At 35.1% G+C, this 57,671-nt stretch carries 57 protein-coding genes and 1 tRNA gene (1 of these 58 running past the window's edge); 43 read left to right on the top strand and 15 right to left on the bottom strand.

The features are described from left to right. Together gltB and HCJ45_RS11500 are read left to right on the top strand one after the other, a co-directional pair. On the top strand, window positions 1-187 hold the end of the coding sequence (gene gltB / locus HCJ45_RS11505) for a glutamate synthase large subunit (RefSeq protein ID WP_187124896.1). The gene continues 4,406 nt to the left of window position 1, outside the view; only the last 187 of its 4,593 coding nucleotides appear in the window; its start codon lies off the left edge, out of view; its stop codon occupies window positions 185-187. 14 nt (window positions 188-201) lie between these two features. Next, window positions 202-1,671: a glutamate synthase subunit beta gene (locus HCJ45_RS11500; RefSeq protein ID WP_187124895.1), complete on the top strand. Its 1,470-nt coding sequence runs from the start codon at window positions 202-204 to the stop codon at window positions 1,669-1,671. A 49-nt stretch (window positions 1,672-1,720) separates the two neighbouring features. Here the strand turns inward: HCJ45_RS11500 and HCJ45_RS11495 are convergent, their stop codons facing one another. From HCJ45_RS11495 to HCJ45_RS11485, 3 genes are all read right to left on the bottom strand, one after another. Then, a complete protein-coding gene (locus HCJ45_RS11495) occupies window positions 1,721-2,551 on the bottom strand; it encodes a carbohydrate ABC transporter permease (protein ID WP_185347215.1) in 831 nt (276 codons plus the stop codon). A gap of 17 nt (window positions 2,552-2,568) precedes the next feature. Then, a complete protein-coding gene (locus tag HCJ45_RS11490; protein WP_185347213.1) occupies window positions 2,569-3,462 on the bottom strand; it encodes a carbohydrate ABC transporter permease in 894 nt (297 codons plus the stop codon). A gap of 62 nt (window positions 3,463-3,524) precedes the next feature. Next, the gene (locus HCJ45_RS11485; protein ID WP_185347211.1) at window positions 3,525-4,766 is read right to left on the bottom strand and encodes a sugar ABC transporter substrate-binding protein; all 1,242 of its coding nucleotides are present in this window, start codon (window positions 4,764-4,766) and stop codon (window positions 3,525-3,527) included. Window positions 4,767-5,197: 431 nt separating this feature from the next. Here HCJ45_RS11485 and HCJ45_RS11480 point away from each other — a divergent pair, with 431 nt between their 5' ends. The 24 genes from HCJ45_RS11480 to HCJ45_RS11365 all read left to right on the top strand — a co-directional run bounded on the left by HCJ45_RS11480 (window position 5,198) and on the right by HCJ45_RS11365 (window position 30,766). Beyond that, the gene (locus HCJ45_RS11480) at window positions 5,198-7,366 is read left to right on the top strand and encodes a glycoside hydrolase family 3 N-terminal domain-containing protein (protein ID WP_187124894.1); all 2,169 of its coding nucleotides are present in this window, start codon (window positions 5,198-5,200) and stop codon (window positions 7,364-7,366) included. After that, window positions 7,366-10,626: a GH36-type glycosyl hydrolase domain-containing protein gene (locus tag HCJ45_RS11475; protein WP_187124893.1), complete on the top strand. Its 3,261-nt coding sequence runs from the start codon at window positions 7,366-7,368 to the stop codon at window positions 10,624-10,626. Before HCJ45_RS11480 ends, HCJ45_RS11475 begins: the two co-directional genes overlap by 1 nt. Before the next feature lie 47 nt (window positions 10,627-10,673). Beyond that, a complete protein-coding gene (locus tag HCJ45_RS11470) occupies window positions 10,674-11,639 on the top strand; it encodes a LacI family DNA-binding transcriptional regulator (RefSeq protein WP_185347205.1) in 966 nt (321 codons plus the stop codon). 59 nt (window positions 11,640-11,698) lie between these two features. Then, complete coding sequence (locus tag HCJ45_RS11465; RefSeq protein WP_187124892.1) at window positions 11,699-12,682, top strand: Gfo/Idh/MocA family protein; 984 nt, start codon at window positions 11,699-11,701, stop codon at window positions 12,680-12,682. Between the two features lie 182 nt (window positions 12,683-12,864). Continuing rightward, entirely contained in the window at window positions 12,865-13,116 is a 252-nt protein-coding gene (locus HCJ45_RS11460; protein WP_187124891.1) for a hypothetical protein, read from the top strand. A gap of 12 nt (window positions 13,117-13,128) precedes the next feature. Further along, the gene (locus HCJ45_RS11455; RefSeq protein ID WP_187124890.1) at window positions 13,129-13,491 is read left to right on the top strand and encodes a hypothetical protein; all 363 of its coding nucleotides are present in this window, start codon (window positions 13,129-13,131) and stop codon (window positions 13,489-13,491) included. Beyond that, window positions 13,482-14,978 carry an LXG domain-containing protein gene (locus tag HCJ45_RS11450; RefSeq protein WP_187124889.1) on the top strand — a complete coding sequence of 499 codons (1,497 nt, stop codon included), beginning with the start codon at window positions 13,482-13,484 and terminating at the stop codon, window positions 14,976-14,978. The genes HCJ45_RS11455 and HCJ45_RS11450 overlap by 10 nt, the downstream gene beginning before the upstream one ends. A gap of 4 nt (window positions 14,979-14,982) precedes the next feature. Beyond that, on the top strand, window positions 14,983-15,972 hold the full coding sequence (locus HCJ45_RS11445; RefSeq protein WP_187124888.1) for a hypothetical protein: 990 nt from the start codon (window positions 14,983-14,985) through the stop codon (window positions 15,970-15,972). A 525-nt stretch (window positions 15,973-16,497) separates the two neighbouring features. After that, window positions 16,498-17,481, top strand: a complete 984-nt coding sequence (locus HCJ45_RS11440) for a hypothetical protein (protein WP_187124887.1) — start codon at window positions 16,498-16,500, stop codon at window positions 17,479-17,481. Then, window positions 17,478-17,672, top strand: a complete 195-nt coding sequence (locus HCJ45_RS11435) for a hypothetical protein (protein ID WP_187124886.1) — start codon at window positions 17,478-17,480, stop codon at window positions 17,670-17,672. The genes HCJ45_RS11440 and HCJ45_RS11435 overlap by 4 nt, the downstream gene beginning before the upstream one ends. Then, window positions 17,669-17,926, top strand: coding sequence for a hypothetical protein (locus tag HCJ45_RS11430; RefSeq protein WP_187124885.1), 258 nt, complete (start codon window positions 17,669-17,671; stop codon window positions 17,924-17,926). Before HCJ45_RS11435 ends, HCJ45_RS11430 begins: the two co-directional genes overlap by 4 nt. After that, the gene (locus HCJ45_RS11425) at window positions 17,923-18,375 is read left to right on the top strand and encodes a DUF5085 family protein (RefSeq protein ID WP_187124884.1); all 453 of its coding nucleotides are present in this window, start codon (window positions 17,923-17,925) and stop codon (window positions 18,373-18,375) included. Before HCJ45_RS11430 ends, HCJ45_RS11425 begins: the two co-directional genes overlap by 4 nt. Window positions 18,376-18,556: 181 nt before the next feature. Next, on the top strand, window positions 18,557-18,916 hold the full coding sequence (locus tag HCJ45_RS11420) for a GntR family transcriptional regulator (protein WP_185347304.1): 360 nt from the start codon (window positions 18,557-18,559) through the stop codon (window positions 18,914-18,916). Between the two features lies 1 nt (window position 18,917). Beyond that, the gene (locus tag HCJ45_RS11415; protein ID WP_187124883.1) at window positions 18,918-19,598 is read left to right on the top strand and encodes an ATP-binding cassette domain-containing protein; all 681 of its coding nucleotides are present in this window, start codon (window positions 18,918-18,920) and stop codon (window positions 19,596-19,598) included. Then, window positions 19,591-20,364 (top strand): hypothetical protein, encoded by a 774-nt coding sequence (locus tag HCJ45_RS11410; protein WP_187124882.1) that lies wholly within the window; start codon window positions 19,591-19,593, stop codon window positions 20,362-20,364. Before HCJ45_RS11415 ends, HCJ45_RS11410 begins: the two co-directional genes overlap by 8 nt. A 42-nt stretch (window positions 20,365-20,406) precedes the next feature. Then, window positions 20,407-21,741, top strand: coding sequence for a DEAD/DEAH box helicase (locus HCJ45_RS11405; protein ID WP_185381305.1), 1,335 nt, complete (start codon window positions 20,407-20,409; stop codon window positions 21,739-21,741). 134 nt (window positions 21,742-21,875) lie between these two features. Next, window positions 21,876-24,554: a sigma-54-dependent transcriptional regulator gene (locus HCJ45_RS11400; RefSeq protein WP_187124881.1), complete on the top strand. Its 2,679-nt coding sequence runs from the start codon at window positions 21,876-21,878 to the stop codon at window positions 24,552-24,554. A gap of 156 nt (window positions 24,555-24,710) precedes the next feature. Next, window positions 24,711-25,043, top strand: a complete 333-nt coding sequence (locus tag HCJ45_RS11395; protein WP_187124880.1) for a PTS sugar transporter subunit IIB — start codon at window positions 24,711-24,713, stop codon at window positions 25,041-25,043. Between the two features lie 43 nt (window positions 25,044-25,086). After that, window positions 25,087-25,389: a PTS sugar transporter subunit IIA gene (locus HCJ45_RS11390; RefSeq protein ID WP_185381306.1), complete on the top strand. Its 303-nt coding sequence runs from the start codon at window positions 25,087-25,089 to the stop codon at window positions 25,387-25,389. Window positions 25,390-25,410: 21 nt separating this feature from the next. Further along, window positions 25,411-26,499 (top strand): DUF871 domain-containing protein, encoded by a 1,089-nt coding sequence (locus HCJ45_RS11385; RefSeq protein WP_187124879.1) that lies wholly within the window; start codon window positions 25,411-25,413, stop codon window positions 26,497-26,499. A 351-nt stretch (window positions 26,500-26,850) separates the two neighbouring features. Further along, entirely contained in the window at window positions 26,851-27,525 is a 675-nt protein-coding gene (locus HCJ45_RS11380; RefSeq protein ID WP_187124878.1) for an SMI1/KNR4 family protein, read from the top strand. Between the two features lie 23 nt (window positions 27,526-27,548). Then, on the top strand, window positions 27,549-28,472 hold the full coding sequence (locus HCJ45_RS11375; protein WP_187124877.1) for a DKNYY domain-containing protein: 924 nt from the start codon (window positions 27,549-27,551) through the stop codon (window positions 28,470-28,472). Between the two features lie 34 nt (window positions 28,473-28,506). Continuing rightward, entirely contained in the window at window positions 28,507-30,420 is a 1,914-nt protein-coding gene (locus tag HCJ45_RS11370) for a WG repeat-containing protein (protein ID WP_187124876.1), read from the top strand. Between the two features lie 88 nt (window positions 30,421-30,508). After that, the gene (locus tag HCJ45_RS11365) at window positions 30,509-30,766 is read left to right on the top strand and encodes a hypothetical protein (protein ID WP_343068898.1); all 258 of its coding nucleotides are present in this window, start codon (window positions 30,509-30,511) and stop codon (window positions 30,764-30,766) included. Between the two features lie 41 nt (window positions 30,767-30,807). On the opposite strand, the gene HCJ45_RS11360 is transcribed toward HCJ45_RS11365, so the two are convergent. From HCJ45_RS11360 to HCJ45_RS11340, 5 genes are all read right to left on the bottom strand, one after another. Continuing rightward, window positions 30,808-30,879, bottom strand: a tRNA-Arg gene (locus HCJ45_RS11360). A gap of 116 nt (window positions 30,880-30,995) precedes the next feature. Continuing rightward, window positions 30,996-31,988 carry a rod-share determining protein MreBH gene (mreBH, locus tag HCJ45_RS11355; RefSeq protein ID WP_185347178.1) on the bottom strand — a complete coding sequence of 331 codons (993 nt, stop codon included), beginning with the start codon at window positions 31,986-31,988 and terminating at the stop codon, window positions 30,996-30,998. Between the two features lie 277 nt (window positions 31,989-32,265). Continuing rightward, window positions 32,266-33,522, bottom strand: coding sequence for an MDR family MFS transporter (locus HCJ45_RS11350; RefSeq protein ID WP_187124875.1), 1,257 nt, complete (start codon window positions 33,520-33,522; stop codon window positions 32,266-32,268). Between the two features lie 103 nt (window positions 33,523-33,625). Then, window positions 33,626-34,858: an aminopeptidase gene (locus tag HCJ45_RS11345; protein WP_185347174.1), complete on the bottom strand. Its 1,233-nt coding sequence runs from the start codon at window positions 34,856-34,858 to the stop codon at window positions 33,626-33,628. A gap of 124 nt (window positions 34,859-34,982) precedes the next feature. Next, complete coding sequence (locus HCJ45_RS11340) at window positions 34,983-35,429, bottom strand: flavodoxin (RefSeq protein WP_187124874.1); 447 nt, start codon at window positions 35,427-35,429, stop codon at window positions 34,983-34,985. 188 nt (window positions 35,430-35,617) lie between these two features. Between HCJ45_RS11340 and map the strand changes: the two genes are divergently transcribed. Both map and HCJ45_RS11330 read left to right on the top strand, forming a co-directional pair. After that, a complete protein-coding gene (gene map / locus HCJ45_RS11335) occupies window positions 35,618-36,376 on the top strand; it encodes a type I methionyl aminopeptidase (RefSeq protein WP_185347171.1) in 759 nt (252 codons plus the stop codon). A gap of 113 nt (window positions 36,377-36,489) precedes the next feature. Next, entirely contained in the window at window positions 36,490-37,296 is an 807-nt protein-coding gene (locus HCJ45_RS11330; protein WP_187124873.1) for an AAC(3) family N-acetyltransferase, read from the top strand. Window positions 37,297-37,316: 20 nt separating this feature from the next. On the opposite strand, the gene HCJ45_RS11325 is transcribed toward HCJ45_RS11330, so the two are convergent. After that, window positions 37,317-37,538, bottom strand: a complete 222-nt coding sequence (locus HCJ45_RS11325) for a DUF1128 domain-containing protein (RefSeq protein WP_185347167.1) — start codon at window positions 37,536-37,538, stop codon at window positions 37,317-37,319. 88 nt (window positions 37,539-37,626) lie between these two features. On the opposite strand from HCJ45_RS11325, the gene HCJ45_RS11320 reads away from it, so the two are divergent. Beyond that, window positions 37,627-38,496 (top strand): YihY/virulence factor BrkB family protein, encoded by an 870-nt coding sequence (locus tag HCJ45_RS11320; protein WP_185347165.1) that lies wholly within the window; start codon window positions 37,627-37,629, stop codon window positions 38,494-38,496. Window positions 38,497-38,521: 25 nt separating this feature from the next. Here the strand turns inward: HCJ45_RS11320 and HCJ45_RS11315 are convergent, their stop codons facing one another. Next, window positions 38,522-39,166, bottom strand: coding sequence for a deoxynucleoside kinase (locus tag HCJ45_RS11315; RefSeq protein ID WP_187124872.1), 645 nt, complete (start codon window positions 39,164-39,166; stop codon window positions 38,522-38,524). Window positions 39,167-39,272: 106 nt separating this feature from the next. Between HCJ45_RS11315 and HCJ45_RS11310 the strand changes: the two genes are divergently transcribed. From HCJ45_RS11310 to HCJ45_RS11295, 4 genes are all read left to right on the top strand, one after another. Continuing rightward, window positions 39,273-39,653, top strand: a complete 381-nt coding sequence (locus HCJ45_RS11310; RefSeq protein WP_187124871.1) for an OsmC family protein — start codon at window positions 39,273-39,275, stop codon at window positions 39,651-39,653. A gap of 64 nt (window positions 39,654-39,717) precedes the next feature. Continuing rightward, window positions 39,718-41,097 (top strand): 23S rRNA (uracil(1939)-C(5))-methyltransferase RlmD, encoded by a 1,380-nt coding sequence (gene rlmD, locus HCJ45_RS11305; protein WP_185398168.1) that lies wholly within the window; start codon window positions 39,718-39,720, stop codon window positions 41,095-41,097. A 17-nt stretch (window positions 41,098-41,114) separates the two neighbouring features. After that, a complete protein-coding gene (gene fosX / locus HCJ45_RS11300; RefSeq protein WP_187124870.1) occupies window positions 41,115-41,513 on the top strand; it encodes a FosX/FosE/FosI family fosfomycin resistance hydrolase in 399 nt (132 codons plus the stop codon). A 336-nt stretch (window positions 41,514-41,849) separates the two neighbouring features. Next, window positions 41,850-42,398 carry a GNAT family N-acetyltransferase gene (locus HCJ45_RS11295; RefSeq protein WP_187124869.1) on the top strand — a complete coding sequence of 183 codons (549 nt, stop codon included), beginning with the start codon at window positions 41,850-41,852 and terminating at the stop codon, window positions 42,396-42,398. A 53-nt stretch (window positions 42,399-42,451) separates the two neighbouring features. On the opposite strand, the gene HCJ45_RS11290 is transcribed toward HCJ45_RS11295, so the two are convergent. Beyond that, window positions 42,452-43,417, bottom strand: coding sequence for a cation diffusion facilitator family transporter (locus tag HCJ45_RS11290; RefSeq protein ID WP_187124868.1), 966 nt, complete (start codon window positions 43,415-43,417; stop codon window positions 42,452-42,454). Window positions 43,418-43,622: 205 nt separating this feature from the next. Here HCJ45_RS11290 and HCJ45_RS11285 point away from each other — a divergent pair, with 205 nt between their 5' ends. Next, entirely contained in the window at window positions 43,623-44,297 is a 675-nt protein-coding gene (locus HCJ45_RS11285) for a VanZ family protein (protein ID WP_185347155.1), read from the top strand. A gap of 24 nt (window positions 44,298-44,321) precedes the next feature. Beyond that, window positions 44,322-46,919: a bifunctional lysylphosphatidylglycerol flippase/synthetase MprF gene (gene mprF / locus HCJ45_RS11280; protein ID WP_187124867.1), complete on the top strand. Its 2,598-nt coding sequence runs from the start codon at window positions 44,322-44,324 to the stop codon at window positions 46,917-46,919. An 18-nt stretch (window positions 46,920-46,937) separates the two neighbouring features. On the opposite strand, the gene HCJ45_RS11275 is transcribed toward mprF, so the two are convergent. Beyond that, on the bottom strand, window positions 46,938-47,840 hold the full coding sequence (locus tag HCJ45_RS11275) for a TIGR01777 family oxidoreductase (RefSeq protein WP_187124866.1): 903 nt from the start codon (window positions 47,838-47,840) through the stop codon (window positions 46,938-46,940). Between the two features lie 95 nt (window positions 47,841-47,935). On the opposite strand from HCJ45_RS11275, the gene recX reads away from it, so the two are divergent. Genes recX through HCJ45_RS11260 form a run of 3 tightly spaced genes read left to right on the top strand, consistent with a single transcriptional unit; the run spans window position 47,936 to window position 49,454 of the window. After that, on the top strand, window positions 47,936-48,745 hold the full coding sequence (recX, locus tag HCJ45_RS11270; RefSeq protein ID WP_187124865.1) for a recombination regulator RecX: 810 nt from the start codon (window positions 47,936-47,938) through the stop codon (window positions 48,743-48,745). A gap of 1 nt (window position 48,746) precedes the next feature. Further along, the gene (locus HCJ45_RS11265; RefSeq protein ID WP_185347147.1) at window positions 48,747-48,980 is read left to right on the top strand and encodes a YfhJ family protein; all 234 of its coding nucleotides are present in this window, start codon (window positions 48,747-48,749) and stop codon (window positions 48,978-48,980) included. 12 nt (window positions 48,981-48,992) lie between these two features. Continuing rightward, entirely contained in the window at window positions 48,993-49,454 is a 462-nt protein-coding gene (locus tag HCJ45_RS11260) for a dCTP deaminase/dUTPase family protein (RefSeq protein WP_185381311.1), read from the top strand. Between the two features lie 35 nt (window positions 49,455-49,489). On the opposite strand, the gene HCJ45_RS11255 is transcribed toward HCJ45_RS11260, so the two are convergent. Continuing rightward, window positions 49,490-50,470, bottom strand: coding sequence for a metal-dependent hydrolase (locus tag HCJ45_RS11255; protein WP_185347143.1), 981 nt, complete (start codon window positions 50,468-50,470; stop codon window positions 49,490-49,492). A 199-nt stretch (window positions 50,471-50,669) separates the two neighbouring features. On the opposite strand from HCJ45_RS11255, the gene mutY reads away from it, so the two are divergent. From mutY to ntdP, 3 genes are all read left to right on the top strand, one after another. After that, window positions 50,670-51,767 carry an A/G-specific adenine glycosylase gene (gene mutY / locus HCJ45_RS11250; RefSeq protein WP_187124864.1) on the top strand — a complete coding sequence of 366 codons (1,098 nt, stop codon included), beginning with the start codon at window positions 50,670-50,672 and terminating at the stop codon, window positions 51,765-51,767. A gap of 3 nt (window positions 51,768-51,770) precedes the next feature. Further along, a complete protein-coding gene (gene fabL, locus HCJ45_RS11245) occupies window positions 51,771-52,517 on the top strand; it encodes an enoyl-[acyl-carrier-protein] reductase FabL (RefSeq protein WP_187124863.1) in 747 nt (248 codons plus the stop codon). Window positions 52,518-52,662: 145 nt separating this feature from the next. Beyond that, entirely contained in the window at window positions 52,663-53,190 is a 528-nt protein-coding gene (gene ntdP, locus HCJ45_RS11240; RefSeq protein WP_185347137.1) for a nucleoside tri-diphosphate phosphatase, read from the top strand. A gap of 42 nt (window positions 53,191-53,232) precedes the next feature. Here ntdP and HCJ45_RS11235 read toward each other — a convergent pair whose 3' ends face one another. After that, window positions 53,233-54,321 carry an aromatic acid exporter family protein gene (locus HCJ45_RS11235; protein ID WP_185347135.1) on the bottom strand — a complete coding sequence of 363 codons (1,089 nt, stop codon included), beginning with the start codon at window positions 54,319-54,321 and terminating at the stop codon, window positions 53,233-53,235. A gap of 114 nt (window positions 54,322-54,435) precedes the next feature. Continuing rightward, entirely contained in the window at window positions 54,436-55,725 is a 1,290-nt protein-coding gene (locus tag HCJ45_RS11230; RefSeq protein ID WP_187124862.1) for a glutamate-1-semialdehyde 2,1-aminomutase, read from the bottom strand. 143 nt (window positions 55,726-55,868) lie between these two features. Between HCJ45_RS11230 and HCJ45_RS11225 the strand changes: the two genes are divergently transcribed. Both HCJ45_RS11225 and perR read left to right on the top strand, forming a co-directional pair. After that, window positions 55,869-56,810 carry a D-2-hydroxyacid dehydrogenase gene (locus HCJ45_RS11225; protein WP_187124861.1) on the top strand — a complete coding sequence of 314 codons (942 nt, stop codon included), beginning with the start codon at window positions 55,869-55,871 and terminating at the stop codon, window positions 56,808-56,810. An 85-nt stretch (window positions 56,811-56,895) separates the two neighbouring features. Further along, a complete protein-coding gene (perR, locus tag HCJ45_RS11220; RefSeq protein ID WP_185347129.1) occupies window positions 56,896-57,342 on the top strand; it encodes a peroxide-responsive transcriptional repressor PerR in 447 nt (148 codons plus the stop codon). The last annotated feature ends 329 nt before the right edge of the window (window positions 57,343-57,671 follow it).

The raw sequence follows: 57,671 nt of genomic DNA, 5'->3' as shown, positions 1-57,671 counted from the left end.
TCAAATGATTCTTCAAAACTGGGAAACAGAAAAGGAGAACTTCCTGTTTGTTATTCCAAATGAATATGAGATGATGCTAACGCGGATTGAAACATTGGAGCATGCTGGTCAAACGCATGATGAAGCAGAATTACAAGCTTTCTATGAACATAAAGATGGCAAACTAACGGCTGTTATGGCGAAATAGAGAGGAGTGGAAATATGGGAAAAGCAACTGGATTTATCGAATATGATCGAATTCCAGCACCAGGACGAGATCCAAAAAATCGGACGCGTGACTGGAATGAATATAGTTTGCCAATGCCAGCAGCCGATTTAACTTTGCAAGCGGCAAGATGTATGGATTGCGGTGTACCATTTTGTAGCGTTGGTATGGAAATTAAAAATGGCGTATCAGGCTGCCCACTGCATAATTTAATCCCAGAATGGAACGATGCTGTTTATCGAGGCGATTGGTATGAAGCATTACAATTACTCTTAAAAACGAATAATTTCCCTGAATTTACCGGTCGGATTTGTCCAGCACCATGTGAAGGTGGTTGTACCGTCGCAATTTCTGAACCAGCAGTAGGAATTAAATCAATTGAAAAAGCAATTATTGATCGTGGTTTTGAAGAAGGTTGGATTAAACCATCCCCACCAAAACATCGTACAGGTAAAAGAATTGCTGTTATCGGTTCAGGACCAGCTGGTTTAGCTTGTGCCGATCAATTAAATCAAGCCGGACATAGTGTCACCGTATTTGAAAAAAGTGATCGTGTTGGTGGTTTGTTAATGTATGGCATTCCAACGATGAAACTGGAAAAAGAACAAGTAACCCGCCGAGTGAATTTGATGGCAGAAGAAGGAATTGAATTTATTACTGGAGTTGCAGCTGGAAGTGACATTAGTTTTGCTGAGCTACGCAGTGAATATGATTCTGTAGTGTTAGCAACTGGCGCTGGCAATGCACGTGATATCCCTCTAGCTGGACGTGATGCTAAAGGAATTCATTTTGCAGTACCGTATTTAACGCAAAGTACGCGGGATAACTTAGATAATGGCGGTGTCCAAACCCTTTCAGCTAAAGGAAAAAATGTTGTCATCATTGGTGGGGGAGATACTGGAGCAGATTGTGTTGCAACAGCCCTTAGACAAGGTGCAAAAAGTATCTATCAATTTGGAATTCAAGACAAATTACCAGAATTACGTGCCGGTGAAAACCCATGGCCACAATACCCACGTGTTTTTAAAATGGACTATGCCCACGAAGAAGCTGAGGCTGTTTATGGAAAAGACCCACGTGAGTATTTGATTAACACAACTGCATTCGAAAAAGATGTAGACGGCAATCTCACTGGACTTCATACGGTCGAAGTAGTGGAAGATAAAGAAACTAGAAAATATACACCAGTAGAAGGTAGTGAGAAATTTTTCGAAGTAGATATGGTTTTAATTGCCATCGGATTTGCTGGAACAACAGAAGATATTTTTACCAATTTCGGCGTAAATAAAACAGACCGTCATACTATTGATGCGGCGAAAGGATTCTATCGCACAAATGAAGAAGGTGTCTTCGCTTGTGGTGATGCTCGTCATGGTCAAAGTCTAGTCGTAACAGCTATTGCAGAAGGTCGTGAAGCTGCTAGGGAAGTGGACTTTTACTTGATGGGAGAAACTTTTTTACCTTAATAAGACAAAAAGCTTATTCGAATACCGAATAAGCTTTTTGCTTGTCCAATTATTTCATTCCAGAAACATTGAACCCTTTTAAAATATACTTTTGGAAAGTCATAAAAATCAAGATAATCGGGATAACCATGAAAGTTGCCCCAGCCATTTGAAGTGCGTAATTGCTGCCATATTGTCCTTTTAAAAGTTGTAAGCCAACTGATAATGTGTAGAACTTCTCGTCATTAGCAATAATTAATGGCCATAAGAACGAGTTCCAACCAGCAATAAAGGTAAGAATTCCTTGTACTGCGAGAACAGGGCGTGAAATAGGAATGATAATCCGCCAGAAAATATAAAACTCGCTCGCACCATCCAGTCGTGCTGCCTCAAGTAAATCGTCTGAGATAGTTGACATAAATTGCCGGAATAAGAAAATCCCAAAAGCACCAACCAGCCCTGGAAGTACAATCCCGGTCATTGTATTAGTAAGTCCAGCTGCATTTAGTAGTAAATAAACTGGAATCATTGTCACTTGTCCAGGAATCATCATTGTTGCAAGTACAAGATAAAATAATTTATTTTTTCCTTTAAATTTAAATTTCGCAAAACCATAACCTGCCATTGCATTTAAAAATAATCCGAAGAAGGAAAAGAAAACAATGATTAAAGTGTTTTTTAAATAGACAGCGAAGTCCATCTCTGTAAATAGTTTCGTGAAATTATCTAGCGTAAAAGTTTCAGGCCAAATCGTAGGCGGGATTTTTAAAATTTCTGCATCCGTTTTTAAAGAGGAGAGAACCATCCAAATGAACGGTAAAATCATAAAGAATCCGCCAACCGTCAAAATAGTAATGACAGCAATTTTAGCTCCACGCGATTTTTGCGTATATTGATTCATGTATAAAAACTCCTCTCTTAAATATCCCCGTCATTATTTTTGCGCTGAATTCGGAATTGGATAAGCGTGATAATAATAATCGCGATGAATAATATAAATGATCCAGCAGCAGCATATCCAAATTTACTAAGTTGGAACCCATTTTGGTAGATGAAAAGGGCAACAGAGTTAGTACTATCTAAAGGTCCGCCTTCTGTCATAACAAAAGGTTCCTCGAAGAATTGTAACCAACCAATCATTGTTGTTACCGTTACAAAGAATATCGCAAAACGAAGCATGGGAACTGTAATTTTAAATAATTGTTGGCGACTATTTGCTCCATCAAGGGAAGCAGCTTCGTAATATTCTTTTGGAATGCCTTGAAGTGCTGCTAGGAAAATAATCATATTTACACCGATTGCCCGCCATACAGCGAGGACAATTAAGGAAAGTTTCGCGATTGTTGGGTCTTGCAACCAGGGTACAGGTCCTAAATCTAGGAAAGAAAGCAAGTAGTTAAGTAAACCGAACCGTGGATTATATAAGTAACTCCAAACAACTGCAACAGCGACAACGTTTGTAATCGAAGGAGTGTAGAAGATTAACCGGAAAAATTGGAAAATCTTTGCTTGCGAAAAGTTAATCATAAGAGCAATACCAAGCGAACAAATAATAACAAGTGGTACACCAATAACTACATAGAAGAGGGTATTAAAAATTGATTTTAAAAAGACCGGATCTTGCATAATGTTGACATAATTATCAATACCAATAAAGTTAATCTTAGAATAATCCGCGAGCCCGACTAAATCAATATCTGTAAAACTAATAACGAAAGCTAGCATAATCGGTAGTAGCGAAAACAGAAGAAGTAAAAACAGCGCTGGCGAAATAAACAAATAGGGAGTGTTTTTATTTAGAAATTGTTTCATAACATCAGTTCCATTCTAAAAGGGCAAATAACTGCACTATCTATATTTGCCCTTTTTATTCGTTATTTTTTAAGTAGCGATTCTACTTGATCATTAAAACTATCCATTTGCGTTTGCACATCTGCGCCACCACGATAAATTTGTTCCCAAGATTTACCATATAATTGCGCAATTTCTTCAAACTGTGGAATTAATGGCATTGGTTCTGCTGTTTTCATTTGTTCTCCAAACACTTTGTAGTAAGGATCGTTTTTCAACATATCATCTTCCCATGCATCCATACGAGCAGGCATAGAGTTAGTATCTTTTAACCAAGAAAGTTGTACATCAGGTTGGCTCATATAATCCATAAATTTCAACGCATCGTCTTTTTTATCACTATATTTAAATATGGAAAGGTTAGCTCCACCGAGACTAGACTGATTATTTTCTTTTTTAGGTAAAACAGCTGTTGCCCATTTACCATCAATATCAGGTGCAGTATCTTTTAAAGTGTTAACCATCCAAGGACCACTCATAAACATTGGAACAATTCCGTCGCCGCCAAAGCTTTGAGAAGCATCTAGACCAAGATCAGTATCTGGGGCAGAACCGTTCTTAATGAAACTATCTAAGTAAGAAACAGCATCAACGAAAGGTGCTTTATTGAAAACAGGTTGTTCATTTTTATCAAATAAAGGAGAGCCATTTTGACGACCAAAAATGAAACCAGTAGTTTGTTCATTTGGATCAACTGAGAAGCCATACATATCTTTGCCACGTTTTGAAAGTTTTAAAGCAGCATCAGATAATTCTTCCCAAGTTTTTGGTGCTTCATTATAACCAACTTTTTTCAGTAAATCGGTACGATAGAAGAGTACACGAGTTTCTGCATACCACGGAACACCATACGTTTTTCCGTCAAATTGTGTTGTTTTGATAGAACCAGGGAAAAATAACTCAGGGTTCATATTTTCACTTTTTTCTACATCTTTTGTAATATCCAGTAATGCACCAGCTTCAACAAATTCTGGCATCCAAGTAGTTCCCATTTGGACAACATCAGGGCCAGATTTAGAAGCAACAGCAGTTAATAATTTATCATGTGCATTTGCCCAAGGAATAACTTGAACTTTTACTTCAATACCAGTTTCTTTTGTGAATTTCAGTGCTAGTTCTTTTAAAGATTTTGCTTCGTCTCCCATTGCCCAAACATTTAATACTTTAGATTCGCTTGAATTTACCTCATCTTTCGTCCCGCAAGCCATCAGAACCAAACTAAGTGATAACAACAAAGCTAATAGTGCAAACATCTTTTTTTTCATGATTTTTCCTCCATTTTTTGGTTTTTTTCAAAACAACCCTTATGACTGAAGTATATGAAAATAAAACAAGTTGTACGAAGCAAGTTTTGCTGCGTACGGGGAAAAACAAATTGTGAAAACTAATTCACATACTGAATATTCAATAGAAACGTTTCGACAAGGTTATTATAGTATATAATGTAATCGGTTTCAAGTGGATTGCAAAATTATTTTTAATAATATAGTTAAACACATTGTATATCAATGGTTTGGCAGGTATATTATTTTTAAAGAATAACATTTGCAAAAGCGGGATAATATAGAAGAAAATGATAAATCCGATTTATTACACTTGTGAATTGATTTATTGGTTGACTAAAGAAAAGAAAGCGCTTATACTGTTGTTATATTTGAATAGAAACGTTTCGAAAAATGTGTTTTAGGAGGTTCCTATGAAACAAGGAAAATTAACCGCTTTATTAGCAGAAATGACCTTAGATGAAAAAATTGCCCAGTGTTTGCAATTATCCCCTTTTCTTTTTAAAGGAGCAATTAAAAATGCCGAATTAACAGGACCTTTACTTCAAGAAATGAAATTAACAGATGCTCATACAGAAAATGCTGGTTCCGTTCTTGGATCAAGTTCAGCGGAGGATATGTTAAGCATTCAAGAAGCCTATTTAAAAACGAACCGATTAGGCATTCCCCTTATTTTTATGGCGGATGTCATTCATGGATATAAAACAGTGTTTCCAATACCGCTCGCACTTGGATGTTCTTTTAATCGAAAAATAGTTCAAACAATGGCAGAAGTTTCCGCCCTGGAAGCAACAGCGGATGGACATCATGTGACCTTTTCACCGATGCTTGATTTAGTGCGCGACCCTAGATGGGGAAGAGTAATGGAGTCCACTGGAGAAGATCCATTTTTAAATAGTGAGCTTGGAAAGGCAATGGTTGCTGGGTATCAAGGCGAAACTGAAAAGCTTCATGAAAATTACACAAACTTAGCGGCATGCGTAAAACACTTTGCAGCATATGGGGCAGCAGAGGCTGGTCTAGAATATAATACTGTAAATATGTCAACGCGCGAACTATATCAAAACTATTTACCAGCATATGATGCAGCAATTCAAGCAGGAGCTAAATTAGTAATGACAGCTTTTAATGTGGTAGATGGTGTTCCTGCAACAATGAACAAGTGGTTAAATCGAGACGTTTTGCGGAATGAAATGAATTTTAATGGCGTATTAATTTCTGATTGGGGTGCAGTTGCAGAAGTAATTAATCATGGGACGGCAAGAAATCCGGCAGAAGCAGCACAGTTTTCGATGGAAGCTGGTGTTGATTTGGAAATGATGACTACTTGCTATATTCATGAATTAAAAGATTTAGTTGCAACGAATAAACTATCAGAAAGCTTGATTGATGAAGCTGTTTTACGAATCTTACAATTAAAAAATGATTTAGGGCTATTTGAAGATCCTTATCGTGGTTTAAAAGAAAAATCACGCCAAACTGATATTCTAACAACGGTAAATCGGCAAAAATCAAGAGAAGCTGGTTTAGAATCTGCGGTTTTACTAGAAAATAAACAACAGCTACTTCCACTTTCTCCTAAAACCAAAATCGCCCTCATTGGTCCATTAGCAACTTCAAGCGATATTCTTGGCGGTTGGACAGTATACGGTGAAGAAAAAGATGCTATCCAAGTAGAAACTGGTTTACGAGAAGTCTTTTCTGAGTTAATAACTGTTCAAACAGACTACACCACACTTACTGAGGAAAATAAAACAGCAATAGCAAAAGCAGTTCAAGCATCCGAAGTGGTTGTTCTTGCACTTGGCGAAAAGAATGAATGGGGCGGTGAAGCGGGAAGTTTAGCTACAATACGTTTGCCAGAAGCACAATATAATTTAGCGAACTATGTAAAAACACTTGGGAAACCAGTTGTAATCACATTATTTAATGGTAGACCGTTAGAAGTTAAGGAACTAGCTGAGGCAAGTGATGCGCTTTTAGAACTCTGGTTTCCAGGGACAGAAGCTGGTCATGTAACAGCTGATTTATTAGTTGGTAAAAGTAATCCTTCTGGTAAATTATCTATGTCGTTCCCACAAACAACAGGGCAAATTCCTGTATACTACAATCATTTACAAACAGGTCGACCTCAGACAGAAGAAAATAAAGGGGAACGCTATGTTTCTCATTATCTAGATATTCCAAATGAGCCATACTATCCATTTGGCTACGGAAAAAGTTATAGTGCATTCGAGTGGGAGACTGCCGAATTACCAAAACAAATCCGTCTTGGCGAGTCATTAGAAATAAAAGTAACTGTAAGAAATAAAAGCAAAGTAGCAGGAAAAGAAGTAATTCAAGTTTACTTACAAGATGTAACAGCTAGTATATCTCGCCCTGTAAAAGAACTTAAAGCATTTGAAAAAATATTCCTTCAAGCTGAGGAAGAGAAGACCGTTTCATTGGAATTAACAAGTGAAGCATTCTCTTTCTATAATTCCAAATTAGAAAAAATACAAGAACCTGGTTTACACCGTATTTTCGTTGGAACAAGTAGCGTAGAAGTGGATACTTTTGAACTGGAAGTGGGGGAAGTTTAGTGACAAACTTAATCGAACTAAAACAAGGAAATTTTACTGCAGCTTTTCATCCGCAAGGGCAGTTAGCATGGATGAAATTAAATCAAATTATGTTAAATCAAGTTATCCAAAATCCATTAGAAAACAGATTATCGCAAATATATGTACGCGCGTATCAAGGAAATAAAATAACAGCCTATCCATTACTCACAGAAAACGCAGAAGTAGCTTTTAGCGAAAGTAGTGTAAGGTATCTTGGAGAAGCTGGGCCTTTTCTCTTTGATGTACAAATGCATTTTTATCCACAGGGTTGGTTTTATCATGTAAAAGTGGACGGAGATGTGGAATTTGATTTGGTTTATTTACAAGATTTAGGGTTGGCAGAACAAGCAGCTGTAAGAACGAATGAAGCTTATCTGTCACAGTATATTGATTATCATGTGACAGAAGACGAAGCAGGTTATACTATCCAAGCACGCCAAAACCAACCACAAAACAATCAATTTCCAGCAGTCCAAATAGGTGGAACAACGAAGATTATTGGTTACGCAACGGATGGATTTGATATATACGGAACGGCTTACAAACTAACGAATCAAATAGAAGCATTATCCAAAAGTTCATTACCAAACCGAGTCTATCAATATGAATTCGCGCAAATTTCTCTACAAACAGAGAAGTTCCAAGGAAAAGGAGAAACTACTTTTTATGGTTATATAACAGAAAATCAACCAGAAGCATCAGGTGTCAAACATAAAAATATAAGGGAAATAAACAAAGTAGCAACAAAAAATAACTATCAAACAGTAAATAAAATTACCCATCAAAAAAGGATAGATTTACCATTTACTGGAGAAACTATTTCAGAAGCATGGTTGCAAGCGAAATTTCCAGATCGTATTCAAGAAGAAACACAAGATGATATTTTGTTATCTTTCTTCACTCCTAATTATTCACATGTTGTAACTCGCGAAAAAGAGGGGAAACTCGAGCGCCCTCATGGCAGTATTTTGCTTGATAAAGTGAATGTATTAAATCCAGAAACAACTCTTTCAGCAACAACATATATGTATGGCGCATTTTTATCTCAACTTGTCGCAGGAAATTCCAATATGAACAAATGGAATAGCCACGCCCGAAATCCACTTAATATCCTTCAAACGAGCGGGGTGCGAATTTATATAGAACAGGATTCGAAGCTTAGGTTACTGGGTGTGCCGTCTTTATGGGAGACAGGAACAAACTATTCCATCTGGTACTACCAATTAGCGGATGATCTAATTACCATCCAAACAACACTCACTGCTGAAAGTAAAGAAGCCTATGTAACAGTGAAGTCGGAAAAAGGGCGCCAATATAAATTTGTACTAACAAACCAGGTAACAATGGGAACGAATGAATATGAGACTAGCGTGAAAAAAACAATAAATCAAAAAGTAGTCACATACTATCCATCCGATGAATCCCCAATGTTAGCTACCTACCCAGATATTTGTTTCCAAGTGGATGGATCTTTCCAAAAAATCACAGATGAAAGCTATTTTGCAGAAGCCTATGCTCAGTCAGCAGGATTAGATGTCTTTATTTACGATGCAACTGATTATGCTAATTTTCATGTGCAAGCTAAGCTAACAAAAGAATTTGCTGCACTTCAACCAGATTTAGAAATAGCGATAAAAGAAGTTCGTGCAAACTATGATGAATTAACTGCGCAGTTTCATTTGAATCATTCTAATGCAGCGGCAGAAAAATTAAATTTAACGGTATATTGGTATGCTCACCAAATGTTGGTTCATTATGCATCCCCGCACGGTTTAGAACAGTATAGCGGGGCAGCCTGGGGAACTCGTGATGTTAGCCAAGGTCCGTTTGAATTCTTTCTTGCAACCGGCAATAAGGCTGTGTTACGCAACCTTATAGTAACGATTTATTCTCATCAATATCAAGATACAGGAGACTGGCCGCAGTGGTTTATGTTCGATAAATACACTTCCATTCAACAAGAAGAAAGCCACGGTGATGTAATAGTCTGGCCGCTTAAGATTATTGGTGATTATTTAGAATTGACAGGAGATACAAAGATTTTAGAGGAAGAAATTCCTTTTATGGACCGTACATCGAAAAATTTCACCGCAGAAACCAGCTCACTGAAAAAACATATTGAATTAACTGTTAAAACAATCGAATCCCGTTTTATGAAAGGAACAGCACTGTCGAATTATGGAGATGGAGATTGGGATGACACACTACAACCAGCAAATGCCCAGTTAAAGAAAAACATGGTATCCAGTTGGACTGTGGCGCTAACTTATCAAGCCTTCAAACGACTTGCGGCATATTTGCCAGCAGGAGAAGAATTTGCAGTGCTTGCGAGTCGCGTACAAGCGGATTTTGAACAATATATGATTGGTAAAACGGATGTGATTCCAGGGTTCCTTTATTTAGAAGAAGGGAAAGAGCCTGTTTGGATGATTCACCCGGAAGATAAGGATACAAAAATTAACTATCGCCTAATTCCTTTAACTAGAAGCGTTATCGCTGAATTGGTAAGCAAAGAACAAGCTAAGCGGAATTTTGAAATTATTAACAGCCATTTATTACATCCTGATGGCGTAAGATTAATGAGTGAACCAGCACACTATGCAGGCGGGGTGAGTACTCATTTTAAACGAGCAGAACAAGCAGCTAATTTTGGGAGAGAAGTAGGCTTGCAATATGTCCATGCTCATATTCGTTATATTGAATCATTAGCTAAAATTGGTGATGCAAGTGCGTGGCATATGTTGGAAATTATTAATCCAATCAATATTAAAGAAGTTGTACCAAACGCGGCACTTCGTCAAAGCAACACCTATTTTAGTAGTTCAGATGCGGCCTTTTTAGATCGTTATCAGGCTCAAAATGAATTTTCACGTGTAAAAGAAGGAACAATCCCAGTAAAAGGTGGTTGGCGCATTTATTCAAGTGGTCCAGGAATCTATTTGCATCAATTGATTAGTGCTGTTCTGGGCATTCGTCAAATTAAAGATACATTTATTTTTGATCCAATTTTACCAGCAGAACTAGATGGTTTGGAATGTCATATAGAGTTGGATAATTACGCACTTGATATAACTTACGAACTTGCGGAAAAAGCAGGGATTTTAGTAGACGGAGAAAAGCAATCAGTAGAAAATACAGCAAATCTATATCGAACAGGGGCAATGATTTTACCGAAAAAGAACTTAACGTCAAAATGTTCACAAATTACAATTAAATTTCAAAAAAACAACTGTCTCTAAGATTGTTTTGTGTATAATAAAAGAAAACAGAAAAGGATGCGATTCACGTGGTAGGAATTAAAGATATCGCGAAAAAGGCAGGGGTTTCCATATCAACAGTATCCTATGCACTCAATGGCAGCCCGAAAGTGACCGAAAAAACGCGAAAACGAATTATGACCATCGCAAATGAATTGAACTATATTCCCAATATGGCAGCACGAACGTTAAAAACACGAGAAACTAAAATTATCGGCGTCTATTTAACAAACTATGGCGGGATATTTTATGGAACTTTACTCGAGGGTTTAACGCAAACGCTTTACAAACATGGGTATGAACTTATTGCTTGCAGTGGTACAAAAGCACACCGGTTTTTACCCGAGAAAATGATTGATGGGGCAATTATATTAGATGCTAACTTCCCCTCCAGTGAGATTATTAACTATGCTGATCGTGGTCATAAATTAGTCGTATTAGACCGGGAGTTAACACATAAAAATGTTTGCCAAGTTTTGTTGGATAATAAAGGTGGCGCTACGCTGGCAATTGATTATTTATCAACAGACTTTTCAGGAGATTTTTATGTGGTTACAGGTCCAGATGATTCCTACGATGCCAGAGTCAGGCTAGAAACTGCAAAACAAGAATTAGCTCGGTCAGGAGATAAAACAGCACATATCATTGAAGGGGACTTTTCTGAACAAAGTGGTGAAAATGCTGCCGCGATTATTGCTGAAAATTGGAAAGCACCAGTATCAGTATTTGCTTTAAATGATAATATGGCCATTGGCATGTATCGTTATTTTGCAAAAACAACACTAGAAATTGGAAAAGATGTGCGAATTATTGGTTTTGATAACACTGATATTAGTGAATATTTAGTACCTCGTCTTGCAACAATTGAATATTCTAAATACAAATGGGGAGCAGTAGCAGCTGATAAATTAGTTGCCCTTCTTGAAGGAGATAAAGCTGAAAACGAAATAATCTACACTACAAGAATTAGCGGTTCCTCTGTTTCAAAAAATTAGTACACTTTTTTGCTTATTTTAAGGTATACTTAAAGTAAAATTAAAGGAGTTGTTGGCTAATGAAACTTGGAATTATGGGAACGAATTGGATTACAGATGCTTTTATTGATGGAGCTATTAATTCAGGTGAATGGACACTTACTGCTGTTTATTCAAGAACAGAAGAAAAAGCTCGAGCATTTGGAGAAAAATATGGAGATTTAGCTTATTTCACTGATATAGAAGAAATGGGGAAATCGGACGCACTCGATGCAGTGTACATTGCGTCCCCGAATGCCCTTCATTTTGAACATGCAGTAAGTTTACTCAAAAATAAAAAACATGTTATCGTCGAAAAACCAATTTTTTCTACGGTGGCTGAACTAGAATATGCCCACCAAATCGCTCGTGAAAATAATGTGTTCTTATTTGAAGCAGCACGCCATATCCAAGAACCTAATTTTAAAAAAGTGCAAGAAAATTTAACAAAAATTGGCACAATCCATGGGGCAACACTATCTTATATGAAATATTCATCCCGATATGACCAAGTTTTAAATGGAGAAGAACCAAATATCTTCTCATTGAAATTTTCAGGTGGCTCGATTGTTGATTTAGGCGTATATCCACTTTATTCAGCAATTACTCTATTCGGAGAACCAGTGAAAGCAACTTATTTTGCTACAAAACTACCAACTGGGGTGGACGGATTAGGACCAATTATTTTGGAATATCCTACATTTAACATCACGATTATTCAAGGGAAAAATTCACAGTCCTTCTTACCAAGCGAAATTTATGGTCAAAAAGGAACCTTGATTATTGATCCGCTTACGGGTATTGAAAATATTACTTTTTATGATAATGCCACAAAAGAAGTGACCGAACTAGCAGGACCAACCGTTCCTAATGATATGCAATTTGAAGCTGCAGAGTTTGCAAGAATTATCGAACAAAGTGACCGTGATACCTATGAATACTTAGCTGACTTAAGCTTAAAAGTACTACGTGTCTCAAACGAACTCCGCCATCAAAATGATATTTGGTTTAATGTAGAAAAATAATTTAAAGGAAATCGTAATACTCTGAACCGACCCCCAAAATCCAACTTTTGGAGGTCGGTATTTTTTGTGGCGAAACATAACTACCCTGATTATTTAGTAGTCAACTATTTTAATATTAGTGGAAGTATGTACCTATTTTTTGATATACTAATTTTAGTATAAATGACGGGAGGAGACATTTCATGAGTAACATCGCTTCAAGTACTAGCTTAGCAACATCTGCCGTTGCGGGAGTAAAATCAGTGACTATAAATAAAGGACAACAAGTCTCTTTAGAGCAAAGTACAATAACCAGTATGAAGACAGGAATGGAAGTTAATAACCAGTTGTTAACAGATTTAGCGCAACTAATTGACTGTGTGACGACTCAAAGCGAAAAATTCCCCAAAATTGCAGAACTTATTGCCCTTCAAGATAGTCAAATTACATTTTAAGAGGTGAATTGTTTGAATAAAAAGTCAAATGATTACGAACGCGCGAAATATAATCAGCTAATTTTAGAAAATGAACAGCAAATGGATGAGCTCAGCAACGGAAAAAGAAAACTTGAAGAATCTATTTATAATTTGGAAGTAGACTTTCGTAGAGGGTTTCAGGAACTAAACAATTTAAATAATGAAAATGCAAGATTTGATAGCTCCGAAACAAATCAGTTAAAACGTAATAATGAAGAGCAAGAGCAATCATTTCGTCAATTACTACGTGAATCCAATGACCAGATTGTATCAGCCTACAAAAAAGAAACGAAAAAAATGGACGAAGAACGTGAAATCCTTTATAAGAAGCGGAGTGATATTCCTTGGGATTAGTTTATTCAAGTAGCGAGTCTGCCGAATTAGTTCAATCTTTAACAAGTAATTTAACAAATGGAAAAGAAGCAATCAACCAACTAAAACTTGGGAGCCAAGAGGTCATTGCAGCAGTAGATGGGAATTTATTGGCGGGTGCAGCTTATACTGCGGGAAAAGGTATATTTAGCGATCTGATTATCCCAACTATTACACGAGTAACTACTGCTTGTGATGCAATTGAACAAGAGCTACAAAAATATGAAACAGCTGATCAAAACATTTCAAGTGAAGGGTATTTAAATGAAGAAAATTTAAATCAGCAAATTGCGATAAAAAAAATGATGAAAGCTTCTGTTGACTTTGCTTCATCTATTACAAAAGCTGCTTCAAGAAATGATCCAGCTACAGCAATACTAGATTCTTTACTTGATTTTCAGAAAAAACTAGATCAAATGTCAGATAGCATTCAGGATGATATTGAGCAATTACAAATAAAATTAGATAAGTTACATACCTTTTCTTCACTAACAAATGGATTGTTTAGTGATAGTCTTAACGATTTAAATATAGCAATGCAAGGTGTATTAGTGTTAGATAATACGATTATAAATTCTGATGGCTCATACACCTTGCCTGCTGGTACAGACAAAAGCTGGTTTACAGACAAAAAAGATGTAACAGCATTTAAAAATTCACCAGACTATATTGCTACACATGCACCGGAAAATATGACACCAGAAGAGACAGAAAACTGGCTAATCGAAAACCTTAATAAATTTGGACCAGACTTTTTAGATTATATTAAAGCTGGAACTATTTCAACTATAAGCTTTGTAAATGGCCGTGCTTTTCTAAATGGTGTTGCTATCACTCAAGATTCATTAGGTCGATTAAAATTAGGAAATAGATTTTTATTTAAACCAACAACAAATGGAGGTCATGTTTATAATCTAGGTGAAAATTTCCAAAACAAATCTGGTATTGATCTGGGAAATTATCATTACTCTATGCTTCCAAATGGGAGTATTGACTTTGGAGAGTTAAAGTTAGCAGGACTTTCAAATTTTAAAGAAGCATTAAATCCTATTAATGATTTTAAAGGGTGGGGAGATGCTTCAAAAGTTGGTAAATTTGGAAAAGGACTGGGGATACTTGGAACCGTTTTAACAGTCGGAAATAATTTTGCAGCAAATATAGACTTATCTGATGGACTTGATGCAGGAGAGACAGTCGATTTTGTAACAGATACTGCAATTGACATTGGTTCAGCTGCAGGTGCTTCTGCGGTTGGTGCAATGGTTGGGTCAGTATTCCTTCCCCCATTAGGGACGGTTGTTGGTGCTGGTGTTGGTATAGGTGTAAATCTACTTATAAATTACCCATTTGGCTCACCTCCAAAAAGTGCTGTAGATCACGTGAAAGATGGCGTGAAAGAGATTACAAAAAATATTGGGGATAAAATAAGTAACTTGGTAGGCGGGTTTAATTTTGGATTTGGGGGTTAATTCTATGAGAAAGAATATCAAAAGTGAAACTATAGACGTAGATGAGAAGAATAAAACTTATTTTAAATCATTTATAGCTACTAGGGGAGGTATTGGTATATTACAAATATCTCTAGCAGGCTTAGTTATAGCTCTTCTTTGTTTGCCTATTACATGGAATGTTGCCACTTTAGGCTATGATATAAATCCACTCGAAAGTAAAGTTAATATCTTTATAATATGTATAGCTATATTTATGTTATTAACATTTTTATCAGTTAATTTAAGGGGAATCAGACAAGCTTTGTTTCGGCATCAAGTATTTTTAGGCGCTTGGGGAGTAATTCAATCAGTTTTACTTACATTTATATTAATGTTTATGTTCTATATGATAACTCAATGGGGAAAGCCTAATGAAATTTGGTATGGATCAAAATTTTCAATCCTCATTATATTGCTATTTAGCTTAGGATATATTGGTTGTTTAATTTATAATTTATATTGGTTAAAAAAACAACTAAGAGCAGGTTTCTCTGTAGAGCGAACAACAGCTAACTATTCTGCTCGGTCAAAAGTTTATAAGTCGAAATCATTATGGATAATTTTTGGAAGTTCCATGCTAGGTGCTTTTTTGACAGATAACTTGGCAACGGTTTTCGGTGCTATATTTGGGCTGTTTTTGGGTGCTATGTTTTCCAGATTGACAATAGAACTGGGATATTCTACTTATTTACTACATAAAAATAAAGATTATTGGATAAATTATACTATTGAGCCTCCAAAATTATGGAAAAAGATAATAGAATCACGTTTGAAAAAGTTATCGACATATGTAGTCTTTATGTTGTTATTGATTTTTGCCATAACAGAGATAGAGGATACATACGAAATACCAAAAGTTTGGAATATAATATTTTCATATGTCATTCTAGGACTATTAATTTCGTTAATACTAATCTTAATTTGGTGGATTATAAAAAAAATAAAAAATAAGCATGTTGGGAAAAAAAGATGAAATAAAAACAGGACAATTCAGTCTAAATAATGTCATTGGATTTAGTGCAACACTTGATTCTAATAAAGAGATATTTGACCAAGTGGCTGAAATGGACCGCTCCTTTGAAGGTAGGTTTTTTTGAGAATGAACACAAAGGGAGAAATATTTACAGATATCCTAGAGAACAGGTTATACAAATCTAGCAAAAAACATGCGGCCCAATAGGAACGATAAGTAAACACTTAGCAACAATAATACAACAAGACTTCTCAGAAAGCGAAATAACAAGTATACTGTATGGCAAAATATAATTATCGTGTTTATTTAGTAGCTATTTAATTTAATATTATATACACCCATTTTTGAAACACTAATTTTAGTATAAATAACGGGAAGGGCATTTCATAAGCAAAATTGCTTCAAGTACTAGCTTAGCAAAATCTGCCGTTGTAGGAGTAAAATCAGTGACTATAAATAAAAAATATCAAGTTTCATTAGGACAAAGCACCATAATCAGCTAGAAAACTGGAATGGGTGATATCTATGGTAGAAAATATAAACAGTTCAGAATCATTAAATAAAAAATACTTTATTTCTTTGGCAAAAACTAGAGGTTCAGTGGGGACACTACGAATCCAATTAATTGCTTTGTTAGTCCTATCAATTATTGGATTGATCCCGGGAATAGAAATTCACTCTTGGTACAATAATATAGCAAGCACAATTTTATATGGGATGTTAAAATTTTATGTGGTTTATGCGATTGTATTGAATATCTATTTTTTTCTTGTTCCAAAAAAAATAGTTTATAAACATCAGGTATTTAATTCTATATTATTATTTTTTACTTTATTAATTGAATTAGTTATTTTAGTAGCTCTTTCATTTATGATTAGTAATAGTAAATCAACTGGGTATAAGTCAAACATAGCTGATTTTAATGCAACCTATTCAATGATATTTCTAGTTTTAATTGGAACAGTAGCTCTACTGACTATTTGTTATAATGTTTTTTGGATTAGAAAAAATATAAGGAAAGGCTTTTCGGAACAAAGAAAAGTTGCTAATTATCTAGCTTTTTCTAAGGTATTTAATTTTAATTCTGCTTGGATTATTTTTGGAGTAGTTAGTATTACAGGCGTATTTTTTACAAATTTTTTATTTATTTTAGGACTTTTACTTGCCTTGGTTTTTGTGTTAGCCTTCACAAGATTGCTGATAGAAATTGGCTACCTAACATATTTGAAATCTGTAAATAGAGATTATTGGGAAGAGTATAAAGAACAGAAGCCCTTTTCTTTCAATGGGAGATTGAGATCAATACTCAAGAAAAAGTATATATATGTGTTAATGGGAATAGCTATAATAGTTGGTATGGTGAAAATTGATGAGAAATTTGCATTATCTAAAACAATAAAAAATATATTTGGATTTATTGTAATTGTCATCTTAATTGGATTTATGATAATTTTGATACAATGGATTATAAAAAAAATAAAAAATAAGCATGTTGGGAGAAAAAAATGAAAATAAAAACAAGACAATTTAGCCTAAATAATGTCATTGGATTTAGTGCAACACTTGATTCTAATAAAGAGATATTTGACCAAGTGGCTGAAATTGGCGCTGAGTTTAAGAAAGTATTAATTCAGAATGGATTTTTGCAGATTCACCCACTATCTTTGAATACAATCCATTTGATGAATCAAATGATGTGACTATTTTATCCACTGTTGGCAATAAAATAAACATTGTTGGAGAAAATAAGTCACAGTTTTTTTATAAAGAAAGACTGGAATTTACTACAAATTATTTTTATCGTCATTATGACCAAGAAGAAGCTATACCTTATAATGAAATTAAGGAAAAGATTGATAAGGAAAAAGGTATTTTATTAACAATTTATCACGTTCTTCTGGATTTAGAAGGCGATATTGTTATTGATTTATATTGTGAGGTAGACAAACTATGAAATTGTTGCCAAAAGTCTTTACAGCAGACAAAATTAGCTTTCAGAATGTTGTAAGTAAAAGAGCTAAATTTTATTATTCTGAAATGGAAGAGAACTATAAAAATTTTGTTTCTGGTATTATTGATGAAGGTTATAATTTGAAAGGTCCCTTTTTTTATAGCCTTAATAATGTTCCAACAGATGAAATGATAGATATCGAAATGTTTTTTCCAATCATTGAAAACAGCTTTGAAGTAGAAGATTATCAATTTGCTTCTTATTTTGAAATCACTCCATTGCTAAAAACAATCATTGTGGGCGATTTTGATAACGTTACGGAGCAGTCTTATGCAGAATTATTAGCTACCTTAGAAGTAAATAATTTGAATATAGCAACACCTTTTTACCATGTATTCCCAAAAAACGGGAGCAAATATGTTAATCTATATGTTGGTTATTATAAAAGTTAAATATTATTAATATGGCTAACACTATTTTTTGTAACATCAAGCTTTAATATAGAAAAATAATTTAAAGGAAAGCCAGGAAAAGTGTTTTAATACTTATTCCTGGCTTTTTTGTGCTTGACAATAAGTTTAATTCAAGTGTACTATTTACTTAATACACTAGTTTCAGATGGAGGAGGTAATGATGAAACCAACATTCCATACAGATAAACCCATTTATAGTCAGATTTGTGATTGGATGAAGAAAAAGATGGTTACAGGAGAATGGAAATCAGATGATAAATTACCGTCTGTCCGTGAAATGGGAGCATCACTTGCAGTTAATCCAAATACAGTTAGTCGAGCATACCAAGAGTTAGAAAGAGCAGGCTACATTTATGCTAAGCGTGGGATGGGATCATTTGTAACATCAGAAAGAGTTGTTTTTGAGCAGCTTAAAAGTGAACTGGCTGATGAAATGGCTGAGCGTTTTTTGGAAGAGGCAGAAAGTATTGGTTTAACCCGTCAAGCAGCAATAGAACTACTAACAAAAAGGAGTATTTAATATGACTGAAAGCATAATCAAAATAACAGGTCTAACAAAAAAATATCGTAAATATAAATCATTAAATGATATTAATTTAACGCTAGAATCCGGAAAAATAATTGGACTACTTGGACCGAATGGGGCAGGGAAAACAACGCTATTTAATGCGATCTCTGGATTATTAAAACCTACCTCTGGTGAGCTTGTTTTGGCAAAGGATAAACGAGTTGCTTATTTACCGAGTGAAGATTTTTTACCTAATATGGTGATTCGTGATTATTTTTTAATTTATCAGGGCTTTTTCCCAGATTTTAATCCTGAAAAAGCGACCGAAATGATTCATTCACTTGGTGTTAATGTCAAAGAAAATACCAAATATTTATCGAAAGGAAATGCTGCAAAAGTAATGCTATCCTTGATTTTGTGTCGGGATGCAGATCTTTATTTACTAGATGAACCTTTTTCGGAAATTGATTTAATTTCGCGGGATGACTTGGTGAAATCAATCGCTCAGTTTTTAAAAGAAGATGCAACACTTGTTGTTACCACACATTTAATTCAAGATATGGAAATGATGTTTGATGAAATTATTTTGATGAAGCATGGGGAAATTATTGACCGTAAAAACACCGAAACGCTAAGAGAAATAGATGGGAAATCGATTGTTACTTATTATCGGGAGGTATTTGGACATGCTTAAAGCTCATTGGAAATTAGAATGGAATGCACATCGCTATTGGTTTATTGCAGCTTTTTCCGGATGGATGGTTTGTTTACTCGTGGGGCTTTTTTATAAATTAGGGAAAGGTGCGCTTCAACCAGTAGTAATTAATCTAGGTAGCGATGGAGCTATTTTTACAGCAGGGGATGATATTTTTCTAACACTTTTAAGTATTGTCGGGGGAAGCTGGATACTTATTTGGTTACTACTTTTTGTAGCAACTGCCCGTGGTGGTGTATATGATGAAACACGTTATTTATTTTTCCAAACAAAAGCACCTATTTGGAAAACGCTTATAAATAAAGTAATCATTTCTTTAGTTGAAACAACTATTTTAACTGCTGGATTCCTTTTTATAATGTTATCGATAATAACTATAAGTGGTGCAGACCTTGGTGTAATAGAAGCTCTAAAAATAATATTAGAAACTTTCTTAGGAATTTGGCTGGTTAATTTATCTTTTGTTTGTATTGTCATTGTGGCGACAGCAATTAGCATGGTTCCAGTGTATGGTTATCGTTTTGGATTTATAGCAGCAATTATTTATTTTTTGGTGATTAATGCTGCGCAAATATATATCAAAAGTAATTGGTTACCAGAAGTAGGACCAGAAATACAGTTTCATTATTCTATTGGGCTTGCATTTCAGTTTTCTGCCTCAGAATTTGTTTTTAATCTACTTTTTGTCGTTTTTCTTCTATTTATTGCAACAAAAATTCTAAATAAAAGTGCAGACTTGCAGTAAGCGTGGTATGATACAAGGAAGAACGAATAAAGGAGTCCGATCATGATAGAATCAAAAATCCCAAGCTTTTGGGCGGAAAAATGGCAAGAACATGGCTATGAAACACCAACAGAAATTCAACAAGCGATGTATCAGCCAATCAAAGACGGCGCAGATGTTTTAGCGGTGTCACCAACTGGAACAGGGAAAACGGTAGCCTATGCACTACCAACCTTGGAAAAAATTGAAGCCACCCCACACATACAGTGGTTAGTTTTAGCGCCATCTCATGAACTTGTAATGCAAATCACAGAGGTAATTCGCTCGTGGTTACCAAATGAAGATTTAACTGTAGTGTCGTTAATCGGTGGAGCGAATGTAAAACGTCAAATTGAAAAACTAAAGAAAAAACCACAAATAATCGTTGCTTCTCCAGGACGCGCATTAGAATTAATCAAACAAAAGAAAATTAAAATGCATGAAATCAAAACAATTACCTTGGATGAATGTGATCAGTTACTTCGCCAAGAAAACTATAAAAGTACACTTGAAATCGTTGAAAGTGCTGTACGTGATCGTCAACTCACGCTTGTTTCTGCTACAAAGTTAGAAAATCCAGAAACATTTTTCACGCAAACAGAGCAAGAGCCAGTTGTACTTGAAGTGACTGCAAAACCCGAGGAATTAACAAACGTCGAACATCTTTATATGGATGTAGAGTCACGCGATAAAGCAACTCTTTTACGCCGGATTTCGCATATTAAAGACATGCGTGCACTTGTTTTCGTAAAAGACAAACCGAGAATGGAGATTTTACTAGAAAAGCTACATTTTGACAAAGTAAAAGCTGCGGGTGTTCACGGCGAAATTCGGAAAGAAAAGCGTAAAAAATATCTTGATGATTTCAAAAAAGGGACATTAACCTATTTAATCGTGACAGATGTTGCAGCTCGGGGCTTAGATATTGAAGATTTACCATATGTTATTCACTATGATTTGGCAGTGAGTGAGAAAGAATATACGCATCGTTCTGGACGTACTGGACGAATGGGTAAATCTGGGACGGTCATTACTTTTGCTAATCCTCGTGAAATACGCACATTAAAACAATATTTAACTATCCACAATCTAAAAGGAAAGCAAGTTAGATTTTACCAAGGAAAGCTGCTTGACGGGGCAGTGCCAGAAAATAAAATCGCCAAAAAAGCGACACGCCCGCCTAAACAAGTCCGCAATGAAAAAACCAGCAGTTCTTCAGCAAAATCTGCGTATAAAGGAAAAACAACTAAAAATACGAAGCCAGCATCGAAAGAAAAATCGACTCATTCATTCCAAGCAAAACGAAATAATACAACCAATAAAACAAAAAAGAAACCAACTAATTTTAAAAAGTTTTAACTGTGCAGAATATCTTTCTCTCTTTACTATGAGAAAGATATTCGCTCTTTTTTTACGTTTGGTTTTTATCGTTGCGAGGATGCTATTTAAAAAGGTATAATGAAAATATATAGTTTTAAAAAGGAGTAGAGTAGATGTCTAGTAGAAAAGAAGAAGTCCTCCAACTTCTAAAGAAAAAAGAAGAAAAAGTATCTGCAGCAGATGTTGCAGAATTGCTTCAAATGGACCGAGCAAACGCTAGTCGTTATCTAAATGATCTTTTTAAAGAAAATAGGATTGATAAACTTTCAGGGAAACCAGTTTTTTATCAAGCTTTAAAATCTACTACCAAAACGGCACAACCAATCATCGCACATGCAGAAACCGCTTTTGGACGTTTAATTGGTTCAGAGGATAGTTTGAAAGTAAGTATCCAACAAGCTAAAGCAGCCATTCTTTATCCACCTAATGGTTTGCATAGCTTGATTTTAGGACGGACTGGGACTGGGAAATCTCTTTTTGCTGAATGTATGTATCAATTTGCCAAAGAGTCGGAAACAATTCCAGCAAACGCTCCTTTTATATCGTTTAACTGTGCAGATTATGCGCAAAATCCACAACTTCTCTTCGGTCATATTTTCGGGGTAATTAAAGGTGCTTACACAGGCGCAGAAGAAACGCGAGAAGGTTTACTAAAAAAAGCAGATGGTGGAATTTTATTTTTAGATGAAATTCATCGTTTGCCTCCTGAAGGTCAAGAAATGCTCTTTACATTTATTGATAAAGGAGAATTTCGGCCCCTTGGAGAAAGCGCTAACGTTCACCATGCGCAAGTGCAAATTATTGGTGCAACAACAGAATCTCCTGATAATTTCTTGTTAGAAACTTTTACAAGACGTATTCCAATGACGATAACATTACCTGCACTCGCTGAACGTAATTTGGAAGAGCGTTATCAATTAGTTGAATTTTTCTTAAATCAAGAAGCAATCCGACTACATCAATCAATTCGAGTACATCGAAAAGCACTCATCGCCTTTTTGCTGTACCATGCTAGTGCCAATGTTGGACAACTTCAACGCGATTTAAAACTTGCCTGTGCAAAAGCCTTTTTACATTATAAAACCAAAACAGCGAACTATATCTTGATTGAACAAGATGATTTACCGATCCATGTTCAAAAAGGGCTGCTACATCTTAAAGACGAACCAGAAAAATTAAATCGCCTTATTGATGTAAACAAAGCTATTTTTAAATTCGTTGATACAAGTGATCCAACTGCAAAAGTAGAAGATGTTCATGACGTTTATCACGCTATTCAAGAAAAAGCCGATCAACTAATGAAAGAAGGTAAAGATCAAAGTGAGTTAGAAGAAGCGCTTTATGTCGATGTAGATCAATATTTTCACGATTATATGGTTCAGCTTCCAACTCATCAAACAGCGAAAGAAATTATCGATCCAGCAGTTTGGGAATTAACGGAAAAAGTCTATGCAATGGCAGAAGAAAAGCTCAATCGTAAATACAACGAAAAAATGAAATTCGCTTTTTCATTACATTTACAAAGTACAATTGAACGTGTTCGTGAGCAAAAACATATTATTCACCCGGATTTAAATAATATTCGGAAAAAGTATCCAAAAGAGTTCCAGGTTGCGATTGATTTATCCGCACTGATTGAACAAGAGTTACGTATTGAAATTCCCTTTGATGAAATCGGCTTTTTAACAATGTTTCTTACTGAAGAAGTAGTGGATACGGCACTTTCACAAGAACTCCAAGTCGAAGTGATTGTAATGATGCATGGCCGCTCTACTGCAACGAGTATGGTAGAAACAGTGCAGGAATTATTAAGTATTGATAGTGGTGTTGCACTCGATATGCCGCTATCCGTAGAAGTAAAAGCAATGTATGAAAAATTAAAACAAATGGTAATCAAACTAAATCCTGTGAAAGGTGTATTATTACTTTCAGATATGGGTTCGTTAACTTCTTTTGGAAATATGTTAACAGAAGAACTTGGCATACGGACTAAAACCGTTACAATGGTAAGTACTCCGGTTGTTTTAGAAGCAATGCGTAAAGCTTCACTTGGTCGAGGCTTAGAAGATATTTATCAAAGCTGCGAGCAATTATTTGAAAATAAATATAAAGCGCATGTTTTACGTGCCAAACCTGTCAAAAATGCAGTTATTTTCACTTGTTTCACAGGAGAAGGTGTGGCAGAACAACTCCGCAAAGTCGTCGCGCCAATAATTGATGAAACAAAAATTGAAATTATCGTTTTACAATTTTTGCATAAAGAAGCATTTCGTGAGCGAATCGATCAACTGATGGAAGAATATAATATTTTGGCAATTATGGGATCTGTTGCTTTTGAATACCGGGATATTCCGTTCTTTAGCGCATTAGAAGTATTATCAGAAGGTGGACTTGGAATTGTATCACGGATTTTAAATGATGAAGTTCCTTATGAAAAACTTATAACTTCATTGGAAGGGAATTTACAAGCAGTAAGCTCTGCGGAACAGCTAGTTTATTTCCTAAGAAAAGTAATCTCAGAACTGCAATTGCAACTAAATGTTATTTTGGAATCAGGTGTAGATATTGGAATGATTCTCCATCTTGCTTTCCTTATTGAACGAGTAAAACTTGGTGCAGTTGACCGTGAATTTCCCGATTTAAACGAATTTGCAAAGAATCATATGGTAGAAATGCAAATTACGCAACAAATGATGGAAAACGTTGAGATTGAATATGATATCGTCATCCCACAATCAGAAATTGCATATTTAACACAGATGATGCTCTCCAATCAGGTGGAAGGGAACTAGAAATAATCCCCTGCCAAGTGTGTATTGTCTTACACACTTGGCTTTTTTACTTGTGTAAAGACGAATGTAGCAAAGAAGCAAACAAAAAACAGAAAAGTTGGCATATATCTTGCATATTATAATAGCGTGCAGCTTTTCAAACTAGGAGGATTAATTATGAAAAACATCATGTTAGTTTGTTCGGCCGGTATGTCCACAAGCCTTCTCGTTAAAAAAATGACAGAAGCTATCGAAAAAAAACAAGTAGATGCCACTGTAATCGCGGTAGCAGAAGCGGATTTTGATAAATATAGAAACAATGTAGATGTCGTTTTATTGGCACCGCAAGTCCGTTTTCTTGAGAAGAACTTAAAACGCGTACTGGACCCAATCGGGATACCAGTTTCAATCATTAATGGTATTGATTACGGGACAATGGACGGGGAAAAAGTGTTAAATGATGCACTAACAATGATCAACCAACGACTTCAAGATGAAAATGCTGAGTAGGAACAATGGTAAGTTTGATAAATGAAAAAAGGATGTGTAAATAATGGAATTAGAACAAACAATTATGCAATTAATCGTACACGGGGGAAACGCTAAAAGTGATGCTATGCTTGCAATCGAAGCAGCAAAAAAAGGTGACTTTGAAACAGCAGATGAACAAATTAAAAATGCCGAGGCAGCTTTACTTGAAGCTCATCATTCGCAGACTTCTTTAATTCAAGGAGAAGCACGTGGGGAAAAAGCAGAAGTATCATTACTATTAGTTCATGCACAAGACCATTTAATGAATGCAATTACTTTTAAAGATTTAGCAAAAGAAATTGTTGATTTATACCGTTCTAAATAAGTTTTCGAAGGGATGATTTAAATGAGAAAATTAGGAATATCTGTCTTTCCACAACATGTATCACTTGAAGCATCATTAGAATACATTGAAACAGCAGCAAAATATGGTTTTAGTCGTATTTTTACTTGTTTGATTTCTGCCAATGATGAAGCAGAATTTGCTAAGTTAGAAACCATTTGCAAACGTGCAAAAGAACTAGGTTTTGATGTTATTGCGGATGTTGATCCAACTGTTTTTGAATCTTTAAATATCACTTATAAAGAATTAGATCGCTTTAAAGAACTTGGGCTTGCTGGCTTACGTCTTGATTTAGGTTTTTCTGGGTCAGAAGAGGCAGCAATGTCATTCGATGATACAGACCTGAAAATTGAGTTAAATATTAGTAACGGAACTCGTTATGTAGAAAATATTTTATCTTATCAAGCGAATGTAGGGAATATTATTGGTTGTCACAACTTCTATCCAAGAAAATACACTGGTCTTTCTAGAGAACATTTCTTGCGTACGAGTAAGCAATTTAAAGATTTAAACTTGCGGACAGCAGCTTTTGTTTCTTCTAACAGTGGCGAATTTGGTCCTTGGTTTGTTGTTGACGGCGGACTTCCAACTATGGAAGAACACCGTGGCATGGATATTACTGTTCAAGCGAAAGACTTATGGAACACAGGTTTAATTGATGATGTAATTATTGGTAATATGTTTGCTTCTGAAGATGAGTTACGTGCTTTAAGCGAACTAAACCGTAATGAATTACAATTAGCAGTAGAATTTTTAGATGGAGCAACAGATGTGGAAAAAGAAATTGTTTTAACCCAAAAGCACTTCAATCGTGGGGATGCATCTGCATATGTGCTTCGTTCGACCATGACGCGGGTGAATTTCAAACAATATAGTTTTGAGCCACATGATACGGAAACCATTGCCAAAGGAGACGTAACCATTGATAATAACGGTTACGAACGCTACAAAGGCGAAATGCAAGTTGCACTTCAGGAAATGGAAAACTCGGGAAACACCAATATTGTTGCTCGAATTGTTCCCGAAGAACGCTACTTACTCGACACCATCTTACCGTGGCAACACTTTAGATTAGTTGAGAAAACAAAATAATAATACAAAAGGCGTCTGCAATCACATTTGTAAAGTGTGTTGTAGATGTCTTTTTTTGTAAAAATTAGTATTTCCATCACTTTCTATACTAGATTAATAGTGTGAATTAATGGCGATAATATTCATTAATTGTAAGTTGAGTGATTATAGTCATAAATTTGACATATCAACAAAACGAACTTTAAAATGCGCTGTTATAGTATTTTTCTTTTATAAAAACTAATGAAGCAATTAACTAAATTTAAGTAAAGTTTCTTTTTTTCTCTCTTTTTCTTATTCTCTATGTGTTTAATACAGATAAAGTATGTTAAGGTAAAATCGAACAAAAAATTTCAAAGGAGCTTATCAACTGTGGAGTTAACTAAGTTGCTAGAAGCGTATAATCAATTAATTGAAAGTAAAACAAAAATAGGTAACAATATTTATGGCAAAGAGATGAAATGGTATTATGCGCCACATTTAATTTTAGGAAGGGGAGCAAGTATAGAGGACATTGAACGAATAAAACAGCATATGGTAATAGAGCTTCCAGAAGAGCTAATCGAATTCTATCAAAAATATGCTTATCTCACCTATGATCCTCTACAAAAGTTATTAACACAGCACAAATTTACACTCTTTTCACCTAACGAAATAATAGAAAAAATAACAGCAGAAGACTATTATAGCAGGTGTCAATCACTTGGACTTGTAGATATGATTAAGTATTCTTGGGATAATGAACGACCTGAATGTGATGAAATGTCTTCCATACTTCGCGAAAAAATCAATAATCAATTTAAGGTTATTGGTTGGTATGAAAAGCATGATGAAAATGAAAACTATTATATTTATATGGATGAATGTTCTAAATTTGGCGTGCTTTACTACCATCAAGATGATTTTGAAGGTTTAGAAGAAAGATTAATTAAAATGTTAGAGCAAAGCCAAGCGAATAAAAATTTAGAGGATATTATATGTTATGCTCTAAACGACTTAGCAGAAGACATTAAAGAAAATGGCGAAAAGTGGTTAAATGATAACTGAATTGTGAATGAAAGGTGAACAAGATGAACCAAACTTTAATACAACCAAAAGTAACCTTATTATTTGGGGAATGGGCTGCGGCAAGCTTATTTCTAAATGCAGGCAATGATATAACACAAATTACTAATATGCTTGGAATTAGTTTAGCTGACTGGAATTACTTTAGCTCAAACTATTGTTGGTTTCAAGAGTTAAATCACCAAAGATTTATTTCTGTATTTGGTGAACGTACTAATCGTGATTACTGCTTAAATACACGTCAAGATTTTATCGAGACTTATTTTGAGCAAGAATATCATGAACTTATCGGACCAAACCCAACCGTTTCATCCTTAGCCAAGCAAGTATTAGCACAAGTATTTCAGAAACCATATATAGGTGTTTTTAAGAAATCTGATTGGAAAGCACATTATATTGGCAGGCATCCCTATCTATTATTATCTTTGTATTGCCATGACGAAATAAATGTTTATTTAAACGCAAAACCATTATCTGATAAAAAAGCAAGACCAATTGAGATAGCTGATCCATTTTCATGGAAACTTTTATCTGCACACTATCTGACAGATGGAAGTAAACTATATTGTGAAGCATCTATAGGTTCAAAACATCAGTATAAACCCAGTTTCACTTATTTGAAAAAGGCAGATTTTTATTCCTTCAAAACGGTTGGAGAAAACTTTGCTTGTGATAAAGAGGCAATATACTATAAAACGAATCGTCGTATAATTAGCCCATCATCACTCCATTTAAAAATATACAATAAAAAGAGCATTAATATATACGGAAAAGTAAATGAAAACGAGAGTGACTACGCATCTGACCTTGATTACGTATATTTTCAAGGGAAAATAATAAGTGAACATCCAGACAAGTTTGCTCAAATTGATACCAGTGATTACTTTAGTGATGGAACGTCAACATTTTATCGTGGTAAGGAAATATAAACTACATTAATAAGTCAGCAGAAGGGACTAAATTATGAATGATATAACAGCAAAAGAACTAGAGCAACATGGCTATAAAAATGTAACAGATGGTAATGAGAACTATATTTTTGCACAGGATAAAAATAAATTATGGGCTATTTTTAATGATAACGGGGAGCAATTAACCGAATTCCTTTATAAAGAAATACTTCCTTATGATCAAGGAAATGCTATTGCCTGTGTGGACCCTGAGAAACTAAGTAATAAAGTGTGGGTATTAGATATAAGAAATGGGACTTATACAGAAGAACAATCAAAAATATACGCTGCAGAAATAATAAACTATAAAGGTGATCGCAATACAAATGTTTATTGTATTTTAGATAAAATGGGAGCAGTCATCGGCAATTGTTATTTTAATGAGATAAGTCCAAGAAGAGCAGAAGATGGTGTCATCATTACGCATTCCTGTAATTCTGATAAAGGATGCTTCACATTAGATGGTGTTTTTATTAAACCAGATGAATTAAAAGTAAGTAAAATCGGCATATTTAAAGATGGCTATGCTAAAACCACCACTTCGCGAAGGAAAAATGGATTGATTAGTTTGAAAGGTGAAAAACTTATTGAACCAAAAGATATTCTTTCTGACTTTAAGAATGGCTATGCAGTCTATTTGGATCAAGAAACAGATGAAAGTGGTTGTATTGATCAAGCAGGTGTGAAGTATACAATTAAATATAATCAAGCAAGCAATAGATATTTATATAGTGATGAAGCTGGAAATTTAGCATCTACCCCAGAACCAGCACAACTAAGAGAGCTAATTGAAGATAGCTTTGGTGTAGATAAAGCAGATTCTAGTATAATTGTTGATGGAAAAGGACATGTATTAATTGATAATGATTACCAAGAAACTTCACCATGCTTTTTCGGAGGTATCGCTTTCGTTAAAAAAAATAATCGATGGGGATTTGTTAATCGTAAAGGCGAAGAGCTAACTGAAATGAAATATAAGCACATTGGATTTATTTCTAAGGGATACGGACAAGCTAGTAATGAGGATGAAATAATTTTGGTCGGAACACAAGGTATTATTGCCCAAAGTAAAAAAGGGTGGTTTGGCTATAATAATCGCCGAAAAGATCCAGAAACAGGAAAATTAAGACAATCTTGTGGTGGTAATTTTTGGTATTATATAGAATCTAATAGTTTAGTTTTAGAAGATGAACTAGATGAATCAGTGATGACGAAAGATTTGGAATTTAGTCAAATAAAAACATTAGCAGACGGGACAAAGTGCTTTATGACAGGCAAAAAAACTGCTGTTGATTTGAACGGTCGTCTTTTAAAAGAGGTTATTTTACCTGAAAAATCAGTGACCATTCCAAAACTTACCAAGAAAACAAATAGCATTATTCAAGATTTAGAGCAAAACTATTTGGAACAACCCTTGCCAGCATTACTAAAAGAAATAATTCGTTATGATGATTGGATGAATGAAAGTCAAATTAGCCTTGGCTTCAGTATTTTCCAAACTTCCAAAGAGGCTAAAGAGTGGTTTCAATCTAGTCAGAATAAGTTCTATCCATTCGCTAGAGCAGATGGAACAGGCAGTATATATGCATTTTTCGTAGAAGCGGAACAAACATTGGAACATTGCCCAATTGTTTTCTTTGGTAGTGAAGGAGAAATTAATTTAGTTGCTTCTAATTTTACCGAATTTCTGCAATTATTAAGTATTGGAGTAGAGCCAATGGGGTCGTATAGTGAGTTACTAAGTTTTTATTTGGATGAAAACGATAGCTTTATTCCTGATTACCAAGCCGCGTTTATTGAATGGTTAAAATACCACCAGATTAAACCCATAACAAGCAATTATGAAAAAATAGCAGATACTATTATTAAGAAAGCACATAAGACTTATTTTGAGAAAATGGAAGTTTGCCTAGCTAAGTTAGATTAGTTGGTATATAATTTGTATTGAAAATAAGATGGAAAGTTATCACCAGTAGATTTTGATAGCGGAGACTAGTTGGAAGGGGAAATAAATAGTGAGTACTAAAAATACAATTTCTGCCTTTTTAAGTAAGGATAATATGTCAGAATGTCTAGCTCAAAAAATCGTTACTAATTTGAAAGATAAAGAAATGGCGAAAATGGTTTTTAATTTAAGCCAATTGAATTTTAATTTTTTTAAAAAAGAAGTTGTACTAACTTATTATGTGATGGATAAAAGTTATCCTGATGTAATATTATCGTTTGTAGAATTAATTCAGCTATTGAAGCGCACCAAGTTTTATAAAAATTGATCCATAAAAAAAGGCAAATCTTTTTTTAGATTTGCAGCTTATGTCCCCTGCAGGAATCGAACCTGCACTTAATCCTTAGGAGGGATTCGTAATATCCGTTTTACTAAGGGGACTTGGATGAAATTTTTATGTGCACAACAGATGTAATTTTACCAGAAATACGCCATTTGGGCAAGATAAAGAAGCAGTTGGAACCACATTTATATGGAACCAACTGCTTCTTTATTAATTAATTTTTTGTTAATTTATCTGCAAAGACAAGTGACTTACCTGTCCCGATAGCAACTGATTCAAGGGGACTCGGAGCCATATGTACAGGAACATCAATTTCTTCAACAAGCCAGTCGCGGAAGCCTTGTAGCAATGATCCACCACCGCTTAAAATAATTCCACGATCCACAATATCTCCACTTAATTCAGGCGGACACATTTCAAGTGTATTTCGAATAGCTTCGAGAACGCGGAGTAATGTTTCTGAAAGGGCGCTTTGGATTTCGACTGAGCTTACTTCCACTGTTTTTGGCAAGCCAGTAAGTAAATCACGGCCACGAATTTCAGCTGTTTTTGTTACATGTTCAATGGGCGCATAACCAAGCTCCATTTTAATGCGTTCGGCAGTTGTTTGCCCAATTAAAAGATTATAGTTCTTACGGATATACTGGATGATTTCTTCGTCCATATGATCGCCACCAGTACGAATGGATGTACTAGAAACAACGCCACCATAAGAAATAATCGCAATTTCGCTAGTACCACCACCGATGTCAACAATCACATTGGCAACCGGTTCTGACACAGGTAAATCAGCACCAATTGCAGCCGCAACCGGTTCTTCAATTAAAACAACAGAACGTGCACCAGTAGACTTAACAGCATCAGAAATTGCTCGACGTTCTACCGATGTAGCGCCAGTTGGTGTACAAACCACCACATTTGGTTTTTTAACACCACTAGCAGAAATTCTCCGCATGATTTCCCGAAGTAAGCCACTAGTTAAATCAAAATCAGCAATTACGCCATCTTTCATTGGACGAATGGCAGAAATGGAAGTTGGCGTTTTTCCAATCATTTCTTTTGCCTCATGACCAATTGCCAAAACCGAACCATTATCTGTATTTAGCGCGACAACAGATGGTTCATTCAAAATAATACCTTTGTCTTTGCTGTAGACTAAAATATTTGCAGTGCCTAAATCAATTCCAATAGTTGTTATTCCAAACATTTTTACACCTAACTTTCTTTATATAAATAACAAGCCAATTCTAGGTGTACAAGTAACAGTATAGTCTTTTTTCCTCTAATATACCTTGTTTAAACAAATATGACATGAAAAGGTAATTTAAACACCTGAAAATAGCCGTTTCCACGCGTTTTCGTAAATAAAACGTAAAAAACGTAATCAAATAAAGCAAAAACTATAGAAAGCAAGGGTTAACCTTTTTCTATAGTTTTTGCTTTTTATTTATTAATTAAATGACACTGGGTCAAAAAAATCAAAACTATACTTGGCGCTGTTTCTCAAATTCTGCATACATATAATAATAAATCAGCCCACTAATCAAAGCTAAAATACCAATGCCAACAAAAGTAGCTGTATAACCAATTAGAGCCGCCAATGTAATGGCAAGTGGTGCAATAACTTTACCAAGAGTATAACGAAGTCCAGCTGCCGAGAAATACATTGCCCGTTTATCTTCTGGAGCAAGTTGCGAGACAAAGTTTTGTTGTAAACCAACCGTCATAAGTTCCGCAAAACTAAAGAGTATAATCGCACAAATCGCTCCCCAAGGTCCAGTCGAAATGCCAAATAGGAAAATCGCAATTCCGTAAAGAAAAGAAGAATTCATAAAAACAAATTTTTCTCTAAAATGGCTCATCCAACGAGTGACAACGACTGTTAGTGCAGCAACAAAGAATCCATTGATGGAAACGATAACACCAAACAGCTGCTCACCGGTAAAATGGAAGGAGAAAAGGTCGGATGCACCAATAACTTCTTTAATATAAAGCGGGAAGAGTAGATCCAGTTGCATAAACGACTGAGAAATAATAATACCAGCAACAATGTATAAAAAGAAAATCCTATCTTTAAAAATAACTTTATAATTTTTCAATTGTTCGATTAAAACTGTGCCAATATTTTTTCGCATCGCATCTTTTTTTAGCGCTGGATTAATGACTAATGGCGCAGTTTCATGACCAAATTTTTGTAATAAGAATAGCAATAATAAATCAGCACATACAATAGCAAGTAATGTTTCGGTCGTAAAATTATAAAACAAAACAGAACCAAGAATTGGACCAATTACAACCGCAATATTGACCATCATATAAAAGACAGAATAAATATGTGTCCGATGTTCTGGTGGAACAACATCGGCAATCATTGCTTGACTTGCGGGTTGATAAAATGCCATAAAAATACTTGCAATCGTAAACCCAGCAAAACTTAAGTAAGGCGAATCAACTATATGAAGCGCGCCAATCGCAAATACAAGAAAGCCTAATCCTTCGCCGATAACAGAAATACTCATCATTCGTTTTCGTCCAAAATTATCTGCAAAGTAGCCACCAAGAAGAGCAGTGAAAACAGCCAAAATTTGCGAAACAATTAATAATATACTGGTAAGTTCGCGCCCAATACTTTCTGAAAAATAAATCGTTAAAAAGGGGAAGACCATCCAAAAAGAAATATCGAGTAGTGCTTCCCCAAAGAGCCTTACTTTCAAATTGATGTCCCATGTTTTAAATTTCATCTAAATGCACCACACTTTCTATCATAAAAATTAACAAACGAAAACCCTTGAAAGCATAATGCTACAAGGGTTTTACGCAAAAGGTATAAGTTTTAAAAAAGGTTTAGAATGCCCAATCACCATTACGGAAAACAGGAACAACTTCACCAGTTTCGGTTACACCATCGATGTCCATTTTGGAAGAACCAATCATAAAGTCAACGTGGGTTAAGCTATTGTTAACACCAGCTGCTTCTAATTCTTCACGAGACATTTCTTCGCCACCTTTAACATTAAATGCATACGCACTTCCGATTGCTAAGTGGTTAGATGCATTTTCATCAAATAGAGTGTTATAGAACAAAATGCCAGATTGGGAGATTGGAGAAGGGTCTGGAACTAATGCTACTTCTCCTAAATAATGGGAACCTTCATCAGTAGCGATTAAATCTTTTAAAATTTCTTCGCCAGACTCAGCTTCTGCTCCAACAATACGACCTTTTTCGAAAGTGATTTTAAAGTTGTCAATAATATTTCCTGCATAACTAAGTGGTTTTGTACTAGAAACATAGCCTTCCACTTTTAATTTATCCGCACAACAGAATACTTCTTCTGTTGGCATATTTGCCATAAATTCATGTCCTTTTTTATTCTTACTACCAGCGCCAACCCAAAGATGGTTTTTTGGAAGACCAATGGTAAGGTCAGTTCCAGGAGCTGTATAATGTAAAGAAGTAAATTGTTTTTCATTTAAACTATCTGCTTTTGCAGCCAATGTTTGATCATGGTTTTTCCACGTTTCTACGGGATTATCAGTATTAATTCTTGTTGTTTCAAAAATCGCTTCCCAAAGTGTTGCCATTTGTTCTTCTGGTGTTAAATCTGGGAAAACTTTTGCCGCCCAACCTTGTGATGCAGCTGCAACAACCGTCCAACTTACCACATTAGCTTGCATTAACTCGCGAAACTCACTCATTGCGCCGCCCATTGTTTTTTGGAAGGTAGAGATTTTGTTGCTATCAATACCATTAAGTAAATCAGGATCGTCAGAAGTAATGGAAATAAAACAAGCTCCTTCTTTAGCGAGTTCTGTTTTTTCAGCAACACGATGTATTGGTGCACTTTCAAAAACGCGTAGTGGTGCATGTTTATAACGTAAAGCGCCAAGTTCTTCATCGCGCCAATCTATTATTACATCCTCTGCGCCAGCTTCAAAAGCAAACTTAGAAATAAGTCTAACAAATGGAGCTGCATCAACTGGAGCCATAATTACCACTTTCTGTTCTGGTTGTACATTTACACCAACCTTCACAATCAATTCCGCATACTTTTCTAACTTTTCACTAAATACTGTCATAATTAATCACTCCAATCTTTTTATTCAATATGGAAATTGTATCCTAATTAAAGGGGTAAAGCAACCATTGTACGGTGCTTTTGTTAAATAAAAACAAGCATCCTAGAGAATGCTTGTTTGCAAATTAGCCTTTTAATGTATCAACAAATGTTTTTGCGTAACTTTCAGCGCGAACAACATCTTCTTCGTCAGGATCAAGATCTACTTTTAAACCAGCAACTGGAACGGTAGCACCTTGTTCTTTTAGACGAGTCTCAATTAGATCAACGGTTAAACAATATTCATCATAAAAAGTATCGCCGGAACCGAATGATGCGCATACTTTGCCGCTAAAATCGACATCAGCCATATCTTCATAAAAATCAACAAATTCATCTGGCAGTTGACCATCATCGTACGTATAGCCACCAATTAACGCACCATCATACTCCAGTAAATCTTCTGGATCAACTGAGATACATTCTTCAATTTCAACTTCAATATCGTATTTTTCCAATTCTTCTCCTAGAATATCGGCAATTTCTTGTGTGTTACCAGTCATGCTGGCATAAACGATCATTACTTTTGTCATTTTGCATCACCATTTTCTGAAAATTTTATTGTTTAAAATGGCACAAGCCAGTTCACCATTTTTTAACTGATACATTCTATTATAAATGTCTTCAGAAAAACTGCAACCTTTTTTCCAGATTACTTTATTTCTAAGGGTTTTCGGGCTATAATAGTAGATAGTGGAAATTTTAGGAGGGAAATAACGAAATGATTACACTTAAATCGAGACGCGAAATAGATGAAATGAAAGAAGCAGGGAAAATTTTAGCCAATACACATAAAGAAATAAAAAAAATCATTAAACCTGGAATTACTACTTGGGATTTAGAAGTTTTTACAGAAGAATATTTACGTAAAAATGGCGCAACTCCTGAGCAAAAGGGTTTTGAAGGATATGAATATGCCATTTGTGCAAGCATCAATGATGAAATTTGTCATGGTTTCCCGCGCAAACAAAAACTAAATGAAGGCGATATTGTAACAGTAGACATGGTCGTCAATTATCACGGGGCGCTAGCTGATTCTGCTTGGACGTATGCTGTAGGTGAAATTCCGGACGATGTAAAACATTTAATGGATGTAACACATAAAGCTCTCTATTTAGGAATTGAGCAAGCAAAAGTTGGATCAAGAATTGGCGATATTGGTCATGCGATTCAAACTTATGTAGAAGCTGAAAATCTTGCTGTTGTTCGTGAATTTATCGGTCATGGTGTGGGACCAACTTTACACGAAAAACCAGATGTACCTCATTTTGGAGCAGCAGGAAAAGGACCACGTTTAAAAGAAGGCATGGTTATTACTATTGAACCAATGGTGAATATGGGTGCATGGAAAGCAAAAATGGATGATAATGGTTGGACTGCTAGAACAGTTGATGGCTCGCTTTCCGCTCAATATGAACATACGCTTGCCATTACAAAAGATGGCCCAGAAATTTTAACTTACCAAGGTGAAAATGATTAATTAATTGAATGACCAGATGCCTAAAAAAGCCGCAAGTGAATTCACGTGTTAGAGTTCTACTTCGCTAGTTTTATTTAAAGCATCTGGTTTTATTTTTTAGGTGGTGAAAGCTTATGGGAGAAAAAATGGCTATTTGGCGAACAAAAAAGCCATACACAGTGAAAAAAATTGTATCAGACCTAGAAAAAGCTGGAATAGAGAAGGGTGATACAGTTATTTTCCATGCCTCCATGTCAAAAGCGCACTGGATTTGTGGTGGAGCAGTTGCGGTTATTTTGGCACTTCAAGAAACAATTGGTGAAAATGGAAATATAGTAATGCCAGCGCAAACAGGACAACTAACGGATCCTGCTAAATGGGAGAATCCGCCAGTGCCAGAAAGTTGGTGGAAAACTATTCGTTCGGAAACACCACCTTTTGACCCACTTGTAACTCCTACAAGAGGGATGGGAGTTATCGCGGAAACCTTTCGATCAATGCCAGGAGTAGAGCGAAGTTTTCATCCGTATCACTCTTTTTGCGCTTGGGGTAAAGATAAAGAAGTGATACTACATAATCAGCCACTTGCAAAAAGCTTAGGTGATGAGTCGCCACTAGGAAAATTATATAAACTTTCAGCAAAAATAATTTTGTTTGGTGTGGATAATAACAATAATACATCGCTACATTTGGCAGAAGAACGTTCTAACTCGTTTCCACTTGTAGAAAATCAAGCTGCTTTTTTAGAAGAAGGTGAAATAACCTGGAAAAAATATCAAGAAATTGAATATGATAGTGAGGCTTTTATTGCATTAGGTCGTGCATATGAAAGAAAAGTGGATTTCCATCCGACAACTGTTTCAGGAGCACCAACTAAAATTTATGATATGCGCGAATTAATTGATTTTGGAGTGAATTATTTCCAAACAAAAAACCACTAAAAAGTGGCTCCAGTTTTTTATTATTTTCTAATCCGGCGAAGTTCTTCTGCAAATAGCTGCATTTCGCGAGTACTAAAGGTTGATTTACGTTTAATTAGCTGATAAATTTCAATAAGTGCGTTATAATCAACAGAGTCAAGTTGGATATTTTCAAATACGCCAACATTTACCATTTTTAATTTAGTCGTAATTTCGGTTAACATAAAATTCAAGTTTTCCTGTGAAGGGGTTTCAAGATTCATCTTTTTGCTCCTTTCAAACTAATAGACAAAATTTTACCATAATAGTTGGAAAACTTCCAGATGAATGACTAGGGAAGGAGTGCTATACGTGTGGAAGAAAACAGTCAAATTTGTAAAGCAAAGTAGTATTTTTCAAGTTGGAAAAACAATTAGTGTTCGCGTAGGGCGAAATGACGTATCTGGAAATGCAGCACAACTAGCTTATTATATGTTATTTTCCATCTTTCCAATGATGCTAATTGCCGCAACACTGCTTGCTTATATGCATATTGACAAAGATTCTGTTTTTAATATGTTAAAAGAATTTGCACCAGAGCAGATTTTAGACTTTTTAGAAGAAAATTTAAATAACCTATTAACCCAGAAAAACGGGGGCTTGCTTTCTATTGGGATTATTGCAACTTTGTGGTCAGCTTCTAATGGAATGAATGCCGTAATGAAAGCACTAAACAAAGCATATGGAGTAACAAATAAACGTAATTATGTGGTACAACGTTTATTATCGATGTTCTTCACACTTATGATGCTTGCAACGGTTGGCGCTACTTTATTATTAATTGTCTTTGGGCAACAAATTGGATTATTTTTAATTAACCATTTAAATTTCTCAGAAGACTTTCTTAGTTTCTGGAATAATCTTCGGTGGACTGTTACGTTAATTGTTATTTTTGTAGTATTTACCTTTTTATATTGGGTCGCACCTAACAGACGTAGTACCTTATTAAGTATATTTCCGGGGGCAGTTTTTTCCACTATCGGCTGGACGGTTGCATCAATTGGATTTGCTTACTATGTCAATAATTTTGGTAATTATTCCGCAACATATGGGAGTATTGGTGTGATTATTATACTGATGTTATGGTTTTATTTAACAGGAATTATTTTAATGGTAGGCGGAGAACTTAATGCAACGCTTGCAATTAGGAAGAAGAAAAAGCAATTAGGAGAAATAAATTAAAACGCTAAAACAGACTCATCCTGTTTTAGCGTTTTAATTTATCGTGGATTAGTTGCATTACTAGTTTTGCCTCTGCTGGTTTATTAATATCCACTTCATCAATATTAATGACAAGCGTAGCACTTTTATCGTATGACTCAAACCAGCTGTCATAGCGACTATGCAGGTGTTTGTAATAATCAAGTAGCCCTGGGTTATCTTGAATTTGCTCATAAGGACGTCCGCGCAAAGAAATTCGTTTTAAAACAGTATCTAGACTGCCACGTAAATAAATCAACAAATCAGGCGCTTTTTTTGGCATAAACTCTAGCTCTTCCATCATGTTATCAAGTAAATCAAGGTAAGTATCCATTTCCGGTTCAGAAATATTCCCTTCCTCATAATTTATTTGCGTGAAAAGGGCATCTTCATAAATGCTTCGATCCAGCACATTGTTTTGATCAGTCAACGCAGCTTTTATACTTCGAAAGCGTGTATTTAAAAAGTAAATTTGCAACGCGAAGGCCCATCTTTTAGGGTCTGCATAAAACAGTTCTAAAATTCGATTATCTTGAATGCTTTCATAAAATGCTTTTGTCCCAAGTTCTTTAGCAATTAGTTCAGTATAGCTACTTTTTCCAGCACCAATCATTCCAGCTAAAACAATCACGTTTTTTTCTACTCCTTTCATCACGAGAGTAGCCTCCTTTTTTGGCCGACTATTTATTCATTATACTACGAGTTTGCTTAATAAAGAGATTTTTTGTACGATAAAAGAGAAGAAACGAGGGATTAGGATGACCAAACCATTAAAATTAGTGTATACCAAAAATGGATTTGATACAGGGGAATTTTTCATTGATGAAAACTCGACCGATTATTCACCCGCAGACTTAATGCTAATGTCTGTAGCGAGTTGTAGTGCCATTGTATTTCGAAATATTTTACAAAAAAAGCGCATCCATTTCACCGATTTATGGATTGATGCAACGATGAAACGGATACCAGAGGAAGAAAATCGAATTAGTCATATCCAGTTACACTTTAAAATAACCGGTGATAATTTAAACCCAAAAACATTAGAAAAAGCATTAAAACTAACCCCAAAATACTGTTCGATGATCCGTTCCGTAGAAAATAGCATAATTGTCGATGAAAGTCTTGAAATCATGCCATAAACTACTGACAAGTCGATGTTTTTTTGTTAGTATTAATGAAGACTTGGAATGATGGAGGAAAATAATGAATCAAAATCCAGTAGAAGAAGGACAAAAATTCCCACTAACGATTAGACGTATGGGAATCAATGGGGAAGGAATTGGCTACTTTAAAAAAGCAGTTGTATTTGTTCCTGGCGCAATTACCGGAGAAGAGGTAGTTGTAGAAGCCGTCAAAGTACGTGATCGTTTTACCGAAGCAAAAATCAACAAAATCCGTAAGAAATCCCCAAACCGAGTTACCGCACCATGCCCAGTATATGAAGCGTGTGGTGGATGTCAGCTGCAACATGTGGCATATAATGCTCAACTTGAATTAAAACGAGATATTGTTATTCAATCAATTGAAAAACATACAAAAATAAATCCGCAAAAATTAAATATCCGCGCCACAATTGGTATGGAAGATCCATGGCGTTACCGCAATAAAAGCCAGTTCCAAACACGTTTAGTTGGTAGTGGTCAAGTGGAGACGGGATTATTTGGAGTAAATTCACATCAATTAGTACCAATTGAAGATTGTATTGTTCAACAACCAGCAACTATTAAAGTAACGAATTTTGTCCGTGATTTGCTTGAAAAATATGCCGTTCCGATTTATGACGAAAAAGCTGGCAGTGGGATTGTTCGTACACTTGTCGTTCGAACAGGTGTAAAAACCGGTGAAACCCAATTAGTCTTTATTACAAATAGTAAAAAATTACCTAAAAAACGGGAAATCCTCGCAGAAATCGAAGCAGCGTTACCAGAAGTAACCTCCATAATGCAAAATGTGAATCAAGCCAAATCATCTATTATATTTGGCGAAGAAACCTTCCTTTTAGCAGGAAAAGAAAGTATCCATGAAAAATTAATGGAACTAGAATTTAATTTATCTGCACGTGCCTTTTTCCAATTAAATCCGTTCCAAACCGAACGACTTTATCAAGAAGTAGAAAAAGCGCTCGTACTTACAGGTAGTGAAACTCTAGTCGATGCTTACTGTGGAGTTGGAACTATCGGCCAAACATTTGCCTCGAAAGTAAAAGAAGTTCGCGGCATGGATATTATTCCAGAATCAATTGAAGACGCCAAACGAAACGCCGAAAAAAATGGCTTAGAAAATGTCTACTATGAAGTTGGCAAAGCAGAAGATATTTTACCAAAATGGATGAATGAAGGCTTTAAACCAAATGCCGTAATAGTAGATCCACCAAGAAGCGGTTGCGACCAAGGTTTGATTCAATCTTTACTACAAGCAGAAGCAGAACAGTTAGTTTATGTATCTTGTAATCCATCAACACTTGCACGCGATTTGGCATTACTTGCGAAAAAATATCGCGTTCGCTATATCCAACCTGTGGATATGTTCCCGCAAACAGCACATGTGGAAACAGTGGTACTTTTAGAACTTAAAAATAATTAAGTAAATGAGGTGTTTTTTTGGTTGCTGGATTAAGTCATATCACTTTAATTGTACAAGATTTAGAAAAAACAACGACCTTTTTAACAACTATTTTTAATGCCAAAGAAGTTTATGCAAGTGGGGAAAAAACTTTCTCCCTTTCCAAAGAGAAATTCTTTATAATCGCAGAGTTATGGGTATGTATCATGGAAGGGGATTCTTTGCAAGATCGCACATATAATCATATCGCTTTTGAAATTCAAGCTGATGAAATAGCGGAATATCTTCGCAAAATTGAAGCAGTTGGCGCAGAAATAAAACCAGCTCGTGCTCGCGTTCCCGGAGAAGGACAATCAATTTACTTTTATGATTTCGATAATCATTTATTTGAGCTACATGCCGGGACACTGGAGGAAAGACTGCGCCATTATAAATAGGATTCTATAAATTCAAAAGATTTTTGATGAAACAGCGGACGTTGTAGAATATTGATACTAGAGGATTTGGTAGGGCTATTTAACAAATTATAGCGACGGATGTTTAAAGCACAATTGAAAACTAATTTAAAATTAGAACAAACGCCCGCCTAAATAAATAGGTGGGTATTTTTATTTTCATTAGGTTATTTTTTTATCTGTTGTAGAAGTATTAGCCTTTTGGTTCAACGATCATCCTATACTTGTCTAAATAATAAAATAAAAATCAAAAAAGAGTATAACTTGCAATCATTGAAAAACAAATTTATAATTTAGAAAAATACGGGAGGGGTTAGGATGCGGATTACAGGGGAAAGAATTTATCTAAAACCATTTCAACTAACGGATATTGATCAAAAACTAGCATTTCATTTAAAAAATAAAGCATTTTTTGAAAATTATTCAATGGAGCGAGATGAGCGTTTTTATACAATAGAAGAACAACAAGCGCTTATTTTACGTTTAGAAGATTTTGCTGCAAATGATGTGGAATATTACTATGGGATATTTTTAAAAGAGAAGGATGTTTTAATAGGAACAATTAATTTATTTAGTATTTTACGAGAATCTTTGCAATCCGCTTTTATCGGTTATTTTTTAGATAAAGAACATAATGGGAATGGCTACGCGACAGAAGCGGTAAAATTAATGGTTGATTTTGGCTTTGATATTTTAGGACTTCACCGAATTGAAGCAGGAGTCATGCCAAAAAATGAGCGTTCTAAGCAGGTGCTTTTAAAAGCGGGATTTCATTTAGAAGGCTTAGCAATAAAAAACGTTCGGATTAATGGAACCTGGGAGGATCATCAAGTACTAGCCATAATTAACCCAGAAGATTTAAAATAGTAACCAAAAAGCCAAGTGCAGCCTTCAACGGCAACACTTGGCTTTTTTATTTATTAACGACCGTCTCCGTATTCCCAATTTCGAATTGCGTCATCCTCATCAAACGAAATAAGAACATCTGCAACACCGCGTAGTTTACCAATATTATCCTCTAATCGGTCCTTAATATCATCTACTTCAGCTAATGTAAGCATAGGATCTAGCTCAATTTCAACATCCACATGAAATACATCGCCTTCCTTAAGAACGGTTAATACTTGAATATCACGCACATCAGGATCGCTCATCACCAATTGACCAACAGTTAAATGCATACTTTTGTCAGACTCACCAATAACTCCGGCAGCATTATCTAAAAAGACTTTTCCAACAACGATGAACATCATTACACCAATTAGCATGGAAGCAATCCCTTCCGCTTGATGATAAGGTGTGTAATGCGAAATAATCACAGCAATCATTGCCAAAAGCCCGCCACCAGTAGCAACAGAATCTTCAAGAAATACAAGTTTTGTTGCTGCTTTGGCTTTGCTTAGGTTAAGAATACTATCTTTAAATAAGGCAAGTCCTTTTGAATCTAAACCAACATCATGTGTGATTTCACGCATTGCTTTTATAAGAACGGAGAACTCAAGGGCTGTACAAAGCAAAAGAACAATTAAATTTATAAGGAAACCAGTGGAACTACTAGGGTGAATTATATGTGCAAAACCTTCACGAATGGTTTCAAACGCCATAATACCAACAACAATAACGGCTCCTAGTAATACTAAATTGACCATCCGACCAAAACCATGTGGAAAACGTTTTGTTGGTCTTTTTTTGCTTAATGCCGAACCGATAAAAACAAAAAATTGGTTAGCCGCATCACCAAGACTGTGTAAAGTCTCCGCAAACATCGCGATATTACCTGTGAAAAAATAAGTTACACCTTTTATAATCGAAACAATTGTATTAACAAGAGCTGCTGTTAAAGCTGATTTATTACCTTCTTTTAGTAATCCAAATAATTCCTTCATTCTAGTCTCCTCCACGAATATCATTAAGAAATTGTAGCACTTTTTTGCGAAAAGGTAAAATGGGAACTAGTGTACCTTACCTAAGCTTGCAAAAATGTAAGTATATACAGCCTTTCTTTTCATTTTTATATCTGCTAAACTATTACTAGAAGCTCATTTAGAGAGTTTGAAATTATCTTGAAATGGAAGGCGTTGGAATACTCACATGCAAGTCCAAAAATGCCGTTTTTTTGTATTGCTATTGCCTGTGTTATACCTATTATATGGTGTATCCTTGGCACTACAATTTGGAAATAATGCAGATTTAATTAATACAATAGCAAATAGTTGTTTGCTATTTATCGCAACAATCATATTAGCTAAAATGGCAAAATTAAAAAATTGGCTAGACTTTATCTGGTTTTGCGTTTTTATATTATATATTTTTATTTTATTACATCTTGTTGCCTATATCTCTATTGGCGATTTTGTAAATAGTATATATACGGGAAATTTTCATATTCAAAAAGAAATGATTAATTTAATTCCATTTACAACAATCGAAAATACATTTACGCAAACTTTACCAACGATGCCAACTATTATTCAAATTATAGGGAATGTCTTATTATTATCACCGTTATCTTTCTTTTTGCTATACTTTAAGATAACTAATTCTGGATGGAAGGCATTAATGGTAGTCTTTCTAACTTCATGCGGAATTGAGTTGCTGCAATTTATTCAAACAACGATGATTACTGGTTTTGAGGGTATATCGTTACCACCAGACCGCTCAACAGATGTGGATGATATTATTTTAAATACATTAAGTGGTTTAATTGGTATTTTATTTGCCTATATTATTCCGCCGGTAAGAAAACGAATAAATAAACGAAGATGAATGGATTAGTTAAGGAGAATCAGTATGAAAGAAAAATTAATGCAAGCCTATGATTGGTTTCAAAAAAATAGCACAATTGTTAAAATTGTATTTATTACTTTTGTGATGGCGTTTGTTGTATTCGAAATTATTAGTATTGCTAAGGATATTGATTATCCTTCTTTAAAAGCAAACTTAACATCTCAAAGCCCAGAACAAATATTTCTAATGTTTATTATTGGGTTAATAGCAGTTACACCAATGCTTTTATACGATTATGTTATTGTAAAATTATTACCTGGAAAGTTTTCGCCTAGTCATGTGGTAGCTTCAGGATGGATTACAAATACTTTTACGAATATTGGCGGATTTGGAGGCGTGTTAGGAGCGAGTTTAAGAGCTAGTTTTTATGGAAAAAATGCTTCCCATAAAGAAATATTGCTTGCCATCTCAAAAATCGCTTTATTCCTTGTTTCTGGTTTATCCATTTATTGTTTAGTATCGCTTGCTACATTACTAATACCAGGCTTTGCGAACCATTTTATTAAATACTGGCCGTGGCTTCTTGCTGGTGGGTTGTATTTTCCAATCTTGTTTATAGTGACAAAATGGAAAAGCAAGTCATTGTTTGTAGATCTACCAATTAAAAGAGAGTTAACCTTAATTATTGCATCTCTGTTAGAGTGGGGATTTGCGTTTGGTTGTTTTGCTATTATAGGTATCATGCTTGGGGAACCAGTTGATATCTTTAAAGTATTTCCACTATTTGTTATTGCCTCTGTAATCGGAATTGCATCAATGGTACCAGGTGGAGTAGGAACCTTTGATGTAGTAATGATTCTAGGATTAAGTCAATTAGGTATTTCAGAGGAACTTGCACTTGCTTGGATGTTATTTTATCGCATTTTTTATTATATTATTCCGTTTTTCGTCGGACTTTTATTCTTCGTTCAAAAAGCGGGCAAACGTGTTAATGACTTTTTAGAAGGATTACCACTATTATTCTTACAAAAGGTAGCTCACCGCTTTTTAGTTATTTTTGTATATGGTTCAGGATTATTATTAATTTTATCATCGGCAATTCCAAATGCGATATATCATGTACCTTTACTCTATAAAATTATGCCATTTAATTTCTTATTTACATCGCAAATAACAATAGTAGCTTTTGGATTTTTATTACTTGGACTTGCTCGTGGAATTGAATGTAAAACTCAAAAAGCATATATAATTACCTTTATTGTACTCGGCTGTGCAATTTTCAATACACTTGCTCGCGTCTTTTCTATCAAACAAGCAGTGTTTCTGGGTATCGTCTTACTTTGTTTATTCTTAGCAAGAAATGAATTCTATCGTGAAAAACTTGTCTATACGTGGAGTAAAGTTATTATTGACAGTATTATATTTATTGTTTGTCTAGCAGGTTATATAATTATCGGTATTTATAATTCACCTAATATTAAACATTCCAAAAAAATTCCAGATTATTTACAAATTGCTTCAGAGCACTTGTGGCTAGTTGGTTTCGTTGGAGTTTTCATTGCTGTTGTCAGCTTAGTAATTATTTACATTTATCTCTCCACTACAAAAGAAAAACTAGGTTCTCCGTTTGAAGCAGTAAAAGTTCGAGAACATTTAGCCAAATGGGGCGGAAATGAAGTTAGCCATACGATGTTTTTACGTGATAAATTATTATTTTGGGCAGCAGACGGAGAAGTACTTTTTGCTTACCGAATAATTGCTGATAAAATGGTCATCATGGGGGAACCAACAGGTAATATGGACAAAATGGAAGAAGCAATTGAAGAAGTGATGACAAATGCTGATCGATTTGGCTATCGTCCAGTCTTCTATGAAGTTCGCGGTACGATGATTCCATATTTACATGATCACGGTTTTGATTTTATCAAGCTAGGGGAAGAAGGATTTGTAGACGTTCAAAGCTTTACAATGAGCGGTAAAAAGAAAAAAGGGGAGCGCGCGCTAATGAATAAATTAGCACGAGAAGGATATACTTTTGAAGTGTTACAACCGCCATTTAATAAAGAGACGTGGAAAACATTACGAGCAATTTCCGATGAATGGCTAGATGGTAGAGAAGAAAAAGGATTCTCACTTGGCTTTTTTGACAGATACTATATCGAACAGGCAGGCATTGCTATCGCAAAAAATGGAGAAGGAACTATTATCGGCTTTGCTACAATGATGCCATCTTATACGAGCGAAATGACATCGATCGACTTAATGCGCTATTCAAAAGAAGCACCATCTGGCATAATGGACTTTCTATTTATCAATCTATTTGAAAAAGCAAAAGAAGATGGTTTCCAAATATTCAATGCTGGTATGGCGCCACTAGCCAATGTTGGGGAAAGTAAATACGCTTTTCTCGGCGAACGTTTGGCAGGGCTAGTATATCGCTATAGTCAAGGATTTTATGGTTTTAAAGGATTAAGAAATTTTAAATCCAAATATGTTACCGAATGGGAACAAAAATTTGTTGCTTTTAGAAAACGAAGCTCTATTGCGTTTACAATGCTCCAATTAATGATCCTCGTTGGGAAAAAACGACCGCTTGCCAATAATCAAGTTGTATTAGATATACCACTAGATGAAGCAACCAAAAAAGTAGATTCTGAGTAATTCAGAATCTACTTTTTTCTATTCAATTAAGTCATCAATAGCTTCTTGCAACGTTTCAAATTGAAACTCAAAGTGATGGCTCATTAATTTTTCTGGATAAGCTCTTTGACTATCAAGAATGGTCATTGCTCGCTCACCAAGAATTAAGGAAATCATTTTTTTAGGAATGGGTGTATTGTAAGGTTTATGCATTTTTTTACCTAATCGTTCAGCGAATTTTTTCTCTTGTACAGGATGAGGTGCTGTAAAGTTTACAATGCCATTTATTTGTTCATGCTGAAAAATAAATAACATTGCAGCAACAACATCATCAACATGAATCCAAGAATACCATTGACGGCCACTTCCTAATTTACCACCAGTATAAGTTTGAAACAGTTTTTTGAAGGCTGGGAATGAGCCACCATCCGTTCCAAGGACAAGCCCAAATCGAGCATAAACAACACGAATACCTAAGTCGTTTGCAGCACTAGCAGTCTTTTCCCACTCATATACAGTTTTCCCAAGAAAATTAGCTGCATAAGGATTTTCTTCTGTATCCAAATAAATGGTTGATTTGGAAGAGTTATATGCTCCAATCGCACTTGCGTTAATCCACAGTTTCGGCTTTATTTTCATTTTTTTCACAATGGATAAAAGCGCTGAAGTAGCTTCGATGCGGCTATTTACAATCAGTTTCTTTCTATCATTTGACCATTTTTCATCCATTAACCCTTCCCCGGCTAGGTTAATGCAAATATCAATTGGTAAGTCTTCCAAGTTAGGTAATTTATCTGATGTTAACCATTCAATATAGTGTACATTCGCTCGATCTTTAAGCTGTTTTCTAGTTAAAATATAGATTTCGTGATTTGATTTTTCTAATTCATGTACTAAATGATCGCCAATAAAACCTGTTGCTCCTGTAAGTAGAATATGCAAATTAATCACCTCTTTATTATCTAACTTTATATTCCCTTTTTAGTAGTATTAAAACCAATATTTGAGGTATGATAGATTAGAAAAGGAGGCGTATTATGAAAATCACGTCCATCAGTGTCCAGCAAAAAAATAAAGAGCGTTACAATATTTTTATTGATGAAAAATACAACTTTAGTGTTGATGAAGAAGTTCTCGCTAGATTCCAACTTATGAAAGGCAAAGTAATTACTGAGGCTGAGATAGAAGAAATAAAACAAGCAGATATGGTACGAAAAGGACTAAATAAAGCAATCCATTTTTTATCTCACCGAGTTCGTTCAGAAAAAGAAATTCGCGATTACTTGAAAAAACAAGAGATGGAGCCTTACGCAATTGATGCGATTTTAAAAAAATTAGCAGACATGGATTATATCAATGACGCAGAATTTGCGGAGTTATATACAAAAACACAAATTAAAACAACTTTAAAAGGACCAAGAACGATTGAAAGAGAACTTGTGGAAAAAGGACTAACTCGTGAAATCATTAGTCAAGTTATTTTGGGATATTCAGAAGAAGCCCAAGCTGAAAACGCCGAAAAACAAGCGCAAAAAATTATGAAAAGAAATACTAAAAGTGCAAAAAAAATATTACAACAAAAAATCATTACAGATTTAATCCAAAAAGGATATACAAGTGAACTTGCAAAACTCGTAGCTACAAATGTTACAAGTGGACTCGATGCAGCAGACGAACTGGAGATTTTACAGAAACAATTAGAAAAAGCGATTCGCAAAAATAAACGCTTTAAACCAAGTATAGCTAAGCAAAAAACGATTACATCACTAATGCAGAAAGGTTTTTCTTATGATACAATTCAATCATACCTAACCGAAAATGAGATTAGTTTTGAGGAGGAAGAGTGAAATGTATGCGTATTTAGATGAGCTGACTGCAGATTTAATGGCGAAAAATCCGCATTTAGATAAAGAACAAGCGTTATGGTGGATCGAAATGCTTTGGTCAGATTTTGAAAGTTCCTATGCAAAAGCTGGATACCCATATCGCGGGCCTGAATATGCCGCTGACTATGTTCGACAACAAATTGAACGTCACGGTAGTTCTTTACATCAAGTAAAACGAAAAGATCCAAACAAATAGGGAGGCAACCACGTGAAAGTAAGAGGATTTGAAGTTGTAAATAAAGCGAGCAGAAAGTTTGAAAATCAAGTTATATCATTACCAATTCGCGGAGATAAAGGCTCTGCAGGATATGATTTTTTCTCCAATGAAACAGTAATCATCCAACCAGGTGAAAAACATATTTTTTGGACAGATATTAAAAGTTATATGCAAGAAGATGAAGTGTTAAATATTTATGTACGCTCATCTATTGGGATTAAAAAAGGGCTACTACTTTGCAATGGGACGGGTATTATCGACTCATCTTATTACAGTAATCCTGGAAATGATGGGAATATCGGAATTGCCATTAAAAACTTTTCTACTGAGCCTGTAGAAATCGAACTTGGAGAACGTGTCGCTCAAGGTGTTTTTCAGAAATACTTGGTTGCTGATACAGATATTGTTGCCAATGAATCACGTATAGGTGGAGTTGGTAGTACAGGAAGATAACAAAAAAGGTCCCGAAAACATTTCGGGACCTTTTTTTAAATACTAACAGGTGCTAGTTTTTTGTATAATTTTTCAGTAGAGAATATCCAGCCGGTATAAGAAGAGACAATATTTAAATTATCATCTAACTTCACAACAGCAACAAAAGGATAATGCCCATTACTTCGATATCGTAAATCAGTAAAAGTCACATAAGTTCCGTCTAATTTTTCTTCTATCCTCCAGTTGTACACTTTGGAAAAAGAAATAAATGCAGCGAGATTTTTATCTAATTTAGCAGAACGTATAATCTCGTTATCGGGAACAGGCAAGCGATCAAATTTTTCATAAATTGAAATGTTTCGTTTGAAAGCTCTACCTACATAATAGTGATCTTTCGTTGTAACTGCCACGCGCCACTGAAAGAAGTGAATTGTGGAAGCGATAATAATTTCTTCTGAGTCGGGAATCAAGTTTTGAACCGCATGTTTAATCATTCGCTGCGTCACAAACCTTGCTATATAATAAAGTGCTAAAATTGCATATAGCGTGATAAACGTTGGAGCAGCTGGAGAACCAAGTAACCATGCAGCGATAGCAACTACATGAGAACCAAAAATGAACCAATCAAAAGTATTGATAAATCCAAATGCAACCCAAGTTTCTTTAAACGGTCTTACCGCTTGTGTCCCGTAGGCGTTAAAAATATCTACAAAAATGTGTAACCCAACTGCGATAAATGTCCATAACAATAAATGAATGAACGTGGCCGCTGGGAAGAAAAGGTATAAAATAGATGAAATAAGTAATGGCCAAATTGCAAGCATCGGCAAGGAGTGTGTTACTCCACGATGATTTCTAATGTAATCAGCATTATTTTTTAGTTTTAGTACGGTGTCAATGTCTGGAATTTGTGAACCAATAATTGTTGCTGTCATAATTCCAATGGCAGCTTGAGAACTTCCGGCTACTACCGGGTCTACAGTTGCTAATGCTCCGAGTGCAATTCCCATTACTACGTGTGTGCCAGTATCCAATGACTTTTGCCTCCTCTAATAATCGATCTTTAAATTACCTGTCAAATTACTTAAGTAAAACACAAAACTATTCAATTAAGCCAGCATTCGGTATAATAGAAATCGGCTTAAGAAAGGGTATCTTTTTATTCCCTGCTTTCATTATACTACATATCTAGATAATCACACATTAGAAATCTATTAGAATTACAAGGAGAAAATGAGAAAAATGAGCAGATTAACATGGGACGAAGCGAAAATAACCGCCTTTCAAACTGCACTCGTTTCCTGGTATGAAGCGAATAAGCGGATATTGCCTTGGCGTGAAAATACAGAACCATACAGAATTTGGGTCTCAGAAATAATGCTACAACAAACAAAAGTCGACACAGTAATTCCATATTTCAATCGCTTTATGAGCCAATTTCCAACAATGGAAAGTTTTGTACAAGCAGATGAAGCAGATATTTTAAAAGCATGGGAAGGGCTTGGCTACTATTCACGAGTACGAAATCTTCAAACTGCAATGAAACAAGTAATGGCAGATTTTTCAGGAGAAGTTCCAAGTGATTTAACCACAATTTTATCCTTAAAAGGGGTAGGGCCATACACGGCGGGAGCGATTTTAAGTATTGCTTATAATCAGGCGGAACCAGCAGTGGATGGGAATGTTATGCGCGTAATTGCTCGCGTGTTAGAAATTAGCGAAGATATAATGAAGGCATCTACCAGAAAAATTTTTGAAGAAGTGCTTTATCAACTAATTGACAAAACAAGTCCTGCAGCGTTTAATCAGGGGTTAATGGAAATTGGCGCACTCGTTTGTACGCCAACAAAACCAATGTGCTTACTTTGCCCACTTCAACCATTTTGCGAGGCACATAAAAATGGTGTAGAAACAAATTATCCAGTAAAAATCAAAAAAGTTAAAACGAAAACAAAAGAATTACTAAGCATTCTTGTTTTTTCAGAAGATGGTAAAATCGCCATTGAAAAAAGACCTGATAACGGATTACTTGCTAATATGTGGCAGTTTCCAACCATTGAAATAACTAAAAAAGAAAACAAAGAAGTAGCCAAGTTACAATTTTTACATCAATATGGACTAGATATTTTACTTGAAACAGAATCAATTGCACATATTAAACATGTTTTCTCACATTTAGTTTGGAAAATGGACATCCAAGTAGCAACACTTCAATCAGCGGAATTAAAAGAAAATTGGTATTTTGCAACAGAAGAAGAAATGGAACGGCTTGCTTTTCCAGTACCTTACCAAAAAATGTGGCAAGCTTGGAAAGAATTTAAGGGGGATTAATAAATGAACAAAGTAGCACTTGTAACAGGAAGTAGTAGAGGACTTGGTCGGGAAATTGCAATCGCGCTTGCAAAAGAAGGTTATGATATTGCAGTAAACTTTTCTAGAAATCGAAAAAAAGCAGAAGAAGTAAAGCAAGAAATCGAAAAGTTAGGCAAAAAATGCGAGATTTTTAAAGCGAATGTTGGCGATGTTGAAAAGATTAAAGAACTATTTGTGGCAGTGGATGCAGAGTTTGGCAGATTAGATATATTTATTAATAATGCAGCAAGTGGAGTACTTAGACCATTAATGGAGTTAGAAGAAGCACACTGGGATTGGACGATGAATATTAATGCTAAGGCGTTACTTTTTGCAGGACAAGAAGCAGCAAAATTAATGCAACGTGGAAATGGCGGTAAAATTATCAGCCTTAGCTCTATTGGATCAATTCGTTATCTAGAAAATTATACAACAGTGGGTGTTTCTAAAGCAGCTGTAGAAGCACTAACCCGCTATTTAGCAGTAGAACTTGCTCCATTTGGTATAGCTGTCAATGCTGTTTCAGGTGGTTTAATCGAAACGGAGGCATTAGATCATTTTCCAAATAGGGAAGCGTTACTTGAGGATGCAGTTAGTAAAACACCAGCCGGCCGAATGATTGTTCCTGCCGATTTAGTCAATGCAGTACTATTTCTTACTAGCGACAAAGCTGATATGATTCGCGGACAAACGATTTTAGTGGATGGTGGAAGAACTTTACTCGTATAATAAGCTAGAAATTACTTATTTTTGAGGCAAATCCTAGTTTTTTGATGAAATTCTACCATTTTAGCACAATATTGTTTTTTTGCAGTGTTACGTTATGTTATAATGATATTGATTTTGATAGTACATGAGGAAAGTAGGATAAAGGATGTACTTACCCAAAGAGAAAGAAATAATACAGATCAAGAGTTACAAACATAACGGTAAACTTCATCGTACTTGGAAAAAGACAGTGGTGCTTAAATCTACAGAGAATATTATTATCGGTGGAAATGACCATACATTGGTCGTGGAAGCAGACGGACGTAAATGGGTAACGCGCGAACCATCTATTTGCTACTTTCATAGTGATTACTGGTTTAATGTAATTTCAATGATTCGTGAAGATGGCATTTATCACTATTGCAATTTAGGAACACCATTTGCAGTGGATGAACAAGCGCTAAAATACATTGACTACGACCTCGATATTAAAGTATTCCCAGATGGTAGGTTTCATTTGCTTGATGAGGGCGAATACGAGCAGCACCGTCGCCAAATGAAGTACCCAGACTCCATAGACAGGATACTAAAGACTAATGTGGATATATTAAGTCATTGGATATTGGATAAAAAAGGTCCATTTTCACCTGATTATATCGACATTTGGTATGAAAAGTATAAGGAATACCGTTAAAAAAACGAGCTTTGGAATTAATTTTCCAAGCTCGTTTTTTGTTTATTCTTCATTTACATTAATATCAATCTGATTTTCTTCTGTATGTCGAAGTTTAAAGCTATGAATTAATTTTTCTAAATAATCAACAGTTTCTTGATAAGCAAAAATAGAAGCGATAATACGCATTAAATGATATTTGTCCATCATTTCTTCATACTCATCTTTTTCTGTTTCTTCCATTTCACGTAGGAAAAGTTGCATTAAATCTTGCGGATCTTGTGCTAAATGGGACTCGACATAATCCAAATCAATAGAAACTTTGTCGATATAAGTAAGAAGTAACTGTTCATGTTTATCTGTTAAATAATCAATATGCTGTCTAATTAATTCTTGTTTATCTGGTGGCAGTTGTAAATAATCATTTTCGTAACGATGTTGAATTTTCAGAAGCTCAAAACCTTTTTGCGAACAAAGCAACATCTGCCTGTAAACCGCAATTTTTCGACCTTTAGAAACTGCGCTTTTCTTGAGGAAAGTACGCTCTTCTCGGTAAAATCCATATAAGTTACGTGTTTGATTCAACTGTTTTTGCATCCATTCCATATCTTTTTTTAGGAGTGGAAAATCAGCAGCATGGCGAAGGTTTAGTTTAATCCAACGAACAATCTCGCTATTAGTATTATAAATTAACTGGAATAACGAAACTTCATATTTTGGCGGGATAAAAAATAAATTAACAATAAAAGCAGCAAGCAATCCTAACATAATCGTTCCAAAACGAATAAGTGCGATTTCTAAAAAGTCATTACCAGGTGAGTCCATTACAATAATGAGAGTCACAACAGCAAGACCAATCGTATTTTCTAAACGAAACTGCATTAATAAAGCCACACAGATAATGGAGGCAACACCAATTAAAATAAAGTCATTTCCAATATATAATCCAAAAATAATCGCGATGATAGCTCCAATAATATTCCCTTGTGCACGTTCTAAAATAGTACGATAAGACCTATAAATAGAAGGCTGGATAGCAAAAACGGCGGAAATGCCTGCCAGAGATGGAGAAGGTGAGTTGCAAAGCTCGGCAATAAATAGCGCAAGTGTTATTGCAATACCTGTTTTCAAAATTCTAGCTCCGAATTTCATGGAAGGTTATTCCTTTCTATAGACTATTTGAGCGAGACTTATTAAATATCCCGCTCATTCTTCTTCTATTATAACGTTTCTCTCAAGTTTATACAGTAATATTACCTATTTACCTTAAACCATTTTCGCAAATACGGTGTTCACAGCACGAATGGTTTCTTCAATATCTTCCTCAGAATGTGCGGAGGTAATAAACCAAGCTTCGTATTTGGACGGTGCTAAATTGATTCCCTCTTCCAGCATTCCTTTAAAGAACTGACCAAATTTTTCTCCATTTGTATCGCCAGCTTCTGCATAATTCGTAACAGGTTCATCTGTAAAGTATACTGTTAACGCACCAACAATCTGATTCACTGTTACAGCAATACCATATTTATTGGCTGCTTTTTCAATACCTTCTTTTAACATTTTTCCATATTTTTCAAAGCGATCATAAAGACCTTCTTCTTGTAAAACTTCTAGACAAGCAATTCCTGATAAAATGGAAGCTGGATTCCCTGCGTGTGTTCCGGCTTGATAAGCAGGTCCTAGTGGGGCAACTTTTTCCATAATATCAACACGTCCACCATAAGCACCAATTGGCAGACCACCACCAATAATTTTACCCATCGCTGTCAAATCAGGGATAACACCAAGATAATTTTGGGCGCCACCATACATAAAACGAAATGCTGTAATAACCTCATCATAAATTACTAAAGAACCATTTGCATGTGCTAGTTCGTTAACACTTTCTAAAAAGCCTTCAGCAGGAGCAACCATTCCGAAGTTACCAACGATTGGTTCTACTAAAACACAAGCGATTTGATCTCCCCAAACAGTAAGTGCTTCTTTAAAAGCTTCTAAATCATTAAACGGAACTGTAATTACTTCTTCAGCTGTTGACCTTGTTACACCAGCCGAGTCGGGAATACCAAGTGTTGATGGACCTGAACCAGCTTCCACAAGAACTAAATCAAAATGACCATGATAGCATCCAGCAAATTTAATGACTTTATCACGACCAGTATAAGCACGAGCGACACGAATTGTAGTCATCACTGCTTCCGTTCCAGAATTCGTAAAACGGACTTTTTCAAGTGAGGGAATGGCATCCTTCAACATTTTCGCAAAAGTAATCTCATGTTTTGTCGGCGTCCCATATAAAACGCCATTTTGCGCTGCTTTTGTAATCGCTTCTGTAATATGAGGGTGTGCATGTCCTGTAATAATCGGGCCAAATGCCGCTAAATAATCAATATATTTATTTCCGTCTACATCATAAAAGTAAGCACCATTAGCTCTTTCCATAGTAACAGGAATACCACCACCAACACCTTTGTTAGATCTAGATGGACTATTTACCCCGCCAACAATATGTAAAAGTGCTTCATCATGCAATTTTTCTGACATCGAATGATTCATTTTGTCATCTCCTCAATAGTTTAATACTTTATATATTTTATGCGAAAAAATGAGATGTCGCAATCGAAAAAACAATATAATTGCCGATAAGTGAAAAAAAGCATAAAATTAACTTAAAATAAAAAGGACGGGAGTGAGGCAAAATGAAAACCTTGTTCACACTTAATGTGCCAGAAAAACTGAAAAGGTTGCAAGAAGAGCAATTTCCAGAAGATACTTTCTATTATGGAAATAACGATCATTTTGCCAACTTAGCAGAAGTCGATGCAATTGTCACATATGGGTCGAACCTAACAGAAGAAATTGTCAAAAGAGCTACTAATTTAAAATTTATTATGGTTTTCTCAGCAGGAATAGATGGACTACCAAAAAAAATTATTCAAGACAGAAAAATAAAAGTAGCAAATGTAAGAGGAATTCATGCTATTCCAATGGGGGAATTTGCACTATCTTTTATGTTAAATCATGTGAAAAAAGCTTCTTTCTTCTATGATAAGCAAAAAAAAGAACAATGGGAAAGTGAAGAGCCAATAACAGAACTAGCTGGTAAAACACTTGTAGTAGCAGGTGCAGGAGCGATTGGATCTAAAGTAGCTGAATTTGCTCAAGCGTTTGATATGCGTCTAATTGGTATTAATACCACTGGAACACCAGTAGAACCATTCAATCAAACATATGCAATTACAGAGTTAGAAAAAGTAGCTTCTTTAGCAGACTTTTTTGTTAGCGTGCTTCCTCAAACAAAACAAACAACAGGTATTTATACCACTGCCTTTTTTGAAAAAATGAAACGCAATGCTGTTTTTATTAACATTGGAAGAGGAAGTGCTGTTTCATTAGATGTATTAGAAACAGTAGCGAAACGAAAGCTTATTTCACATTTCTATTTAGATGTTTTACCAGAAGAACCACTTTCACAAGGAAGTGCACTGTGGCAAGCAGCAAATATAACTATCACGCCGCACGTATCAGGGCATTCAGATAAATACTTGGATCGCAGTTTTGAAATTTGGTTGGAGAATATCGTTCATTTTAAAGAAAATACGGATTTGCGAAATGAAATAGATTTAGATAAAGGTTATTAAGCTTTTAATTATGCCGTTCTATTGACAGTGAAGCTTTATTTCCGGTATTATATTTAATATAATAATTATTTTTGGAAGGGAGTGCATGGCGGTGTCTAATGCAACTTTAAAAGAGGCAGTAGATGTCTTGAAGAAAACTGGAGTGAGAATCACCCCTCAGCGTCATGCTATACTTGAATTTTTAATTAACTCACATACACACCCGACCGCAGATGATATTTACCGGTCATTAGAAGGAAACTTTCCTAATATGAGCGTAGCAACAGTATATAATAATTTGCGTGTTTTTCGCGATGCTGGTCTAATTAAAGAATTATCCTATGGTGACGCTTCAAGCCGATTTGATTTTTCAACATCCAACCATTATCATGCGATTTGTAATGTTTGTGGAAAGATAGTGGATTTCCATTATCCTGGACTTGATGAAGTAGAGCATTTTGCGGCACATGTAACTGGATATGAAATCGATAATCATCGGTTAGAAGTATACGGTACATGTCCTGAATGTAAAGCAAAACAATTAGATAAATAATTAAAAACACTTAGTCTTGCTAGGTGTTTTTTTATATTATTTTCATTTTTATTTAATTTTATGCATAATTCAGTTGACATATATCTCAAAACTTGATATATTAGTTTTCGGCGCTACAATAGCAGTGATTTAAAAGGATTTTATTTATAAAATAAATTTAAAAAGTTGTTGACAGATAAACGCTGAAATGATATGATTTAAAAGTCGCAAAAAACAAACAAAAACATTCAAACAACAAGATTTTAAGCGGCTAACTGACCTTTGAAAACTGAACAAAGAAGAAGACGAAAAGCAATGAGACGTAAAGTCTCACTGGTAATCGCAGGGCA

Source organism: Listeria immobilis (assembly GCF_014322845.1).
Lineage (GTDB): Bacteria > Bacillota > Bacilli > Lactobacillales > Listeriaceae > Listeria > Listeria immobilis.
The sequence above is the reverse complement of the archived record's forward strand: the minus strand, read 5'-3'. Positions and strand labels throughout refer to the sequence as shown.

Bases quoted from the DNA above. Each gene is read 5' to 3' on its own strand.
- HCJ45_RS11500 (WP_187124895.1), top strand. From the start codon at position 202: ATGGGAAAAGCAACTGGATTTATCGAATATGATCGAATTCCAGCACCA.
- HCJ45_RS11495 (WP_185347215.1), bottom strand. From the start codon at position 2,551: ATGAATCAATATACGCAAAAATCGCGTGGAGCTAAAATTGCTGTCATT.
- HCJ45_RS11490 (WP_185347213.1), bottom strand. From the start codon at position 3,462: ATGAAACAATTTCTAAATAAAAACACTCCCTATTTGTTTATTTCGCCA.
- HCJ45_RS11485 (WP_185347211.1), bottom strand. From the start codon at position 4,766: ATGAAAAAAAAGATGTTTGCACTATTAGCTTTGTTGTTATCACTTAGT.
- HCJ45_RS11480 (WP_187124894.1), top strand. From the start codon at position 5,198: ATGAAACAAGGAAAATTAACCGCTTTATTAGCAGAAATGACCTTAGAT.
- HCJ45_RS11465 (WP_187124892.1), top strand. From the start codon at position 11,699: ATGAAACTTGGAATTATGGGAACGAATTGGATTACAGATGCTTTTATT.
- HCJ45_RS11460 (WP_187124891.1), top strand. From the start codon at position 12,865: ATGAGTAACATCGCTTCAAGTACTAGCTTAGCAACATCTGCCGTTGCG.
- HCJ45_RS11445 (WP_187124888.1), top strand. From the start codon at position 14,983: ATGAGAAAGAATATCAAAAGTGAAACTATAGACGTAGATGAGAAGAAT.
- HCJ45_RS11440 (WP_187124887.1), top strand. From the start codon at position 16,498: ATGGTAGAAAATATAAACAGTTCAGAATCATTAAATAAAAAATACTTT.
- HCJ45_RS11435 (WP_187124886.1), top strand. From the start codon at position 17,478: ATGAAAATAAAAACAAGACAATTTAGCCTAAATAATGTCATTGGATTT.
- HCJ45_RS11425 (WP_187124884.1), top strand. From the start codon at position 17,923: ATGAAATTGTTGCCAAAAGTCTTTACAGCAGACAAAATTAGCTTTCAG.
- HCJ45_RS11420 (WP_185347304.1), top strand. From the start codon at position 18,557: ATGAAACCAACATTCCATACAGATAAACCCATTTATAGTCAGATTTGT.
- HCJ45_RS11415 (WP_187124883.1), top strand. From the start codon at position 18,918: ATGACTGAAAGCATAATCAAAATAACAGGTCTAACAAAAAAATATCGT.
- HCJ45_RS11410 (WP_187124882.1), top strand. From the start codon at position 19,591: ATGCTTAAAGCTCATTGGAAATTAGAATGGAATGCACATCGCTATTGG.
- HCJ45_RS11405 (WP_185381305.1), top strand. From the start codon at position 20,407: ATGATAGAATCAAAAATCCCAAGCTTTTGGGCGGAAAAATGGCAAGAA.
- HCJ45_RS11400 (WP_187124881.1), top strand. From the start codon at position 21,876: ATGTCTAGTAGAAAAGAAGAAGTCCTCCAACTTCTAAAGAAAAAAGAA.
- HCJ45_RS11395 (WP_187124880.1), top strand. From the start codon at position 24,711: ATGAAAAACATCATGTTAGTTTGTTCGGCCGGTATGTCCACAAGCCTT.
- HCJ45_RS11390 (WP_185381306.1), top strand. From the start codon at position 25,087: ATGGAATTAGAACAAACAATTATGCAATTAATCGTACACGGGGGAAAC.
- HCJ45_RS11385 (WP_187124879.1), top strand. From the start codon at position 25,411: ATGAGAAAATTAGGAATATCTGTCTTTCCACAACATGTATCACTTGAA.
- HCJ45_RS11375 (WP_187124877.1), top strand. From the start codon at position 27,549: ATGAACCAAACTTTAATACAACCAAAAGTAACCTTATTATTTGGGGAA.
- HCJ45_RS11370 (WP_187124876.1), top strand. From the start codon at position 28,507: ATGAATGATATAACAGCAAAAGAACTAGAGCAACATGGCTATAAAAAT.
- mreBH (WP_185347178.1), bottom strand. From the start codon at position 31,988: ATGTTTGGAATAACAACTATTGGAATTGATTTAGGCACTGCAAATATT.
- HCJ45_RS11350 (WP_187124875.1), bottom strand. From the start codon at position 33,522: ATGAAATTTAAAACATGGGACATCAATTTGAAAGTAAGGCTCTTTGGG.
- HCJ45_RS11345 (WP_185347174.1), bottom strand. From the start codon at position 34,858: ATGACAGTATTTAGTGAAAAGTTAGAAAAGTATGCGGAATTGATTGTG.
- HCJ45_RS11340 (WP_187124874.1), bottom strand. From the start codon at position 35,429: ATGACAAAAGTAATGATCGTTTATGCCAGCATGACTGGTAACACACAA.
- map (WP_185347171.1), top strand. From the start codon at position 35,618: ATGATTACACTTAAATCGAGACGCGAAATAGATGAAATGAAAGAAGCA.
- HCJ45_RS11330 (WP_187124873.1), top strand. From the start codon at position 36,490: ATGGGAGAAAAAATGGCTATTTGGCGAACAAAAAAGCCATACACAGTG.
- HCJ45_RS11325 (WP_185347167.1), bottom strand. From the start codon at position 37,538: ATGAATCTTGAAACCCCTTCACAGGAAAACTTGAATTTTATGTTAACC.
- HCJ45_RS11315 (WP_187124872.1), bottom strand. From the start codon at position 39,166: ATGAAAGGAGTAGAAAAAAACGTGATTGTTTTAGCTGGAATGATTGGT.
- HCJ45_RS11310 (WP_187124871.1), top strand. From the start codon at position 39,273: ATGACCAAACCATTAAAATTAGTGTATACCAAAAATGGATTTGATACA.
- rlmD (WP_185398168.1), top strand. From the start codon at position 39,718: ATGAATCAAAATCCAGTAGAAGAAGGACAAAAATTCCCACTAACGATT.
- HCJ45_RS11295 (WP_187124869.1), top strand. From the start codon at position 41,850: ATGCGGATTACAGGGGAAAGAATTTATCTAAAACCATTTCAACTAACG.
- HCJ45_RS11290 (WP_187124868.1), bottom strand. From the start codon at position 43,417: ATGAAGGAATTATTTGGATTACTAAAAGAAGGTAATAAATCAGCTTTA.
- HCJ45_RS11285 (WP_185347155.1), top strand. From the start codon at position 43,623: ATGCAAGTCCAAAAATGCCGTTTTTTTGTATTGCTATTGCCTGTGTTA.
- mprF (WP_187124867.1), top strand. From the start codon at position 44,322: ATGAAAGAAAAATTAATGCAAGCCTATGATTGGTTTCAAAAAAATAGC.
- recX (WP_187124865.1), top strand. From the start codon at position 47,936: ATGAAAATCACGTCCATCAGTGTCCAGCAAAAAAATAAAGAGCGTTAC.
- HCJ45_RS11265 (WP_185347147.1), top strand. From the start codon at position 48,747: ATGTATGCGTATTTAGATGAGCTGACTGCAGATTTAATGGCGAAAAAT.
- mutY (WP_187124864.1), top strand. From the start codon at position 50,670: ATGAGAAAAATGAGCAGATTAACATGGGACGAAGCGAAAATAACCGCC.
- fabL (WP_187124863.1), top strand. From the start codon at position 51,771: ATGAACAAAGTAGCACTTGTAACAGGAAGTAGTAGAGGACTTGGTCGG.
- ntdP (WP_185347137.1), top strand. From the start codon at position 52,663: ATGTACTTACCCAAAGAGAAAGAAATAATACAGATCAAGAGTTACAAA.
- HCJ45_RS11235 (WP_185347135.1), bottom strand. From the start codon at position 54,321: ATGAAATTCGGAGCTAGAATTTTGAAAACAGGTATTGCAATAACACTT.
- HCJ45_RS11230 (WP_187124862.1), bottom strand. From the start codon at position 55,725: ATGAATCATTCGATGTCAGAAAAATTGCATGATGAAGCACTTTTACAT.
- HCJ45_RS11225 (WP_187124861.1), top strand. From the start codon at position 55,869: ATGAAAACCTTGTTCACACTTAATGTGCCAGAAAAACTGAAAAGGTTG.
- perR (WP_185347129.1), top strand. From the start codon at position 56,896: ATGGCGGTGTCTAATGCAACTTTAAAAGAGGCAGTAGATGTCTTGAAG.